Raw genomic sequence first — 57671 nt, forward strand, 5'->3', positions numbered from 1 at the left:
AGCATTCGCCAATCTTATGTAGGTTTCTTTAGAACGAAGGACATCGTCGCTAGCAGCGCCGCCGCCCTCGTCAGTGACCGGGTTATAGTCCCCACAACTTCCCCAAGTCAACACCAACTTCGCAAAAATGTCATGTTTTTGCCGAGGAAATATCAGAACCCTTATTGCGCAGGGGATCTGGCTGCCAATTTTCGCCTAAGGTTGCGTTTCTCCTCCTTCAACGGCATGTCTCAAGCCGTTGTGCCGTCCAGAAAGCCTTGAATAATGTCAGCCATTCCGATTTCCGCCCCTATTCTGCCGGCACTGCCGATCCGGGAAACCTTTCCGCAGATCACGGCAGCGCTTCGTGATGGCAATCGGGCCGTGCTTGCTGCTCCTCCTGGTGCAGGCAAGACGACATTGGTTCCCCTCCTCCTCCTCGACCAGCCTTGGTGCTCTGGCCGGATCATCCTGCTTGAACCGCGCAGACTGGCCGCCCGCGCGGCCGCCGGCCGCATGGCTTTTCTTCTTGATCAGCAGGTCGGCGAGACCGTGGGTTACCGCATGCGTCTCGACAACCGCATGTCAGCACGCACGCGTATTGAAGTCGTGACGGAAGGCGTTTTCGCCCGGATGGTTCTTGATGATCCGGAGCTGAGCGGTGTGTCGGCGGTTCTGTTCGACGAATTTCATGAACGATCGCTGGATGCGGATTTCGGCCTTGCATTGGCACTCGACGTGCAGAACGGTTTGCGGGAGGATCTGCGCATTGTTGTTATGTCGGCCACGCTCGACATCGAGCGCATCAGCGAATTGCTGCAGGGCGCGCCGATGATCCGGAGTGAGGGGCGCGCCTATCCTGTGGAGGTTCGCTACAGGGATCGCCCCGGCGACCAGCGTGTCGAAGACGCAATGGTAAAAGCGATCGCCGAAAGCCATCGTGAGGAAACCGGTTCCATCCTTGCCTTTCTTCCCGGGCAGGCGGAAATCCTCAGAACGGCGGGGCGCCTCGAAGGCATGCTCGGCGCCGATACATCGATCGTACCATTGTTCGGCAATCTTTCGCAAAAAGAGCAGGACCTCGCCATCCGGCCGTCACCGCCAGGCAAACGCAAAGTGGTTTTGGCCACCTCGATCGCGGAAACGTCCATTACCATAGACGGCGTGCGGGTGGTGATCGATAGCGGCCAGCAGCGGCTTCCCGTCTTCGAGCCATCCACAGGGATCACCCGGCTGGAAACCACACGTGTCTCGCAGGCGGCGGCAGACCAGCGGGCCGGCCGTGCCGGGCGAACGGAACCGGGTATTGCGATCCGGCTCTGGCATCAGGGCCAAACCGCTGCAATGCCTGCCTTCGCGCCGGCGCAGATTCTCTCCAGCGATCTTTCCGGCATGGTGCTCGACATGGCGCATTGGGGTGTGCGTGACGCTTCCTCACTGGCATTTCTGGATCAGCCGCCGACACCGGCTCTTTTGGAGGCGCGGCAGCTGCTTCGTATGCTGGGTGCTCTCGATGCGACAGATGCACTGACGGCAAAAGGTCGGCTGATGCGGGAACTGGCTTTGCCGCCGCGGCTGGCCGCCATGGTGATATCGGCTGCTGAAGAGGGTCACGCCAGACATGCTTGTCGCATTGCCGTTTTGATGACTGAGCAGGGGCTGGGCGGCAATGGCATTGATCTGGAAGACCGGCTACGTCAGTTCGACCGGGAAAAAGGAGAGCGTGCCACAGCCGCACGGGGTCTGGCTGATCGATTGGCCAAATCGCTTCCCAAAGGCAAAGCCGGAGAGGATTCGGTCAGCATCGGCGCGTTGCTCCTTCACGCCTATCCGGATCGTGTCGCCATGCAGCGCGGCGGTCATGGGCGTTTCGTCATGGTGAACGGACGCGGCGCCGCACTACACGAAACAGAACGCCTTGCCGGAGCGCGCATGCTGGTCATTGCCGACCTGACGGGCCGGGCAGCGCAGGCCCGCGTGCTGGCCGCAGCCGAAGTGGATCGCGCCCAGGTCGAAGCGGAACTCGCCTATATCATCGAACGCAAGGACGAGAATTTTTTCGATGCAGCCAGCCGGCAGACCCGCTCCCGACGCGTGGTCCGGATCGGAGCGGTGGTGCTGGAGGAATTGCCATTGCCGCGCCCGAGCGGGGCGGCGGCAGCACAAGCCCTGGCGGACGGCATCCGGCAGCTCGGATTGCAGGCTGTCGATTTCGGCAAGGACGCTGCGCAATTGCGCGACCGGATCGGCTTCCTCCATCGGACGGTCGGTGCGCCCTGGCCAGACGTCAGCGACGACGCATTGCTTGCCCGGCTGGATGAATGGTTCGTGCCTTTTCAACACGGCAGAAGCAGTTTTGGCTCCATCGATACCGGTGGTCTGAGCGAGGGCCTGCGCTCGCTGCTTGCCTATGAGATCCGCCAGGATCTTGGCCGTATGGCCCCAAGCCATTTCGAGGCGCCGACCGGCCAGCGGCACCCCATTCGTTACGATGGCGAGGAACCGGTGCTGACCATTCGGGTGCAGGAGCTTTTTGGACTGACGAAACACCCATCGGTGGCGGGTGGCCGCCTGCCGCTGCTGCTCGAACTGACATCGCCGGCACACAGACCCATTCAGACCACGCGTGACCTGCCCGGCTTCTGGTCAGGCTCCTGGAAAGATGTCAGAGCTGATATGCGTGGCCGCTACCCCAGACACCCCTGGCCGGACGATCCGGCAGCAGCCGCGCCGACCAATCGGGCGAAACCACGCGGGACGTGAATAATGAGCATTGCAGACAGATCTTCCCTCAGGCACGCGCAGTTCGGCGATACCAGCCGCCGTATTCGCCTGCAGACCCTTGTTCGGTTGCGGTGGCTTGCCGTTGCCGGCCAGACCGTTACCGTGCTGATCGTTTGGCAGTTTTTGCATTTTCCCTTGCCGATCATGGGAGCGCTCATCCTGATCGCTGCACTTGCGGCTGCAAATCTCTTTCTTTCCTACCGCTTTGGGCCGACGCATCGGCTTGACCCCGCCGCCGCATTCGCTTTGCTGGGCTTTGACCTTCTTCAGATGGCCGGCCTTCTGTTCATTACCGGAGGGCTTGCCAATCCGTTCGCGCCGCTGATCTGCGTGCCCGTCATCATCTCGTTCGCATCACAGCCGCTGGTTCCCTCGCTGGCCCTGCTGGTTTTTGCCGTCCTGTGCACGACGATACTGGTTTTCACGCCCTATCCGGTGCCGTGGTATGCGGATCACGCGCTGACTGTCGAACCGGTCATGCAGCTGGGCGTCTGGTGCGCCATTGCATCGATGATGTCGTTTGCTGCCTTCTACGCCTATCGCGTATCGCATGAAGCCACCCAGCTTGCCGATGCGCTGGCGGCGACCGAACTCGTTCTGGAGCGCGAAAAACATCTGTCGCAACTCGATGGACTGGCCGCCGCTGCCGCGCACGAACTGGGAACACCGCTGGCGACCATCACGGTGGTCGCCAAGGAAATGCAGCGGGAACTCGGCAATGATGAAAGATACGCAGAGGACGTGGCACTTTTGCGCAGCCAAAGTGAGCGCTGCCGCGATATTCTGAGGCGCCTCACATCGCTTTCCACCGATGACGAGGAACATATGCGGCGCCTGCCGCTATCCTCCCTCATAGAAGAAGTGACCGCGCCGCACCGGCAATTCGACATCAGCATCAAGCTGGTGGAAAAGACACCGCGCCACGGCGAGCCAGTCGGCAATCGCAATGCCGGCATTCTTTACGGCCTGGGCAATCTCATCGAAAATGCGGTCGATTATGCGCATAGCACGGTCACTCTCACGGTTGAGCATGACGCAGAGAAGGTGGCTGTGACCATAGAAGACGATGGCCAGGGCTTTGCACCTGATGTGCTGCTCAGGATCGGCGAGCCCTATATGAGCAGCAGGCCGACCTCGCAGGATCGTGCCGGCGGCCTGGGGCTGGGCCTGTTCATTGCGAAAACGCTATTGGAACGTTCCGGTGCCACACTGCGCTTCGGCAACTGGCAGGCAGATGGAAGCGGCGCCCGTGTTCAAATCGAATGGCCGCGCTGGCGTATGGAAGCAGATCAATGAGTGCTGATCGGGATGCGGGTAAAGTGACTTTACCGATCGGCTGCAAAAGACGATAACGGGCGCATTAAACAGTGGGCAAGACGGCCTGCGGAGACGAAAATTATGATTGCAGACAGGAATGAGCCTCACGGCACTTTGGATACGGCAGATTATATCGGGCCCGATGCATCGCTTCTGATCGTTGATGACGACGGTCCGTTTCTGAGGCGTCTGGCACGCGCCATGGAGACCCGCGGCTTCGAAGTGGAAGTAGCGGAATCCGTCACCGAAGGCATAGCAAAGTCAAAAATCCGGCCACCGAAATATGCGGTCGTCGACCTGAGGCTCGGCGATGGCAACGGCCTCGATGTCATCGAAGCGATCCGCGAAAGCCGCACGGACACGCGCGTGATCATGCTGACCGGTTATGGCAACATCGCCACCGCGGTGACCGCCGTGAAGCTCGGTGCTGTCGATTATCTTTCGAAGCCGGCGGATGCGGACGAGGTTTTCAACGCGCTGACCCAACGGCCGGGCGAAAAAGCCGACGTGCCGGAAAATCCGATGTCGGCTGATCGTGTACGCTGGGAGCATATCCAGCGCGTGTACGAAATGTGCGAACGCAACGTTTCCGAAACGGCACGGCGCCTCAACATGCACCGCCGCACCTTGCAGCGCATTCTGGCAAAGCGCGCACCAAAATAGGTCAGAGTTCGTCGAAGGACTTGCCGGTCGCCCATTCCGCCATCATCAGGCGCTGGGCGGCGGCGCGTGCAAAATTCAGCATGACCGATTTTCGGGTCGCCGGCGGCAGCCGGTGCTCCGGCGCTTCGCGCAGCATATGGCTGCCGTAGCCATCCGACAGAAACAGACCGCAATCCTCGGGAAAAATATCGAGCGGCACATCCTTGTGCGTGGCGAAAAAAAGCCGATCGCAGTGAAGCCGATAGTCCGGCCATTTGCGATCGATGCGAAAATCCTCGATCGACGTCTTGATTTCAACGATCCAGATTTCGCCCTTCTCCGATACGCTGATCAGGTCTGCGCGGCGACCGCTTGCAAGCGTCAGCTCAGGGACAATTGCGTGGCGCATATCGTTGAGGAGAATCTGGACCCCTCGACGAACCATCATGGCCCGCGCGGACTGCCGCCCGTCCAAAAGCGGATTGTCGTTTCCTATGCTGACAATGGTCATGGATATCGATCGCGGATCCCGTCGGCCCAACCCGGCAATGTTGCAAAAAAGACAATGGTTTTTTCAATTGTGCAATAGCGAAGCCGTAGCGCATCGCAGCTCTTGCAAAGCCTAATGTAATGGCAAATAACCGCTGATCAAAGGTGAGCGTTTCATCTTCAGTTCACAATCTTCATTTCCAAGAGAAATCCATGCGCATCCGCACCAGCATGATCGCGTCCGGCCTGGCCCTTTTGGCCCTGGCAGGCTGCTCCACGACGTCCGAAACCAAGGTTGCAACGAACGCTCCGGCGACCGTCGAGACTTCGGAAATTTTCACGGATTCCTATAACAGCGTGACCGATAACGGTTACACGCTGCCGGCAATCCCGATCAGCCGTCTGGACAAGAAATTCCATCGCCAGATCGTCAGCTTCGACACGGCCGAGCGTCCCGGCACGATCATCGTGAACACGCGCGAGCGCTTCCTCTATTACATCCTGCCACGCGGCAAGGCCGTTCGTTACGGCATTGGCGTCGGAAAGCAGGGCTTTGCCTGGGCTGGTGAAGCCTATGTCGCCTGGAAGCAGGAATGGCCGACCTGGCATCCGCCGAAGGAAATGGCGGTTCGCAAGCCGGACATCGCGAAATATGTGGAATCCGGCATGGGTCCAGGCCTCAACAACCCGCTCGGCGCACGCGCCATGTACCTTTTCAACGAAAAGGGTCAGGACACGCTGTTCCGCCTGCACGGCACGCCGGAATGGGCCTCGATCGGTACGGCCGCGTCCTCGGGATGCATTCGAATGATCAACCAGGACGTTATCGATCTCTATCGCCGGGTTCTGCCCGGCCGGCAGACCAAGGTCGTTGTCATTCAGTAATCTGAAATCCCAAACATAGGAAAAGGCGGCTAGAGACATCGGCCGCCTTTTTCGTTTTCAACATCAGTGCGATTACAGTCGCAGTCAGCCGAGCTTCGCCTTCAATTCCAGCCGCCTGCGATGAAGTACCGGCTCGGTATAACCATTCGGCTGCTCGCGCCCCTTGAGCACCAGATCCAGAGCCGCGCGGAAGGCGATGGAATTTTCGAAGTTGGCTGCCATCGGCGTGTAAAGCGGGTCGCCGGCATTTTGCTCATCGACGGTCTTGGCCATGCGTTTCATCGTCTCAACGATCTGGTCTTCGCTCACCACCTTGTGGTGCAGCCAGTTGGCCATGTGCTGGGCGGAAATGCGCAGCGTCGCGCGGTCTTCCATCAGGCCGACATTGTTGATGTCGGGAACCTTGGAGCAGCCGACGCCGTGGTCAATCCAGCGCACCACATAACCGAGAATGCCCTGCGCATTGTTGTCCAGCTCGCGCTGGATTTCTTCCGGTGTCCAGTTCGGACGCGGCGCCACCGGCACCGACAGGATATCCGCGATTTTTGCCCGGGTTCTGCCCTTCAGGCTGTTCTGCACAGCCGCGACATCGACCGTGTGGTAATGCGTGGCATGCAACGTTGCCGCCGTAGGAGACGGCACCCAGGCGGTATTGGCGCCCGCTTTCGGATGGCCGATCTTCTGCTCCAGCATTGCCGCCATCAGATCCGGCATCGCCCACATGCCCTTGCCGATCTGCGCATGGCCGGACAGGCCGCATTCGAGGCCGATATCGACATTCCAGTTTTCGTAAGCCGCGATCCAGGCAGCCTGTTTCATGTCGCCCTTGCGGATCATCGGGCCGGCTTCCATGGACGTATGGATTTCGTCGCCGGTACGATCGAGAAAGCCGGTATTGATGAAGACGACCCGATCCTTGGCGGCGCGAATGGACTCCTTGAGGTTGACGGTGGTGCGCCGCTCCTCATCCATAATGCCCATCTTGATGGTGTTGACCGCCATGCCGAGCAGCGTTTCGACACGACCAAAAATCTCGGCGGCGAAGGCAACTTCCTCCGGCCCATGCATCTTCGGCTTGACGACATACATGGAGCCGAGCCGGGAATTTTTTCGCCTGCCGTTCGGCCCGATATCGTGAAGGGCGATCAGCGCCGTCACCACCGCATCCATGATGCCTTCCGGCACTTCTGCGCCGTCCCGGTCCAGAATGGCCGGGTTGGTCATCAGGTGGCCGACATTGCGCACCAGCATCAGCGAGCGGCATTTGAGTTCGAAGGTCGAGCCATCCGGCGCGGTATAGTCCAGATCCGGGTTGAGCTTGCGGGTAAATGATTTACCGCCCTTCAAAACCTCTTCGGTCAGATCGCCTTTCATCAGACCGAGCCAGTTGCGGTAAACGACGACCTTGTCCTCGGCATCAACCGCGGCAATGGAATCCTCGCAGTCCATGATCGTGGTGATCGCCGATTCGGCCCATACATCCGAGATATGCGCCGCATCGTCCTTGCCGATGGCGGTTGTCGCATCGATCAGGATCTCGACATGCAGATTGTTCTTCTTCAGGAGGATCTGCGTCGGCGCAGCTGGTTCGCCGAGATAGCCGGTAAACTGCGACGGATCGCTCAAGCCCGTCACCTGTCCATCGGTCAGCGTGAAGAACAGTGCAGCCGATTCGACCCTGAATGATGCCGCATCCGTCCAACTGGCGCCCGACAGAGGTGCAGATTGATCGAGGAAATCCCGAACCCAGGCGATGACCTTGCTGCCGCGAACGGGATTGTAACCCTTGCCGTCCCCTTGGCCTTTTTCAGCGCCGTCAGCCTCCGGAATGGCGTCCGTGCCGTAGAGCGCGTCGTAAAGCGATCCCCAACGGGCATTCGCGGCGTTTAGAGCGTAACGCGCATTCATCACCGGCACGACAAGCTGCGGGCCGGCAATGCCGGCGATTTCCGGATCAACATTTTTGGTCGAAACCGAAAAATCCGGGCCCTCCGGCAGAAGATAACCGATCTCACGCAGGAAAGCCTCGTAGGCGGCCATGTCGGTGGGAGCACGGTTCTGGCGGTACCAGTCGTCAAGCTTCAGCTGGAACGCATCGCGCTTTGTCAGCAGATCGCGATTTTTCGGTGCGAGATCATGAACGATCTGCGAGAAACCTTCGAAAAACCGATCTGCATCGACGCCCGTTCCCGGCAGCGCGTCATCGACCAGAAACCTGTGCAGCCCAGAATCGATCTGAAGTCCGTATGCGTCGATTCTGGTCATCGCTGCCTCCCTTGATATCTGCAATGCTCACAACACTTTGCCTGTGGCGAGAGGATAGTCAACGGTCACGGGTTCAAACGATAGTCTCGTTCAATCACGCAAGGTCACCCGCATCGGCAAGCCGTCACGCGGCTGGGTCGTCAGTTTCTGCACCGGCCAGGGATCGGTCAGCGGCGTCACGTTGAATCGATAGCGCTTCATCAGAACTGCAAGGGCAATCACCGCTTCCTGCATGGCAAAGGTGGCGCCGATGCAGACGCGCGGGCCCGCACCAAACGGCAGATACTGAAAACGGCCGATCTTGCCGCGATTTTCCGGCAGGAACCGTTCCGGCATGAAGGCGCGCGGTTTTTCCCAATAAAGCTCATGGCGGTGCAGCGTCCATGGCATGACCAGCGCAGTCGTGCCGGCCTTGATTTCGACCGTCTTGCCATCTGGCGAGGTCCAGCTGTCATCCTTGATCGCTGCCCGGTTGATCGATGGCGCCGGCGGATAAAGACGCAATGCCTCCTCGAAGGCAGCCCGCACATTCGGCATCAGGTCCAGCCATTCGACTGGTTCGGCACCGGAGGCAACAACCCGGTCTATCTCCTCCTCCATTGCCCGCCGGATATGCGGTGACTGGCCTACGCAATAGAGCGTCCAGGCCAGTGCCCGCGCCGTCGTTTCATGGCCGGCGCCGATGAAGGTGAGGATATTGTCCTCGATCTCATCAAGGGTCAGTCCGTCCGGGCCGGCAAGCTGCAGCAGCAGGGTCAGGAAATCCTGTGGCGCATTGGCGGGATCGGCCATCAATTTCGCCTTGCGATGCTCCATGGTGTTGCGCACGATTTGTCGAAATTTCTCCAGCACCCTCTTGCCGCCGATTCGCGTGATCCGGGGCACCCATGGCGGTGCGCGCAACAGGTCCATGGGATCGACACGACCCATGCGGTGCAGAAGCTGATCAACATCCTCGGAAAAATTGCTGGTTTCGGAAATGATATCGCCGGAAAACAGAGTTTCCGAGAGGATGGCAAAAGCGAGTTCAGTCATATCGACCGAGACGTCATGTACGCGCCCCGAGGAGCCGACATCCGCATATTTTTCCGCATACTCCTCGGACTTGGTCAGCATCTGCCCGGCAAATCCCTTGGCATGACGTGGTGTGAAGACCGGTGCCATGGCTTTGCGCGAACGCTTCCAGACCTGGCCTTCCGCCGTCAGCAATCCATCGCGCAGGATCGGTCGCAGGATCAGTTGGCGGATTTCCGACATTTCGTAATTGGCGGCATGATCCACCAGCACATGCCGGATCAGGCCGGGATCATTGATGATGAGGGTCCGTTCCTGGAAGAATTTCGTATCGATCCAGGGCAGCGTGTAGGAAGGCTCACCCCACAGTTCGAGGGGATTGCGCAAGACCGTGCGGATAATTTCAAGCCTTGATGGCGGCACGCTGCGCGGCACCGGTGCCGGCGGAACGAAAGGCTCGGGGCGCATGTCCATCGACGATCCTCCTGTTTGAAGGATCTATATCAGTCTTCAGAGCAGCGATTTCAAATCGGCGAGCTTGTCGTTGACGAGCCAGCCGTAATAATTTTCTTCCGGCAGGCCGCCGCGTGCTCTCAGTGCTGCAGCGCGCTGCGCTGAGCCGCCGGTATTATAAAGCGTGGCGGTGATACCAGGATTGTTGCTGATATCGACATTCGCGATCGACGAATAATCGTCGATCGAACGACGGATCGTGGCAGCCATATAGGCGAGTGACTTGTCCGGATCCATGATGGCCCGATAGACTTCGCCGGCATCGTTTTCATCCAGTTTGGAATAACCGGAATTTTTCGCAACCATGTCGGACTGCATCAATGCCGTCAGCGGATTGATCTGGCCAAGGCCAAAAGTCTGCCCGGCATAAAAGGGCTGGAAAAAGACGGCGCTGAAACGGTTGTCGGGATAGGAATTGCCACCGACGCGGTTTCCGCGAAACGTCTTGTCCCAGATGTTTTCCCGGCAGGACCAGAGACGATAGGAATCGCTGATGGCGTTGCAGCTGGCGAATTCCGGGCGGCCAACGAAGTCAGCAATGCTCTCGTCCTTGTAGCCAAACCGGAAATTGTTGCCGGCATAGGCTGCGGCTTTTACATAATAGCTCTGCAGCCGGTCATAGGCATCGACGTTGTAAGTATGTTCGCCAACGATCGCACCGACCATGTGGATCGGATCGATGCCGTATGAGCGCGCCGTCGATTTGATTTTCGAGATCAGGGCCTTGTCGGTCGCCAGAAGCTCGCGGATCTTGTCGTATTTATCGTCGAAGGTGGTGCGGCCTGCGCGGGTACGGCGGACAGATGCACCGGGAATTTTCGGCTGCTCGACGTTGCGGTTACCTGGAGGCACGACAGTATCCGCCGACGCTGTTGTCGGCATGGCCCACGCCAGCAAAGACACTGTCAGAACGAAGCCCGCAAAGGCCGATTTACCCGAGTAATATCGCAACACTGTCTCCTGCCGATCGCTCGGCGATCCTGGGCAGATCTGCGGAAGGAGCCAGCGCTTTTCAGTAAAACGCGCCCCCTTTACGTGAAAGGTGGGCGCGCTGTCGAGCTTTGAATGCTTAAAAAGCGATCACGGTTTAAAGAGTGGCGCCGGACAGTGGCCCGGCTGCCACGATATTTTTACAGAATGTAGCGAGACAGGTCGGTATCGGCAGCGATGTCGCCGACATGCTTGCGCACATACTCGGCGTCGATCGTGACCGATGTGCCGCCTTGATCAGGCGCTGCGAACGAAATCTCATCCAGCACTCGCTCCATGACGGTCTGCAGGCGACGAGCACCGATATTTTCGACCGACGAGTTCAGATGAACCGCCACATCGGCCAGCGCATCGATGGCGTCATCAGTGAACTCGAGGCTGACGTCTTCTGTGCCCATCAGCGCCTTGTACTGACGGATCAGGCTGGCTTCGGTTTCCGTCAGGATGCGGCGGAAGTCTTCTTTCACCAGCGGCCGCAGCTCGACGCGGATCGGCAGACGACCCTGCAGTTCCGGCAGCAGATCCGACGGTTTGGAGACGTGAAAGGCACCGGAGGCGATGAACAGGATGTGATCCGTCTTCACCGGGCCGTATTTGGTGGAAACCGTCGTGCCTTCGACCAGCGGCAGCAGATCGCGCTGCACGCCTTCGCGTGATACGCCGGCACCCATGCCGCCATCTCGCGCCGCGATCTTGTCGATCTCGTCGAGGAAAACGATCCCGTCATTTTCGACCGAACGCACGGCTTCGCGTTGGATGACTTCGTTGTCGATCAGCTTGTCGGACTCGTCGCGGATCAACTCGCCATAGGATTTCTGGACGGTGGTGCGCACCTTCTTGGTGCGACCGCCCATGGCCTTGCCGAACATTTCCGACAAATTGAGAACGCCGATATTGGCGCCCGGCATTCCGGGGATTTCGAAGCCGCCGGGCGCGCCAGAGCCGGCATCGGTCACCTCGATCTCGATTTCCTTGTCGTCCAGTTCACCGGAACGCAGCTTCTTGCGGAAATTGTCGCGGGTGGCAGGCGAAGCGGTGGAGCCGACCAGTGCGTCGAGCACACGTTCCTCGGCACTCATATGTGCCTTCGCCTGCACCTCGGCCCGCTTCTTTTCGCGCACGAGACCGATGCCGATCTCGACGAGATCGCGGATGATCTGCTCGACATCGCGGCCGACATAACCGACTTCGGTGAATTTTGTCGCTTCGACCTTGATGAAAGGCGCACCGGCAAGCTTTGCCAGACGACGGGAAATCTCCGTCTTGCCGACGCCAGTGGGGCCGATCATCAGGATATTCTTGGGCATGACTTCGTCGCGCAGGCCTTCTTCGAGCTGCTGGCGGCGCCAGCGGTTGCGAAGCGCGATCGCCACCGCGCGCTTGGCCTCATGTTGGCCGATAATGTAGCGATCGAGTTCGGAGACGGTTTCTCTGGGAGAAAAATTGGTCATTGTCTTCCTTTCGGCCCCCTTGTGGCACCGGCCGTTGCGGCCCGGCGCCAAGGGTCCATGACAGTTGAGATGCGCTTATTCCGCGTCGAGGCTTTCGACGATGATATTGTGGTTGGTGTAGACGCAGATATCGGCAGCGATATCGAGCGCCGTTTTTGCGATCTCCTCCGCCGACTTGTCCGAATCCATCAGCGCGCGAGCCGCGGCAAAGGCATAATTGCCGCCTGAGCCAATCGCGACGGTGCCGTGTTCAGGCTCCAGAACGTCGCCATTGCCGGTGATCGCCAGCGTGATCGACTTGTCGGCCACCAGCATCATCGCCTCGAGATGGCGCAGATACCGGTCGGTGCGCCAGTCCTTGGCGAGTTCGACGGCCGCGCGCATCAACTGGCCGGGATATTGCTCGAGTTTCTTTTCAAGGCGATCGAGAAGCGTGAAGGCATCCGCGGTGGCGCCTGCAAAACCGGCAATCACTTCACCGTCCTTGCCGATGCGGCGTACCTTGCGCGCATTCCCCTTCATGACGGTCTGGCCGAGGCTCACCTGACCGTCTCCGGCCATGATTACCTTTCCGCCTTTCCGTACCGTGATGATTGTTGTCATAGAAACACCTGTCTGCCCGCTTGGACGGGCTCTTTGAATTCGGCCTCCGATGGCCGGTTGGGTTCTATGTAAGTGGGCAAATCGCGAATGCAAATGCGACGCTTTTATCGCTCGGCCGTTCTGGATATTTCGCCGTCCCCCTGATAAGGAACCGCAACATTTCCAGTATGGAGCGTTCTATGGCCGCCGCCACAGACAGCCGAACCGCTACGGTTTCCCGCAAGACGAACGAGACGGCGATTTCCGTGTCCGTCAATCTCGACGGCACTGGCACGTCGAAGATCAGCTCGGGCATCGGCTTCTTCGACCATATGCTGGAGCAGCTCAGCCGCCATTCGCTGATCGACATGGAGATCGACGTGAAGGGCGACCTGCATATCGACGATCACCATTCGGTCGAGGATACCGGCATTGCCATCGGTCAGGCTATTTCCAAGGCACTGGGCGATCGTCGCGGTATCACCCGTTATGCTTCGCTCGATCTTGCCATGGACGAAACGATGACCAAGGCTGCCGTCGATCTCTCCGGCCGACCTTTCCTCGTCTGGAATGTCGCCTTCAGCGCGCCAAAAATCGGCACGTTCGATACCGAACTGGTACGCGAATTCTTTCAGGCACTTGCCCAGAATGCCGGTATCACCCTGCATGTGCTGAACCATTACGGTGCCAACAACCATCATATCGCCGAGACCTGCTTCAAGGCAGTGGCTCGCGTGCTGCGCACAGCGACCGAAATCGACGCGCGTCAGGCCGACCGCGTACCATCCACCAAGGGAACGCTCGTCTGATCGGGCCGAGGAGGTTTCGTGATCAGCTATACCGTTTTGACGCCGCCGGACGGACCTGACCGGGATCATGCATCGACGCTGTTCGTCGCCGATCGTTTTGTCTGGTCGGCGCTGCTTCTGCCGTGGATCTGGCTTCTCACGCAGCGCATGTGGTTTGCGGCTTTCGTGGTTTTCGTCAGCGAATGCATGGCAATTTTCATTTTGCGGCAATCGGGGCTTGGCACTGTAGGGCTTCTGGCAATCATCGCAATCCATGCACTGGTTGCGCTTGAGGGCGGCAATCTCCATATCCGCCATCTGATTGCTCGGGGCTGGAACGTGGCGGGCCAGATCACGGCACCGGATCTTGCAACGGCCGAAGAGATGTTCTTTGCCGGTCTGCCCGAACCGGTTGCCACGCCCCTGCCCTCAGCAGCCGACTGGGCCAAACCGAATTCTTCATCGACATCCGGCTGGAACGCACCTGCGCTTGGCCTTTTCGACAATACTGGAGCACGCTGATGCGCGTTGCCATCATAGACTACGGATCGGGAAACCTTCGATCCGCCACCAAGGCATTCGAGCGCGCCGCCCGCGAGGCCGGCATCGATGCCATGATCGACCTGACCGACAAGCCGGAAGCGGTGGCCTCCGCCGACCGCATCGTTTTGCCGGGCGTTGGTGCTTATGCCGATTGCCGCGCCGGCCTTGCGGCTGTCGACGGAATGCACGAGGCACTGCTCGACGTTGTGGAAAAGAAGGCACATCCCTTCCTCGGTATCTGCGTCGGCATGCAGTTGATGTCTTCACGCGGCCTCGAAAAGACTGTGACAGACGGTTTTGGCTGGATCGACGGCGATGTCGTGGAGATGACGCCCTCCGACCCAAGCTTGAAAATCCCGCAGATCGGCTGGAACACGCTCGATCTGAAAACCAGTCATCCGGTCTTCGACGGTATCCCGACAGGGCCTGACGGTCTGCATGCCTATTTCGTGCATTCCTACCATCTTGCCGCCCGCAAGGAAGATGAAGTCATCGCCACTACCAATTACGGTGGCCCGATGACCGCGTTTGTCGGTCGCGACAATATGGTCGGCTCGCAATTCCACCCGGAGAAGAGCCAGGCGCTTGGCCTTGCCCTTATTGCAAACTTCATGAAATGGGCTCCGTGATGATCCTTTTCCCGGCTATCGATCTCAAGGACGGCCAGTGCGTTCGCCTGAAACTCGGCGACATGGAACAGGCAACTGTCTACAACACCGACCCCGGCGCACAGGCCAAGGCCTTTGAAGACCAGGGGTTCGAATGGCTGCATGTGGTCGATCTCAATGGCGCCTTTGCCGGCGAGACGGTAAACGGTGATGCCGTCGATGCGATCCTGAAGGCGACCAAGAACCCGGTTCAGCTCGGCGGCGGCATCCGTACGCTCGATCATATCGAGGCATGGTTGTCGCGCGGGCTTGCCCGCGTCATCCTCGGCACCGTTGCCGTGCGTGATCCGAACCTCGTGCTTGAAGCATGCACACGTTTTCCCGGTCAGGTCGCCGTCGGTATCGATGCCAAGGGCGGCAAAGTGGCCGTCGAAGGCTGGGCGGAAGCATCCGAACTCGGCGTCATCGAGCTGGCGAAAAAATTCGAAGGCGCCGGCGTTTCGGCGATCATCTATACTGACATCGATCGCGACGGCATTCTGGCCGGTATCAACTGGGATTCCACGCTGGAGCTAGCCGATGCCGTTTCCATTCCGGTGATCGCCTCGGGTGGCCTTGCCTCCATGGACGATATCCGCCGGATGCTGGAACCGGATGCGCAAAAACTCGAAGGCGCGATTTCCGGCCGTGCGCTCTATGATGGTCGCATCAACCCGGACGAGGCCCTGGCGCTGATCCGGGCAGCCAAGGGAGAGACGGCATGACGCTCAAGGCTCGCGTTATCCCCTGTCTCGACGTCAAGGACGGCCGTGTGGTTAAGGGCGTCAATTTTGTCGACCTGATCGATGCCGGTGACCCGGTCGAAGCCGCCAAGGCCTATGACGCGGCCGGTGCCGACGAACTCTGCTTCCTCGACATCACCGCATCCTCGGACAATCGCGATACGATTTTCGATGTCGTTGCCCGCACTGCCGATCACTGTTTCATGCCGCTGACGGTCGGTGGCGGTGTTCGCGCCGTTGGCGACATCCGAAAACTGCTGCTCGCCGGTGCCGACAAGGTGTCGATCAATTCGGCAGCTGTGAACAATCCCGACTTCGTGGCCGAGGCCGCCGACAAGTTCGGTAACCAGTGCATCGTCGTTTCGATCGATGCCAAGCGCCGCCTAACGCAATCGGTCGGTGGTGATAACCGCAGCGAATGGGAAATCTATACCCATGGCGGCCGCAACGCGACCGGCATCGATGCCGTGGAGTTTGCCGCCCGCATGGTCGAACGCGGTGCCGGCGAATTGCTGGTCACATCAATGGACCGCGACGGAACCAAAGTCGGCTATGATCTGGAGCTCACCCGCGCGATCGCCGATGCGGTACGCGTGCCGGTGATTGCCTCCGGTGGTGTCGGCACATTGGACGATCTCGTTGCTGGCGTGAAGGAAGGCCATGCGACCGCCGTTCTGGCCGCTTCGATTTTCCACTTCGGCACCTATACGATCGGTGAGGCGAAGCGCTATATGGCCGATCATGGCATTGCCATGAGACTGGACTGACGGGAGGCAGACTTGGGCGAATTTTCATTGAGCGATCTGGAAAAGATCGTGGCGGAGCGCGCCTTGGCGTCTCCGGATCAATCCTGGACAGCCAAGCTCGTCGCTGTCGGCCAGACCAAGGCTGCAAAGAAGCTCGGCGAAGAGGCAATCGAAACGGTCATCGCCGCCGTGGCGCAGGACCGCAAGGAACTTGTCGGCGAAAGTGCCGACCTTCTTTATCATCTTTTGGTCGTATTGAAGATTGCCGATATCCCGTTGCAGGATGTGCTGGATGAACTCCAGCGCCGGACCAGCCAGTCCGGTCTTCAGGAAAAGGCTAGCCGTCAACCATCATGACCAGTGCGCCGCAGCCCGCCGAAGCATTTGAGGTCGGCATGACCTCGGAACGTTATTCGCCCTACCACCACTTCACAGCGGACGAGTGGGCAAAATTCCGGGCAGACACGCCCCTCACCCTCAAAGCGGAAGAGATCGCCCGGCTCCGTTCACTCGACGATCCGATCAATATCGATGAAGTCCGGCGTATCTATCTGTCGCTATCGCGCCTTCTGTCATCGCATGTCGAGGCATCGCACCTGCTTTTCCAGCAGCGGAACCGTTTTCTGAGCCTCTCGGATATCAACAAGACGCCCTTCATCATCGGTATCGCCGGATCTGTCGCTGTCGGCAAATCGACCACGGCACGTATCCTGAAGGAACTACTCGCACGCTGGCCTTCCAGCCCGAAGGTCGACCTGATCACCACAGACGGTTTTCTTTACCCCAATGCCGTGCTTCAGCGTGAAAACCTGATGGAGCGCAAAGGTTTTCCCGAAAGTTACGATGTCGGTGCCATCCTGCGTTTTCTCTCGGCAATCAAGGCCGGTGAGCCCAACGTGCCGGCACCACGCTATTCACACCTGACCTATGACGTTCTGGCCGACGAACATACGCTGGTGGATCGGCCGGACATTCTGATCTTCGAGGGTATCAATGTGCTGCAGTCGCGCACCCTACCTGCGGATGGAAAGATCATCCCGATCGTTTCCGACTTCTTCGATTTCTCGATTTATATCGACGCGGACGAGGATCAGATTCATAGCTGGTATGTCCAGCGCTTCATGAAACTGCGTGAAACCGCCTTCCGCGACCCCACATCGTTTTTCAAGAAATATGCGGCAATCGATACCAATGATGCCTTGGCCATGGCGGAAAACCTCTGGCAGAACATAAACCTGAAAAACCTGCGCCAGAATATTTTGCCGACACGCCCGCGCGCGGATCTCATCCTGCGCAAGGGGCGGGATCATTTCATCGAGACGGTTTCGCTCAGAAAGCTGTAGCCGGTACATAACCGGCTACACTTTTCACGGATTGATCCGACGCAGTGTCAGGTTGATGCGTCCGCCATTTTTTAGAAGCGTCGAGGTGCCAGGGTAAATGCGATCGACGCCGTGAAACGCCAGCCTCCCCTCTCCGCCCAGCAGAACGATATCGCCGCTCGACAGCTTGAATGACCCGGTCGGCGCTTTGCGCTCCAGTCCGCCAACCCGAAACAGGCAGGTGTTTCCGAGTGAAACGGACAGCACCGGCGCTTCGAATGCATTCTCGTCCTTGTCCTGATGCAGACCCATTTTCGCATCGTCGCTATAAAAATTGACGAGACAAGCCTCGGGCGGCTTTGAATAAGCGGCCAGCCTTTCCCACAGATCGAGAAGTTTCGGCGGCATGGCCGGCCACGGTTTTCCGGTAAACGGATGCGTTGGCTGATAGCGATAGCCGTTGTCCTTGTCCGTCACCCAACCAAGCGTTCCGCAATTGGTCATCCGCACCGACATAGGTTTTCCGGTGCCGGGCATGGTGGGCACGAACAGAGGTGCCTCAATGACGATCTGGCGGATTGCCTCGACCAGATGCTCCTGTTCGGCCCGATCCAGATAGCCTGGCAGATGCCTTATGCCCTTCATCAAGCTCGCCACGTCTGGCTCCTCACCATTGCCTCAATCGCCGTCAGGTCGACCGCGCATCTTCTTGACTTCCGATCGACCGGACTTGGCTTTCAGGCGACGTTCCACAGAACCCTTAGTGGGTTTGGTGGCCTTGCGCGGCGGCGGCGGTGGCTTGGCGGCTTCAAGGAGCAGTTCCTTCAGACGTTCCCTCGCCTCTTCGCGGTTGCGATCCTGGCTGCGCGACCGGCTGGCCTCGATCATCAACGTGCCGTCCTTGGAGACACGTCGTCCACCCAGCCGCAGCGCGTTTTCCTTCACGCGATCCGGCAGCGAGGGTGAATTGGTAATGTTGAAGAACAGTTGAACCGCCGTCGACACCTTGTTGACGTGCTGGCCGCCAGCGCCGCCCGCCAGAACGAACTGCTCTGTCAGTTCCCATCCGGCAATGGTGATGCGGTGATTGATGATAAGGGGTTCGCTAGCCATGTCTGTCTCCGCCCTTCTCTTCCCACAAACATGCCCATAAGAAAACCGCCGGTATCGAAATCGATACCGGCGGTTTCAATGTTCCACGTGAATCAGGAATTTATTCCGCGGCGATCAACATGCCTGGAGCGGCGTCGCGCACCTTGCTGTCGACATGGTCTTCGAATTTGGCAAAGTTGCTGATGAACATCGCCACCAGCTTGGCTGCCTGCTGATCGTAAGCGATGCCATCGGCCCAGGTCGAACGCGGATCGAGAATGCTGGTATCGACACCCGGGACGGCAACCGGTACCGCGAAGCCAAAGTTGGCGTCGGTGCGGAATTCGGCGCTCTTCAGGCTGCCGTTCAGGGCAGAGGTGAGCAGCGCGCGAGTCTCCTTGATCGGCATGCGACGGCCAGTGCCATAAGCGCCGCCGGTCCAACCGGTGTTGACCAGCCAGCAATCGACACCATGGCGATCGATCAGATCGCGCAGCAGATTGCCGTATTCAGTCGGATGACGCGGCATGAACGGTGCGCCGAAGCAGGTGGAGAAAGTTGCTTCCGGCTCACTGACGCCCTTTTCCGTACCGGCAACCTTGGCGGTGTAACCCGACAGGAAGTGGTACATGGCCTGTTCCGGCGTCAGCTTGGCGATCGGCGGCATGACGCCGAAAGCATCCGCGGTCAGCATGATGATCGTCTTCGGATGCGGCGCGAGGCCAGTCTTCGATGCATTCGGGATAAAATGCAGCGGATAGGCACTGCGCGTGTTTTCCGTCAGCGAATTGTCGTCGAAATTCGGCACGCGATTTTCGTCGAGCACGACGTTTTCCAGTACCGTACCGAAACGACGGGTCGCAGCGTAGATTTCCGGCTCTGCTTCGGCCGACAGCTTGATCGCCTTTGCGTAGCAGCCGCCTTCGAAGTTGAAGATGCCGTTCTCACCCCAGCCATGCTCGTCGTCGCCGATCAGTGTGCGGTTCGGATCAGCCGAAAGCGTCGTTTTGCCGGTACCGGACAGGCCGAAGAACACGGCAGAATCGCCGTCCGGGCCGACATTGGCCGAGCAATGCATCGGCATGACGCCCTTTTCAGGCAGAAGGTAGTTGAGGACGGTGAAGACCGATTTCTTGTTTTCGCCAGCATAGGACGTGCCGCCGATCAAAACCAGACCGTTGGTCAGATCGCAGGCAATCACCGTTTCCGAACGGCAGCCGTGACGTGCCGGATCGGCCTTGAAGCTCGGCAGATTGACGATCGTCAGCTTTGGCAGGAAGCTCGACAGCGTACCGCGATCCGGGCGGATCAGCAGGTTACGGATGAACAGGGCGTGCCAGGCGAATTCTGTAACGACACGTGTCGGCAATGCGTTTTCAGCATCAGCGCCACCAATCAGGTCCTGCACATAGAGATTTTTGCCGGCGGCATGGGCGAACATGTCCTTGCGCAGCAGCTCGAAATGTTCCGGCGAAAGCGGCTTGTTGTTGTCCCACCAGATCTGACTGTCGGTCTTGCTATCACGGACGACGAACTTGTCCTTCGGCGAACGACCAGTGTGCTGGCCGGTGACGGCGCGCAAGGCACCATCAATGGTCAGTTCGGCTTCCTTATTTTCAAGCGCTGCCTCGTAAAGCTGCGTCTCGATGAGGTTATAGCGGACGCTCGAAGCGCCGGAGAGGCCGATAACCTCTACTCCATTCGCCGGATTATGAAGTCCGATCTGCTCCATGTCGCGCTTTCCCTTCTTTAAAAATCGGGTTGCCAATGAAGCCGGAAACTAGTGTCAGTTTTTTAAATAGGCAATATGAAAACTGAAAAAACCAAACAAGATCAAATAATTAATCGATTTAAATAATTTTCTTCAGTTTTAAATCGGTTTGATTGCCACATAGCAAGCGTCAATTAGGTTCGCTAATGTAGGACGGATCTCACACTCTCCCTTTGACGTTGCCACAATTTGTTCCACCTTTATACTCAGAACGCGTCAACAGGGCAGCCGAACGGCGGGGGCGATTTCCAGGGAGACGCCTTCAAAATGACGACGACGGAGACCGAAAGAATGCAGACAATCGCGCTCGTGGACGACGACCGCAACATCCTCACTTCAGTGTCGATTGCACTGGAAGCAGAGGGATATCGGGTCGAAACCTACACCGACGGTGCGTCGGCGCTTGACGGTCTTCTTGCCCGTCCGCCGCAACTGGCGATCTTCGACATCAAGATGCCGCGTATGGACGGCATGGAATTGCTGCGCCGCCTGCGCCAGCGTTCCGATCTGCCGGTCATCTTCCTTACCTCCAAGGATGAGGAAATCGACGAATTGTTCGGTCTGAAGATGGGTGCGGATGATTTTATCACCAAGCCGTTTTCTCAGCGTCTTTTGGTGGAGCGCGTGAAGGCCATTCTTCGCCGCGCCGCCAACAGGGAAGCGGCGGCGGCCGGCACCGGCGGCGTCAAGACTGCTGATCAGCAGGCAGCACGCACGCTGGAACGCGGCCAGCTGGCCATGGACCAGGAACGCCACACCTGCACCTGGAAGGGTGAACCGGTTACATTGACGGTCACGGAATTCCTGATCCTGCATTCGCTGGCACAGCGCCCGGGCGTTGTGAAAAGCCGCGATGCACTGATGGATGCGGCTTATGACGAGCAGGTCTATGTCGATGACCGCACGATCGACAGCCACATCAAGCGGCTTCGCAAGAAGTTCAAGATGGTCGATAACGACTTCGACATGATCGAGACGCTTTATGGCGTCGGATACCGCTTCCGCGAAGCTGCATGATTGCGATAGGGCGCTGACCCTGTCACAACCGGCGGCGATTCGGCGGTGGAAAGGAAAAGGCCTTGGCCGACCAGGCTATGAACAAAGACATCACTGACGCGACGGAGCCGCGACAGGGAAACAGGCGACTGTGGTCGCGGCCTTTTACACTGGCCCGGCGGGTCTTTGGTCATGCCGTCTTTTCGAGCCTGACACGACGCATCCTGTTCTTCAACATCGCGGCGACGGTGGTTCTGGTCGCGGGTATTCTGTACCTCAACCAATTCCGCGAAGGGCTGATCGACGCACGTGTCGAAAGCCTGCTGACGCAGGGCGAAATCATCTCGGCTGCCGTATCGGCATCGGCATCCGTCGATACCAATTCGATCACCATCGACCCGGAAAAGCTGCTGGAACTGCAGGCCGGCCAGAGCATAACCCCTGTTCCCAATGACGAGGATCTGGATTTTCCGATCGACCCCGAGCGCGTGGCGCCGGTATTGCGCCGGCTGATCTCGCCGACTCGCACGCGCGCGCGCCTCTTCGATGCTGATGCAAACCTGCTTCTCGATTCGCGTCATCTCTATTCACGCGGCCAGGTCTTGCGGTTCGACCTGCCGCCGATCGAAAACGAAGCCCAGACCTGGAACGAATGGCTTGCCAGCCTGTTCAACCGCATGCTGCAGCCCGGCAACCTGCCGAGCTACAAGGAAGCACCGGGTGGTGACGGATCGATCTATCCCGAGGTCATGAATGCGCTGACCGGCGTGCGCGGTGCAGTCGTTCGTGTGACCGATCGTGGCGAACTCATCGTATCGGTCGCAGTCCCTGTTCAGCGCTCGCGCGCCGTGCTTGGCGTCCTGCTCCTATCCACGCAGGCCGGCGACATCGACAATATCGTTCACGCCGAGCGGCTGGCGATCATGCGCGTCTTTGGCGTCGCCACCCTCGTCAACATCCTGCTGTCGCTGCTTCTGTCGTCCACCATCGCCAATCCGCTGCGCCGGCTTTCGGCCGCAGCCATCCGTGTGCGCCGGGGTGCCAAGCAACGTGAGGAAATCCCCGATTTCTCTGCCCGCCAGGACGAAATCGGCAACCTCTCGATTGCACTTCGCGACATGACGAATGCGCTCTACGACCGTATTGCCGCTATCGAAAGTTTTGCAGCCGATGTCAGTCACGAGTTGAAGAACCCGCTGACGTCGCTGCGCAGTGCTGTCGAAACCTTACCGCTTGCCAAAAGCGAAGAATCCAAACAGCGACTCACGAACATCATCTTCCACGATGTGCGCCGCCTCGACAGGCTGATCAGCGATATTTCCGACGCTTCGCGACTGGATGCAGAACTGGCGCGTTCGGATTCGGCACCGGTCGATATGGAGGCCCTGGTCGGCAACCTTGTCGATATCTCGCTGCAGATCCGCAATGGTCGAAAAGTTGTCGAAATCGCGCTCAGCGTCGATCGCAAGACCGATGTGAAATCCGAGTTCGTTGTTCAGGGCCACGATCTGCGGCTCGGACAGATCGTCACCAATCTCATCGAGAACGCGCGCTCCTTCGTTCCGGAGAAGAGCGGAAAGATCAAGGTTCATCTGTTCAACAGCAAGGGTCGCTGCATCGTCCATATCGATGACAATGGTCCCGGTATCCAGGCCGAAGATATCGACCGCATCTTCGAACGTTTTTACACGGATCGCCCGGAAGGGGAGAGTTTCGGGCAAAATTCGGGTCTCGGCCTTTCCATCAGCCGGCAGATTGCCGAAGCGCATGGCGGCACCTTGCGCGCGGAAAACCTGATAGACAACAAAACCGGCACGGCAACAGGCGCCCGCTTCATTCTATCATTGCCGCCTGGCCAGCAGCAGTAAGGTATCCGGGGCCCATGACCTTGCTGTCCAATCTCCATGCAACGGCAATCGTGATTGGAACTCGAGGCATTCTCTTTCTCGGGCCATCCGGTGCCGGTAAATCAATGCTGGCCTTGGCCTGCATTGACGCCGCTCGACAGGCGGGACAGTTTTCTGCGCTTATCGCAGACGATCAGGTTTTTCTCGAAAATGCCAATGGGTGCACCATCGTCAAACGGCCGCCGGCGACAGCGGGCCTGCTCGAGATCCGCCACAGTGGCATCGTATCGCTTGCCAGCGTCGATGCTGCTGTCTTGCATATGGCGGTCAGGATTGTAGAGCGAAACGATGCTGAACGCATGCCACCGGCTTTCGAAACCTATAGCCTTCCGTCCGGTCTCGAATTGCCATTGATCCGTGTTGCAGCCGACGCGCTGGCGCCACTGGCCGTGCTCGCTGCGCTCGCGCCTGATTTTGCTCGTTGATTGGTCTTCCTGACCAATTTTCATTTTTAGCTTGCACTTCCGTCTCACATATAGAAGATGGCTCACCACCGCGATGGCACTTGTTGCAGCGCGAATATAGCCTGCGTTCATGTCTTCCAAGGGGTCATTTCATGATCGGACTTGTGCTTGTCACCCATGGCAAGCTGGCTGAAGAGTTTCGTCATGCAGTGGAGCATGTCGTTGGTCCTCAGAAATATATCGAAACGATATGCATCGGCCCGGAAGACGATATGGACCAACGCCGGCAAGACATTGTCGATGCCGTTGAGCGTGCAGATGATGGTCATGGCGTCATCATCCTGACCGATATGTTCGGCGGCACGCCGTCCAATCTTTCCATCTCGGTCATGAGCAGCGGCAAGACCGAGGTCATTGCCGGCGTCAATCTGCCGATGCTGATCAAATTGGCCGGTATTCGCGCCGAGAACGACATGCAGAAGGCTCTGGTGGAAGCTTCAGAGGCGGGCCGAAAATACATCAACGTGGCCAGCCGCGTTTTGAGCGGCAAGTGAGGCCATACTTATGTTTTCCCGCGAACTCCTGATTATCAACAAGCGCGGGCTCCATGCTCGTGCCTCGGCCAAGTTCGTGCAGACCGTTGAAGGCTTTAATGCGCAGGTCAGCGTCAGCAAGGACGGCATGACGGTTGGCGGCACATCGATCATGGGCCTGATGATGCTGGCCGCCAGCCCCGGCTGCAGCATTTCCGTCACCACGTCCGGCGAACAGGCCGAAGCGGTGCTCGAAGCACTTGACCAACTGGTCTCGAACAAGTTCGGCGAAGAGGCCTGACACAACAGATAAAGATATAAAGACTTCTTTATGTCTTGTTGCCAGCAAGCCATAAGCCTGCTACATCCCAGCGCTAATATCCGTCCGCTATGGGCGGAGTTTACGGCTCTTCCAATGGAAGAGTGCCATCTTTGAGCTGGAGATCCTTCATGACCACTGAGAAAGACTATATCGTCGCCGACATTTCGCTGGCGGATTACGGCCGCAAGGAACTCGATATCGCCGAAACCGAAATGCCGGGCCTGATGTCCTGCCGCAGCGAATTCGGCGAATCCAAGCCGCTGAAGGGCGCCCGTATCTCGGGATCGTTGCACATGACGATCCAGACCGCAGTTCTGATCGAAACCCTGCAGGTTCTCGGCGCCGAAATTCGCTGGGCATCCTGCAACATTTTCTCGACCCAGGACCACGCTGCCGCAGCGATCGCTGCCGCCGGCATCCCGGTCTTCGCCGTCAAGGGCGAATCCCTGACCGAGTACTGGGAATACACCGACAAGATCTTCCAGTGGGCCGATGGCGGCCTTTCCAACATGATCCTCGATGATGGCGGCGATGCCACCATGTACATCCTGCTCGGCGCCCGCGCCGAAGCCGGCGAGGACGTTCTTTCGAACCCGACCTCGGAAGAAGAAGAAATCCTCATCGCGCAGATCAAGAAGCGCCTTGCTGCAACGCCAGGCTGGTTCACAAAGCAGCGCGATGCCATCAAGGGCGTCACCGAAGAGACCACTACGGGCGTTCATCGCCTGTACGAACTGGCCAAGAAGGGCCTGCTGCCCTTCCCGGCAATCAACGTCAACGATAGCGTCACCAAGTCGAAGTTCGACAACAAGTACGGCTGCAAGGAATCGCTGGTCGACGGTATCCGTCGCGGCACCGACGTGATGATGGCCGGCAAGGTTGCCGTCGTCTGCGGTTACGGCGACGTCGGCAAGGGTTCGGCTGCATCGCTTCAGGGCGCTGGCGCTCGCGTCAAGGTCACGGAAGTCGACCCGATCTGCGCACTTCAGGCTGCCATGGACGGTTTTGAAGTCGTCATTCTCGAAGACGTCGTGTCTTCGGCTGACATCTTCATCACCACGACCGGCAACAAGGACGTCATCCGCATCGATCACATGCGTGCGATGAAGGACATGGCGATCGTTGGCAATATCGGCCACTTCGACAACGAGATCCAGGTAGCGGCTCTCAAGAACCTCAAGTGGACGAACGTCAAGCCGCAGGTCGACCTGGTCGAGTTCCCCGGTGGCAACCGCATCCTTCTCCTGTCGGAAGGCCGCCTGCTCAACCTCGGCAACGCCACCGGCCATCCGTCCTTCGTGATGTCGGCTTCGTTCACCAACCAGACGCTGGCCCAGATCGAGCTCTTCACCAAGCCCGGCACCTACAAGAACGAGGTCTACATCCTGCCGAAGCACCTCGACGAGAAGGTCGCGCGCCTTCATCTCGAAAAGCTCGGCGTCAAGCTGACCGAGCTTCTTCCTGAACAGGCTGCCTATATCGGTGTATCGCAGCAGGGTCCGTTCAAGGCTGAACACTACCGCTACTAATATTTAGCCGGTTCATCCACAACATATAGGGCCGCAGGCGTTGACAAATGCCTGCGGCCTATTTTTTCGCACTAAGCTTCCCGCTGAATCCGGAAACAAGTATTGTTGTAAGACTTGATTCGCGCCCTTTTTTGCGTGGCGTGGGCTGGAATGTCTTGTCATCGATGCGGCACATGGACGGAGACAAGCCGGAATGGCGGTTGAAAATATGGTCTTGCCTCGGCAGGCCGAAGTGAATGTCGAAGGCGACGAGGCCCCGACAAAAACAGCTCTATGCCAGCAGATGGCGACAGAACGTGACACCGCTCCGCGGGGTCTGCGTCGTCTTGTGCGTTGGGCAGCAGCTGCCCTTTCGGGTACGGCTCTTTCGGGCTTTGCCAGTGCAGCCTTTGCACAGGAAGCCGGCCTTGAGGCAGGCAGATTCCTTTCGTCGTCCGAGATCATCGTCCCGTCGCTGACCATCGGCGCCCTGGCGGCCGCTCTTCTGTCGACCATCTGGCTCGTTCGCCAGAAAGGCAATATCGAAGCCGAAAGCCGGGATGTACGCAGCGCGCTTTCCGACGCGCAGCAGAAAATCTCCAAATACGAAGCCCTGATTGCCGAAAAGAACCGGCGGATCGTCATCTGGGAAGCAGGCCCCGGCCGGCCGGAATTTCTCGGTCAGCTTCCCGTCGAGACCGGCGCACCGGCAGAAAATCGCGACTTTCTGGCTTTCGGACGATGGTTGAGCACGACCTCCGCCCCTGAACTGGAACGCGCCATCGAAGCACTTCGCAGCGACGCGCGCAGCTTCGACATGGTGGTCGAAACGTTCCGCAACGAGATTCTGGAAGTGCAAGGCCGCGTTTCCGGAGGCAAGGCCTTCGTACGCTTCATCGCGCTGAACAACCTGCGCGCCGAACTGGCGGAACTGAAAATAGAGCGCGAACGACTGTCGAGTTCGATGCTTCTGTTCCAATCGCTTCTGGATAGCCTTGAGCAACCGGTGTGGAGACGCGACAGCGAAGGTAACCTGACCTGGGTCAATCATGCCTACAGCGAAGCAGTGGAAACCGCTTCTCCTACGGCAGCTGTTCAGGAAAGCCATGAGTTCCTCGGCACAATTGCGCGTGAAAAAATCCGCGCCACCGCGACGGCAGCAACACCCTTCCATGACCGTCTGTCGACTGTCGTGCGCGGCAATCGTACGATCTTCGATATTTCCAATGTCGTCGGCCCTGGCGGTTCAGCGGGCATGGCGATCGACGTCTCTGAAGCGGAAACCATTCGAGACGAGTTGAAGCGCACGCTCAAGAGCCATGCCGAAACGCTTGACCATCTGGCAACGCCAGTGGCAATCTTCGACGGCGAACAGAGGCTGCAATTCTATAATCAGGCATTCGTCCGCTTGTGGGATTTCGAACTCGGCTTCCTTGAAAGCCGGCCCGGCAATGCCGAGATGCTGGATCGTTTGCGCAGCCAGAACAAGCTTCCCGAGCAGCTGAACTGGCGCAACTGGAAGGAATCCGTTCTTTCCGTCTATCGTTCTCTCGATACACAATCCGATCGCTGGCACCTGCCGAACGGCCAGACCTTGCAGGTCATCGCCACCGCGCATCCGCAGGGCGGGGCAACTTGGGTGTTTGAAAACCTGACCGAACAGATGGACCTCGAAACCCGCTACAACACGCTGGTGAAGGTTCAGGGCGAAACCATCGATCATCTTTCCGAAGGCGTTGCGGTTTTCGGCCCGGACGGCCGCATTCGTCTGTCCAATCCGGCATTCCGGGTACTTTGGAACGTGACCGAGGAGCAGGCCAAGCCGGGCACGCATATACGTGCCATCGAGGCTGCCTGCGCCTACGAGTATGAAAAGCCGGATGGCTGGCGCCATTTTGGTCAGATGCTGACCAATTTCGACGACGAGAGACCTTCCCTGCAGGGCACATTCGAACTGCATTCGGGGCTTGTTCTCGATTATGCCGTTATTCCGCTGCCGAACGCGCAGACCATGCTGACCTTCGTCAACCGCACCGACAGCGCATTGGCAGAACGGGCACTGAAGGAAAAGAACGAGGCGCTTCGCAAGGCAGATGAGCTGAAGAACGATTTTGTTCAGCACGTCTCCTACGAACTTCGTTCTCCACTGACCAACATCATCGGCTTCACGGACCTGCTCAAGACGCCGGGTCTCGGTGATCTGAATGATCGTCAGGCAGAATATGTCGATCACATTTCGACCTCCTCTTCGATCCTGCTGACGATCGTCAACGACATTCTCGACTTGGCAACCGTCGATGCCGGCATCATGCAGTTGAACTACAACGAGACCGATATCGACGAACTGCTCGATGACGTTTCGCTGCAGATCGCCAATCGTCTCCAAGAAAACAACGTCACGCTTGAAATCAACGCCCCGACAGGTCTGGGTGCGATCGTTGCGGACCAGCAGCGCCTGAAGCAGATCTTGATCAAGCTGATCACCAACGCGACGAATTTTGCACCGGATGGATCGATCATCACGCTGAATTGCTGGCGTCAGAGCGAAGATTTCTACTTCTCCGTCGCCGATCAAGGCCCGGGGATTCCCGAGGACATGCTGAAGACGGTGTTCGACCGTTTCTCCTCCAGCAACAAGGGTGGCAAGCGCAGCGGCGCGGGTCTTGGCCTTTCGATCGTTGAAAGCTTCGTGACCCTGCACCACGGCGATGTCCGCATCGAAAGTGGCCCGAGCCAGGGAACAACTGTGACCTGCCGCATCCCGAGCGCGCTGAACGCCCGCTCTGTCGCCGCCGAATGAACGGGAAAACCGTCTTCACAATCGAGCTGGAGGACGATGCCGCCACGGCCCGTCTCGGCGAAGATTTGGCGATGGCCTTGAAAGCAGGAGATTGCCTGGCATTGTCGGGCGATCTCGGTGCCGGAAAATCAACACTCGCCAGAGCTTTTCTGCGCGCCTTAGCAGATGACGAAGCGCTTGAGGTTCCGAGCCCGACTTTTACGCTGGTTCAGACCTATCCGCTTCGCATCCCTGTCGCGCATTTCGATCTCTATCGTCTGGCCGACAGTTCGGAACTCGATGAGCTTGGTTTCGACGAAGCGCTTGCGGACGGGATCTGTATCGTCGAATGGCCAGAAGTGGCCGAAGGCGCTTTGCCACGCGACCGCATCCTTTTAGCACTCCAGCACCAGGCCTCAGGGCGATTGGCGACGATAACCGCAGCGGGGTCTCAGGCGGATCGCATTTCCCGGACGCTTTCCATTCGCGCCTTCCTTGATCACAATCACTACATCGGCAGCCAACGACGCTTTTTGACAGGCGATGCTTCCGTCATGCGTGGTTATGAGCGCATTCATCCGGTCGATGGGAAATCCATCATCCTCATGGATTGGCCCGTGCGCCCGGAGGGACCGCCCGTCCTCGACGGCAAGCCATATCCGAAGGTCGCCCATATTGCAGAAAACGTCGAACCTTTCGTCGCAATTGCCGGCTATCTGCGGGACAACGGGCTGACGGCACCGGAAATCTATATTGCCGACTATGAAGCCGGTTTTCTCCTGATCGAAAATCTCGGCCCGGACGGCGTACTTGACGCTGAAGGACGGCCGATCGCAGATCGATATCGGGAAAGCGTCGCCGCTCTCGCTTACCTGCACGGACAAGCGCCACAGCAGGATATCGCCTTCGATGGCAATCGCATCCATCATGTCCCGGATTTCGACCCGGTGGCAATGAAGATGGAAACGCGCCTTCTGCTCGATTGGCACCTGCCATGGAAAAACGGCAGCACGGCCAGCGAGGAACAGCGCGAAACCTATCTGGCAATCTGGGATGATTTGATCGCCGACCTCTCCGGCTGCGAGATCCATCTTCTGCTGCGCGATTTCCACTCGCCCAATATCATCTGGCAGGAGCAGGCTGAAAACATCCGTAAAGTCGGTATCATCGACTTTCAGGACGCTATGATGGGGCCAACAGCGTATGATGTTGCATCATTGGTGCAGGATGCCCGCGTGACCATCGGGCCTGCTCTGGCAAACATGCTGATGGCCGATTATCTTCGCCTTCGACATACGCAGGGCGGCTTTGACGAACAGAGCTTTCTCAAAGCCTGGGCAATCATGTCCGCACAGCGCAATTGCAAGCTGGCCGGTCTTTGGGTGCGGTTGATGCAACGGGACGGCAAGCCCGGCTACATGCAGCATATGCCACGTACACTCAGCTATCTCTCCACCGCCCTTCAGCACGAAGCGCTTGCCCCCTTGCGCGAATGGTGCAGGCAGGCTGGAATGGGTTTGAGCGAAACCTGAACCCTCGAATCATTGATACGGAGATCATGACGATAAAAAATGCGATGGTGCTGGCCGCGGGCCTCGGCACCCGTTTGCGACCGATTACCGACCGTATGCCCAAACCGCTGGTGGCCGTCGGCGGCAAACCGATGATCGACTATGCGCTGGACAGTCTGGCCGACGCCGGCGTTTCCCATGCGGTTGTCAATGTCCACCATTTTGCTGATCAGATGGAGGCGCATCTTGCCTCCTATCCGCGGTTGAATGTGGCCATTTCCGATGAACGCGACCAATTGATGAATTCCGGCGGCGGGCTGGTGAAAGGCCTTGAGCTGCTTGAGCCCGGCCGCATTTTTGTGATGAACGCCGACCTCTTCTGGATTGGCGAGACAGCCGGAACGCCGACGAACCTGCAGCGTCTTGCCCAGTTTTTCGATCCCGAGCGGATGGATATGGCACTTCTCTGTGTGCCGATCGAAAACACCACCGGACATAATGGCAAGAAGGATTTTGGCCTTTCTGCAAATGGGAAGCTTGTCCGATACACCGAAGGTTCAGGCCAGGCCGTGGTCTATGCCGGAGCAATCGTGCTTGAGACCTCGCTTTTCGATGATGCGCCACAGGACGCCTTCAATCTCAACATCTATTTCGACCGGGCAATCGCCGCCGGTCGGCTGTATGGCATCAGTCTGGAGGGTCATTGGCTGACCGTAGGCACACCCGATGCGCTTGTTGAGGCAGAAACCGTGCTTCAGGAAGCCGGGGTGGGCACATGATCCCCACCCGTCATAAACGGGTTTTTACGGTGCCGGCAGCGGTGCCGTTTCTCAACACGATCGCCGCCCGGCTTCTGGATGGGAGCCTTGTCGATGGCTTTCAGCATGATCCCGCCGATCCGTTGTCGCTGTCGAAAGTGACCATCTTTGTGCCGACACGCCGCGCCGCCCGCGTGCTGCGTTCGGAATTCGTTGATCTCCTCGGTGGGCGCTCAGCCATCCTGCCAATCATTCGCCCACTCGGCGAAACCGATGACGACAGCGGCTATTTTGACCTTGCCGCACCGGAGGAAATGGATCTGGCGCTGCCGATCGGCGGGGTGTCGCGTCTTCTGGAACTGGCACGACTGATCCTTGCATGGCGCAACCAGTTGCCGCTGGCAATCACTGCCGTTCATTCCACGTCTCCTCTTGTCGCGCCGGCCAGCCCGGCAGATGCGATATGGCTCGCGCGCGCGCTGGCCGAGCTGACCGACTCGATCGAAACCGAAGAGCGGGACTGGAACGACCTCAACAAGCTGGATACGGCCGAGCATCCTCTCTGGTGGCAGCTGACCGCAGAATTCCTGAAAATCGCCAGCGCCTTCTGGCCGGCGCGACTGGAAGAATTGCGACGCTCCTCGCCTGCCCGGCATCAATCTGCAATTCTTCGCGGCGAGGCCCGCCGGATTGCCACCAGCGCCCATCAGGGACCTGTAATCGTTGCTGGCTCAACCGGTTCTGTCCCCGCGGCGGCTGATCTCATTGCTGCAATTGCCTTGCTGCCAAATGGCGTTGTTGTGTTACCCGGCCTCGACCAGTCCATGTCGGACGAGCATTGGAACCTGCTGGACGATGATCGTTTTCTCGACAAGCGATCCGAGCCTTCAGCACGCAGCCATCCGCAATTCGGCCTGTCAAAACTGCTGAAACGGCTGCAGATCGACCGCAGCGAAGTCGAAGTGCTTGCCGCGGCTTCAGACGATCTGGCTTTTCGGGCCAAAACATTGTCGAAAGCACTGGCTCCTGCCAAGGCCACCGACGACTGGAGCGAATGGCGATCCGCTGCCGACAAACAAGCTCTTGCAGAAGCATTTGCCGACATCACGCTGATCGAAGCCGCCAATGAGCGCGAAGAGGCAACAACGATTGCAATTGCCCTGCGCATGGCGTTGGAGAAACCCGGCCGGCATGGTGAATCACAGGCAGCGCTGATCACTCCCGATCGCGCACTGGCACGCCGCGTCATGGCAGAACTTGCTCGTTTCGGCATTATCGCTGATGACACTGCCGGCACGCCGCTATCCTCGACGCCACAAGGCACGTTGCTGCAACTGACGCTGGAAGCGATCCTACGCCCAGGCGATCCGGTACCGATCGTGGCGTTGTTGAAACATCCCCTCGCCCGGTTCGGCCTGCCCGACACGGAAGCGCGCGCTGCGGCACAGGCTCTGGAACTTCTCGCCCTGCGGGGCGGTATCGGCGAAATGGATATCAGCACGCTTGGCCAATTGCTTGCGCGCCGCCTCGAAGAGCAGAAGAGCGATCGCCACACGCCACAATGGCGACTGTCACTACCGGACAGATCAGCCGATAAGGCAAGACAGCTGGCAGAGCGGATAACGGCAGCAGTCGAGCCTCTGGCATCGGCGATCCTTGGTCGGCTTCCAAGCGGGCGAGGCAGAACGGCAAAACTGTCGCTCTCCGAATGGGCAGCCCGTTCCGGCCGCGTGCTCGAAGAGATTGCCAAGGATGAGCGTGGAGATCTTTCCGCGCTGTGGTCCGGTGAAGCCGGTGAGCGTCTGGCCGACATGCTGTCCGAAGTGATCGAGGCCAACGGCCAGATGGAGGCCGATGGTCCGCAATGGATCGATGTCGTTACCGCCCTGACGACGGCCGAAGCGGTGAAACCGAAGGCGCTCAGTCACCCCCGCCTTTTCATATTCGGTACACTGGAAGCCCGCTTGCAGAGCGTCGATACGCTGGTTCTCGGTGGTCTCAATGAAGGGTCGTGGCCGGGACAGTCGGTCAACAATCCCTTCCTGTCGCGAACCATGAAGGTGGATCTCGGGCTGGAACCACCGGAAAGGCGCATTGGCCAGCTCGCGCACGATTTCGAAATGGCGAGCGGCACTCGGCGTCTGATCTATTCCCGTTCGCTGCGGCAAGGCACGGCGCCGACTGTCGCCTCGCGCTGGCTGCAACGTCTGCTGGCTTTGGGCGGACCGGACTTTGCCAGGGAATTGCGGGCGCGTGGTGATGTATATCGAAGTTGGGCCGGTCTGATCGACGCTGCGCCATCGCAGCCTGTCGCCAAACGCCCCTCACCGACACCACCGCCGGAATTGCAGCCGACAAAATATTCCTTCAGCGAGGTCGGTCGACTGCGACGCGATCCGTATTCCATCTACGCCGCCCGCATCCTCAAGCTTGATCCGCTGAAACCGTTCAACGAGGATCCGGGTGCCGCGCAGCGTGGCACACTTTATCACCGCATTATCGATAGCTATACGCGTGAGGGCCACATCCCCGGTACGCCGGTGGCGCGGGAGGCTATGCTGCGGGTGACGACGGAGCTTTTCGACGCCGAGAAACTGCCGCCGCATATCGATCAGGTGTGGCGCCCGCGGTTCCTGAAAGTGGCCGAAGCCTTTCTGCACTGGGAAACAGCCCGTGCCACGGACATTCGCGAAACCTTTACGGAACTCTCAGCCGGATTCGAAATCCCTGAAGCCGGCATACGGCTGACGGGCGTTGCCGACCGTATCGATATCAAGGGTTCGGGCCACGCCGATATCATCGATTACAAAACGGGCCTCAGCCCTTCCGTCAATCAGGCGCGATCGCTGCTCGATCCGCAATTGGCACTGGAAGCGGCGGCACTTCTGGCCGGTGGCTTCAAGGACATGCCGGCCATGACACCGGCGGAACTGACCTATGTTCGCCTCAGACCCGGAGACCGTTTTGCGACTGACACCGTGAACAACGAATTCGCCAAGGAAACCGCAAAAATTCAACCGAAATCGGCGATCGATCTCGCCAATGAGAGCAGAGAGCAGCTGGCTGGTTTCGTCAATCTTCTGCGCAGCGGCAAGGCCGGTTTCTCTTCCCGCCTGATACCCATGATGCAAAGCGCCTATGATGGCGATTACGATCATCTGGCGCGCGTCGCCGAATGGTCGACGGCTGAAGTCGAGGAAGGTGACGGCGATGAATGACAGCTTGCCGCAACCAGTCGACGACGATCCGAAACAATGGGTGAACTGGACAGGCGTTCAGCAATCCCTGGCGTCAGACCCCGCGAGTTCGGCGTGGGTGTCCGCCAATGCAGGTTCAGGCAAGACGCATGTTTTGACCCAGCGGGTTATCCGGCTTCTTTTGTCCGGGTGCCGACCATCCTCGATCCTCTGCCTGACCTATACAAAGGCTGCTGCCTCTGAAATGTCGAACCGTGTTTTTCAGCGATTGGCAGGTTGGACGGTCTTGTCGGATGAGGCGCTGGGCGATCAGATTGCTGCCATGGAAGGCAAGCGGCCGGATCGGGTCATGTTGGCGGAGGCTCGTCGACTTTTCGCTCGTGCTTTGGAAACACCGGGTGGCTTGAAAATCCAGACGATCCACGCATTCTGCGAATCTCTGCTTCACCAGTTCCCTCTGGAAGCCAATGTTGCCGGGCATTTTTCGGTTCTCGACGATCGCGCCGCCGCCGCGCTCCTTGAGGAAGCCCGCCGCTCTCTGTTGACGGCGACCGCCAAGGAAGACGGCAGCGGACTGGCCGAAGCTTTCGCGCTGGTTCTTGACCTCGGCGACGAAAGCGGTCTCGAGACCCTGCTTTCCGATATCGTGGCCAACCGCACGGCTCTACGCGACTTCCTCACCAGAGCGGTGGCGGAAGGCGGTTCCGCCAGATTGCTGCGGCGGGCCTTCGGATTATCTGCCGAGGACAGCGAAGTAACTGGTGCAGAACGATATTGGCCTTTGCCCGGCCTTTCCGGCCAGACGCTTGACCTCTACCTGGATCTTGCCGACCGCAGTGGTGGGGCCAAGGTGACAGATGTCGCTTATGGGTTAAGGCTGGCCCAGCGTGAGACAGATGTCTTCAAACGCGCGGAATATCTGGAGCGGATCCTTCTGACCAAGGACGGCAAGCCGAAAGCGGATTCCTCCCTCGTGGCCAAGGCGATGCTGACGGCGGCCCCGGAACTGGGTCCGGCGGTAGCGGCAGCCCGCGAACATGTTGCCGCCTGCCGAGACAGGTTGCGGATTCTGCGCATGGTGGCGGCGACCGAAGCCGCCCTCGTTCTGGCTGACCGGCTCAATCACGACTACGAAGATCTGAAAAAACAGCGAAGCCTGCTCGATTTCGAGGACCTGATCAATCGGACCGCCAATCTTCTGACGCGTGACGGTGTCGGAGCCTGGGTTCACTACAAACTCGATCAGGGCATCGACCACATTCTCGTCGATGAGGCGCAAGACACCAGCCCTGTCCAATGGACAGTGATCAAATCGCTGGCCGAAGATTTCTACAGTGGCCGTAGCGCCCGCGATTCCATCCGGACATTGTTTGCCGTCGGCGATGAAAAGCAGTCTATCTATTCCTTCCAGGGTGCGCGCCCGGAGCGGTTTGCACAGGAGCGCGACGACACGCAGCGACAGGTGACTGATAGCGGGCAGTCGTTTCATTCGGTGCGCCTGCCGCTTTCGTTCCGTTCCACTGCCGAAGTGCTGAGCGCCGTCGACCAGGTCTTTTCTCTGGAAGACAATGCACGCGGTCTGAGTGCGCGCGGCGATGCCGTCATCCATCGCTCCAATCGCCTCGGACACCCGGGTGTGGTCGATCTATGGGAAACGGTCGTGCCCGACGTCATAGAAGCGGAGGATGACTGGACTGCGCCTTTCGATGCAACGCCGGACAAGGCACCGTCGGCAATTCTGGCGACACGCATGGCCCATGTCATCGGATCGATGGTCGGCAAGGGCACTGTTATCGAACATGGAGTCATGCGGCCGATCCGCGCCGGCGACATTCTCGTTCTGGTGCGCAAGCGCGATGCCTTCGTCAACGGCCTCACACGCGCGCTGAAGCGTCGGGGCGATATTCCCGTTGCCGGTGCAGACCGTCTGCGCCTGACCAGCCATATCGCTATCCAGGACCTTCTGGCGCTCGGCCGCTTTCTGCTTCTGCCCGGCGATGATCTCTCGCTTGCCGCGATCCTCAAGAGCCCGCTTTTCGATCTTTCGGAAGATGACGTTTTCGAGATTGCCGGCCGCCGACCGGAAAAAATCGGTGTGTGGGCGCATCTGCAGATGCAGGCAGTCGATAACCCGAATCTGCAAACGAGCGTTAGCAGACTGCAACGCTACATCGCCTTGTCGCGGACGATGAGCGTGCATGATCTGTTTGCCCATCTGCTTGGCGCCGATGGCGGCCGCCGACAGTTTTTAGCACGGCTGGGGAGCGAAGCGGGCGATATTCTCGATGAATTCCTGACATTCGCACTAGACCACGAGACAAGCGGGCTGCCGGGTCTGCAATCCTTCATCTCCACGCTTGAACTGGAATCGCCAGAGATCAAACGCGAACAGGATAGCGGCCGCAACGAAGTGCGGATCATGACGGTGCATGCCTCCAAGGGGCTGGAAGCGCCGGTCGTATTTCTCGTTGATAGTGGTTCAAAAGCTTTTGTGCATAGCCATGTTTCAAAACTGCGGATGCTGCGCGTCGGCGAGACGAATGTTCCCGCCTGGCTGCCGTCCAAAGTACTGTCAAATGCCTTTAGCGAGGCAGATGAAGAGCGCCTGAGGATTTCGACGGAAGAGGAATATCGTCGACTTCTCTATGTCGGCATGACGCGCGCAGCCGATCGGCTGATAGTTTGCGGTTATCGCGGCAAGCGCGAGAATCTCGATAGCTGGCAGGCGATGGTTGCTCGAGGTCTCAGCGCCGACGACACGCATTGCCAAACCGCGGAATTTACCGGTCCGGACGGCAATTGGACGGGTTTGACGTGGCGGCTTTCCGGCGAGCCGAACCGGCAAATTCCCAAGGAAGATCCGAAGGAGCACGCGGAAACCACGTCGCTGCTTCCCGAAGCATTGGGTCGGCCGCTGCCACCGCAAAAATTGCTGCCGCGCCCTTTGAGCCCCTCCGGCGCTGGAACCATGATCGATGACGAGGCGATTGACGCGGTGATCACCTCGCCGCTGTTTGGTGACGCCGCCAGCCCTGACCGCGCATTGCAACGCGGACGCATGACGCACCGGATGCTGCAAATGTTGCCGGATTTTCCCGAAACCGAACGTCTCGCGGCCGCGCAACGTTATGCGTCTCGCGCGGTGCCATTCTGGCCGGAGTCGGAGCGCCGGCAGTTGATCGAAACGGTCATAGGGGTCCTCTCCGCAACCGATCTTCGTGATGCATTTTCCGATCACGCCCAGGCGGAAGTGTCGATCATGGGCACGCTGAAGATCGATGACCGAGATTATGCGGTTTCGGGCCGCATCGACCGGCTGGTCGTCAATGACAGCCGCGTCATGATCATGGATTACAAGACAAATCGCAATCCACCGGGTTCACAGGAGCAAACACCATTCTCCCATCGGGCACAGCTTGCAATCTACCGGGAGATTCTTGCGCCACTCTATCCGGGTCGTGCAATCGATTGCGTGCTGGTCTATACCGAATCAGGCCACGTCATTCGGCTGTCGGACGATTTGCTGTCCCGTTCGCTTTCTGAACTCAGAACAAAGTGATGTCGGAACCATTGAAATTCGCCATGCTCGCGCGCACATTTGGTCCAACACGAATTCTAAAGGAGAGCCCTATGGCTACCGTCAAAGTAGACATGTCCAACTTCCAGGCCGAAGTTCTCGATTCCACGCAGCCTGTCGTCGTGGATTTCTGGGCTGAATGGTGCGGCCCGTGCAAAATGATCGGCCCGAGCCTCGAAGAAATTTCGACTGAGCTTGCCGGCAAGGTCAAGATCACCAAGCTGAACATCGACGAAAACCCGGAACTCGCTGCCCAGTTCGGCGTTCGCTCGATCCCGACCCTTGCTATCTTCAAGGGCGGCGAAGTGGCCGACATCAAGGTTGGCGCTGCTCCGAAGACCGCTCTTTCCAGCTGGATTACCGGCGCCGCCTGATTTTTCAACCATAAACTGAATTGGAAAAGCCCGGTTGCGAGACCGGGCTTTTTTCATTTGGGTGCTGTGCCGTTCTCAGCGAGAACGGTGCCCGCCAGATAAAGCGAACCGCCGATCAGAATACGCGGCGGGACTTCCTCCGGCATCTGGCGCTGGCTGATTTCTTTTAGAGCATCCACAACGCTCAACGACGGTTCCGCCACCAGTCCGGCGTCGAAGGCCGAATGCGCGAGGATGACCGGATCAATCATCGAATCCGAACCGCGGATCGGCACGGTGAAGACATATTCGGCGATATCGGAAAAAGCGCGAAAATAGCCAACCGGTTCCTTGGTGTTGATCATGCCGGTGATCAGATAAAGCGGACGGGCCTGACGCTCTTCGAAACCAGCCATCGCTTCCGCAATCACTTCTCCTGCGCCGGGATTGTGGCCGCCGTCCACCCAGATTTCCGAACCGCGTGGTGCATATTGAAGAAGTTCACCTTCAATCAACCGCTGCAGGCGACCGGCCCACTCCACCGTGCTCATCGCCTTTTCCATCATGGCTTCGGTGACGGTGAAACCAGCCTGCTTGACCGCACGGATCGCCGCCGCGGCATTGGCATATTGATGACGCCCAAGAAGGCGTGGCACCGGCAAATCGGCCAGTCCGAACTCATCCTGATAGATCAGACGGCCAAATTCTTCGTGGGCGGAATAATCCTGACCATAGACCGTGACCGGGCAGGAAAGACGTTCGGCCGTCGAAACCAGAACATCAAGCGCGGCCTCGTGTTCCTGCTGGCCGATAACGACCGGGCATCCCTTCTTCATGATGCCGGCCTTTTCGGCCGCGATCAGTTCAACGCGGTCACCCAGATATGCCTGATGATCAAGCGATATAGGCATGATGATCGAGACAGCCGGATTGGGCACGACATTGGTGGAATCAAAACGCCCACCCATGCCGACTTCCAGAATGACGGCATCGGCAGGGATTTCCGAAAAGATCAGAAAGCTTACGGCGGTCAGGATCTCGAAAACGGTGATGTGCTGGCCGCCATTGGCTTCACCGACACGGCGCAGCGCATCCGCGAAAACCGCGTCATCGACCAATTCACCCCGGCCACCTTTTACACCGATGCGATATCGCTCGTGCCAGTTGACGAGATGCGGCGACGTATGAACATGCACGGCATGGCCACCGGCCTCCAGCAACGCCCGACAAAAGGCCGTCACCGACCCTTTGCCGTTGGTTCCTGCAACGTGAATGACTTTTGGCAGCTTCAGATGCGGATTGCCGAGAACCTCAAGTACGCGAAGAACCCGGTCCAGGGACATATCGAAGCCCTTGGGATGAAGCGTCATCAGCCGCTCTATTTCCTTGGCTGCCTCGCTCGGTGCCGGTTCCGTCATCGCCGTCATTCCAACCGTCCCATTTCCAGCTTGATTGCCTCAAGCCGTTTGAGCAAGAGGCGCCACTTCCGTCATCGGCTGCTTCAGCAGAATGCGAAGGACCTGTGCGAGCGTCGTGGGTATATCATGGCGCTTGACGACCATGTCGACCATGCCGTGTTCCAGAAGGTATTCAGCCGTTTGAAAGCCCTCCGGCAGCTTTTCGCGCAAAGTCTGTTCGATGACGCGCTTGCCGGCAAAGCCGATTTCCGCGCCCGGCTCAGCAATATGGACGTCGCCCAACATGGCGTAGGACGCCGTGACACCACCGGTCGTCGGATTGGTGAGGACGACGATATATGGAAGGCCGGCTTCCTTGAGCATATCGACTGCGACGGTCGTGCGCGGCAACTGCATCAGCGACAGGATGCCTTCCTGCATGCGTGCACCACCGGACGCTGGGAAAATCACCAGCGGGCAATGTTCGGCAAGAGCACGCTCGCAAGCCTTGACGATTGCTTCACCGGCAGCCATGCCGAGCGAGCCGCCGATGAAATTGAATTCATGCACGACAGCAACGAGCTTCAGACCTTGAACAAGGCCGAGGCCCGCAAGGATCGTATCCTCCTGCTCCGTCTTCAGACGGCTGTCCTTCAGACGATCCGCATATTTCTTGGAATCGCGAAACTTCAGCGGATCCTGAGCGACCTTCGGCTGCGGCAGGGATTCGAAGACACCGCCGTCGAAAAGGTCTGCCAGGCGTGCCCTAGCGGGCATCTTCATATGGAAGCCGGACGCGGGAATGACCCACTTGTTATCCTCAAGATCCTTATGAAAGACCATTTCGCCGGTCTCAGGGCACTTGATCCAGAGGTTTTCCGGAACTTCGCGTCGGCCGAGCATGGAGTTGATCCGCGGCCGGACATAGTTGGTGATCCAGTTCACTGGGCATTCTCCCGATTGGAAACCACGTACAATGTGGGATTATTATTCGGCGGCAACAAGGCGCGCGGCGTGAACGCCAGTGGCAAGGCCACGCACGAAAGTTGCGACCGCTGAAACGGTATCGCCAGTGGCTGCGCCATCCTTGGTAAGGCTGCCAGCCACCTGAGCGACGATTGCCGTGCCGACGACAACGCCGTCAGCTGCGGCACCGATCGCCTTGGCATGATCCGCCGTCTTGACGCCGAAACCGACGCAGACCGGAAGATCGGTATGGCTCTTGATGCGGTTTACGGCACCGGAAACCAGCGACGGATCCGGCAGGGCCGAGCCGGTAATACCGTTCATCGATACGTAATACACGAAACCAGAGGAATTTTTGAGAACCTTCGGCAGGCGCTTATCGTCGGTCGTCGGCGTCGCGAGGCGAATAAAGTTGATGCCCTTTTCCAGCGCCGGGATGCAGAGTTCATCATCCATCTCAGCCGGCAGATCGACAACGATCAGGCCATCGATGCCGCAGGCAAGTGCATCATCCAGAAACTTCTCGACGCCGTAGATATAGATGGGATTATAGTATCCCATCAGCACGATCGGCGTTTCATTGTCCGTCTGGCGGAACAGTTTTGCAAGTTCCAGCGTCTTGGCAAGAGTCTGGCCGGCTTTCAGCGCGCGCTGGCCGGCGAGCTGGATTGCCGGGCCATCGGCCATCGGATCGGAAAACGGCATGCCGAGTTCGATGACATCGGCACCGGCACCCGGCAGCGCCTTCATGATGGCAAGCGACGTGTCGAAATCCGGGTCACCGCCCATGAAATAGGTGATCAGTGCCGGGCGGCCTTCTGCCTTCAAAGCCGCAAAACGATTGTCCATACGAGTGGTCATCTTACATCTCCATCCCGAGGATTTTCGCGACAGTGAAGATATCCTTGTCGCCACGTCCGGACAGGTTCATCAGGATGATCTCGTCCTTGCCCATTTTCGGTGCTCGCTTGATGACTTCGGCCAGTGCATGGCTGGGCTCAAGCGCGGGGATGATACCCTCGAGGCGGGTCAGCGTCTGGAAAGCTTCGAGCGCTTCATGGTCCATGATCGGGACATATTCGGCGCGACCGGTATCGGCCAGCCAGCTGTGCTCGGGGCCGATGCCAGGGTAATCGAGGCCGGCTGAAATCGAGTGGCCTTCCTTGATCTGACCATCACCATCCTGCAGCAGATAGGTGCGGTTGCCGTGCAGAACGCCCGGCGAACCGGCGGTGATGGAGGCACAGTGCTCCTCGCCCTGCAGGCCCTTGCCGCCTGCTTCGACGCCAACGATCTTGACGCTCGGATCATCGAGGAAAGGGTGGAAAATGCCGATTGCGTTCGACCCGCCGCCAACCGCTGCGATAACGACGTCAGGCAGACGGCCTTCCGCTTCCAAGATCTGCTGGCGAGCTTCCGTGCCGATGACGGCCTGAAAATCGCGAACCATTTCTGGATATGGATGCGGACCCGCGGCTGTGCCGATCAGGTAATAGGTATCATCGACATTGGTGACCCAGTCGCGCAATGCCTCGTTCATCGCATCCTTGAGCGTACCGCTACCGGCAGTGACCGGCACGACTTCGGCACCGAGTAGGCGCATGCGGAAAACGTTCGGCGCCTGACGCTCGACATCGGTTGCGCCCATATAGACGATACAAGGCAGACCAAAGCGCGCGGCGACGGTGGCAGACGCCACGCCGTGCTGGCCAGCACCGGTTTCGGCGATGATGCGGGTCTTGCCCATGCGCTTGGCAAGCAGGATCTGGCCGATGCAGTTATTGATCTTGTGCGAGCCGGTATGGTTCAGCTCTTCACGCTTGAAATAGATTTTTGCGCCGCCCAGTTCTTCGGTCAGGCGTTCAGCAAAATAAAGCGGGCTCGGTCGGCCGATATAATGCGTACCCAGCGATGCAAGCTCGGCCTGAAACTCGGGATCGGTTTTGGCCTTCTCCCACTCGTCCTGCAGATCGAGGATAAGAGGCATCAACGTTTCGGCGACAAAGCGCCCGCCGTATATGCCAAAACGTCCGTCTTCGTCCGGTCCGGACCGGAATGAATTTGGTGTCGCCGCCTGGTTCACAATCTACTCCTTGCGATCCGCCGTATCGACCGATCGCGCTTCAGCGATCGCGTCGAAAAACGTATCCATCATTTGCAGGTCCTTAACCCCCGGTGCGCTTTCCACGCCGGAGGAAATGTCTACTCCGCTCGCTGTCGTGCTCGACAGGGCAAGGCCGACATTATCCTTGTTCAGTCCACCGGAAAGCATGTAATCGACGCCAGCGTCAAGCACGGCCAGAAGATTCCAGTCGAAGGAAACGCCATTGCCCCCCGGCAGTTCGGATCCGGGCGGCGCTTTTGCATCGAGCAAAAAGCGATCTGCAAGACCATCATAGGCCTCCAGCGTTCTCAGATCCTCCGCTGTGCGGATGGACAGTGCCTTCATGACCGGCAGCCCGAACACTGCCTTGATATTCAGGACGCGTTCCGGACTCTCATGACCATGCAGCTGGAGAATATCCGGCTGCACGAAGGCGATAATGTCTTCGAGTGTCTCGTTGTCGGCATCGACTGTCACGGCGACGATCTTGACCTTGCCACGGGCGCGATCGGCCAGAGCACCGGCTTCTACCGGCTCGATGTGGCGAGGGCTTTTTTCGAAGAAGATGAAGCCGATATGGGTGGCCCCGCGCTCAATGGCGCGATCAACCGCTTCCAGCGTCTTCAGTCCGCAAATTTTGATATCGGGAACCATTGCGGCGGATTGCCATGAAAAGGCGTTTGAGTCGAGCCAAATCGACTTTTTCGCTGATGCCGAGATTTCAGGTGAAGTCGATGGCGTGAAGTTGCGAGCCATGCTGTTTAAGCCATTTCTGGGCAGCTTCCGTGCCTGGGCAAAGCTTTTGGCAAAGCGCCCAGAATTTTGGACCGTGGTTCATCTCCTTCAGATGCGCCACTTCATGGGCGGCCAAGTAATCGATGACACTCGGCGGAGCCATGACGATGCGCCAGGAAAAACTCAAATTCCCCTCCCAGGAACATGATCCCCAACGACTGCGCGTATCTTTCATCGTGATCGAGCGAACCGGTTTACCGATCTGCGCCGCATGGCGTGCGACCAGAGGTTCCAGATCGCGCCGAGCTTCCTTCTTGAGGAAAGCGGCAATGCGACGACCGACATGATCTTCCAATCCTCCGACCCTGAGAAGTGGTTCGCCATCAACCACCGTGGCTTCGGTAACGCCGCGGAGTGTGCCGGTATGAACGATCCTGTGCGGAATGCCACGCAAGGAAATCATTCCACCAGATCGCAGATCACCAGAGACGGGAAACTTTGCCAGTTTGGTGAAAAGCCAGCCCTGATGACGATCAAGAAAGTCATCAACCTCCGATCGCTTCAAACCCGTTGGCACTGTCAGTTTCAGTGAACGCCCGCCGGGCTCGATCCGCAGCGTAATGCGAGTTGCCCGACTGTTTTCCCGGATCGTTATCGGCAGCGTGCGATCGCCGACAAGAACGGTTTGTTCCGTCGAACGCAACGCTTCCGGAGGTTTGGACATCAGCTTTTTGAGGGCGGGAAACATTCGGCTCTTTTAGCAGATTCGAGGCGGTATCGCCTCAAGAAAAAACCGGCGCTGGAAAAGCGCCGGCCCATTGTCTTTGGATTTCAGCCGGTGGTCGAAAAACCGCCAGCGGAACTTCCGGGACCGCGTTCGCGCATGAAGCGATCGAACTCTTCCTGGTCCTTGGCGCGGCGAAGTTCTCGCATATATGCGTCGAACTCGCTGCGCGTCTCGTCCAGCTTGCGGCGCTGTTCCTCGATCCGTTCAAGTTCGGCGCGGCGCCAGTCGTCGAAAGCGACATTACCGGTCGAAAAATGTTGCTCATAACGACCTTGCGCGCGGCGGAAACCGGCGCACATGCCATCTACCTTTTCGCTGGCAGAGCGTTTGTAGATGCCGAGTTTGTCGCCAAACAGAATATAGGCGAGCATGGCGAGGCCCAAAGGCCAGAATACGATGAAACCGAGAACCATCAACGCGATGGTTGCCGGCGTCCAGTCCGGGCGGATCAGTGCTGACTGCGTCATGTTTCGGTATTCCTCCTAATCCCGCCGGCACGATGCCGGCTTGGATTCGATTTGGGAAATGCCGTAAGTCCGTTCAAGACGAATGTCTGGCCAATCGTTGAAGCGTTTGAAAAGACCCGCGCAATTCACACCGGCTTGCGGCGGGCTGCACGCTTTCCGCTGGTTTTGGCTTCTCCAGCCAGGGAATGCTCGCGCGCGAAGGCGATGATCCGTGGTGCGATTTCCTTGCGAAAACGCGATCCGTTGAAGACACCATAGTGACCAACATCAGGCTGCACGTAGTGCATGCGCTTTGCGTCCGGAATACCTGGGCAAATCGTGTGGCTGGCTTCCGTCTGACCCAGTCCCGAAATATCATCATTCTCGCCTTCAACGGTGAGCAACGCGACATTGCGGATCGCTTTGGTGTCGACAGGCGTGTCACGATGCATCATCTCACCCTTCGGGAGAGCGTGGCGGATGAAGACGGTATCGACTGTCTGCAGATAGAACTCTGCGGTCAGATCCATCACCGCCAGATATTCGTCATAAAACTCTCGGTGCTTTTCTGCAGACTCACCGTCATTCTTTACCAGATGCTCGAAGAATTCCTTGTGCGCCGTGAGATGGCGGTCGAGGTTCATGGACATGAACCCGGACAGTTGCAGGAAGCCGGGATAGACCGGGCGCATGCAACCGGGTTGCGGCCACGGCACATTCATCACCACATTGTCCTTGAACCAGCTGAGCGGCCGATCCTGAGCCATGGCATTGACCGCCGTCGGATTGATGCGGGTATCAATCGGCCCGCCCATGAGTGTCATCGAGGCCGGCGCAAAAGGATCATTTGCGGCTTCCATCACGGCGACGGCGGCGAGGACTGGAACGGAAGGCTGGCACACAGCCACCACATTGGTCTTCGGACCAAGGGTATGCAGCATCTCGATCACGTAATCGATATAATCATCCAGATCAAAGGTGCCTTCCGTCACAGGCACCATACGGGCATCGATCCAATCGGTGATGTAGACGTCGGCATGCGGCAGCAATGCCTCGACCGTTCCACGCAGCAAAGTGGCATAGTGGCCAGACATCGGTGCGACGAGCAGGATCTTGGGATCATCTGGCCTGCCGGGTTTCACATCGCGACGGAAATGCACAAGATTGCAGAACGGCCTGGACCATACGTTTTCTTCGATGACGTCGACTGCGGCGCCGTCCACGATCGTCTGTGGCAAATCAAATATCGGCCTTGAGTATCGGCGCGTTATACGCTCGAACACTTCCAAGCCGGCCGCCATGGTCCGCCCCATCGCGGTCTGCGACATCGGATTGAGCGGATCGCTATAAAGCAGCCGCATCGCCTCGGTCGTTGCTCGCAGTGGCGCAAGCGCCGCGTGGTTCATTTCGTAAAGTTGGTAAAACATTCTGACGCCGCCTCTGGCAAGTCGCAGAGAAGCTGTCTGTCTCGCGAACATGGACGATGCATTTGTGCCTGCTTTAGCAGGTTTTCACGAATGTGCCTATCGTCATGGCGGTGGACAGATATCCCGTCCGACTGGGACTGAGACGAGAAATTTTGTCGGTTAACAAAGTGTTTCACGTGAATCACCCACAGGAAAGATTCACGTGAAACACACTTTTTTAACTTTTAGATATCGAGGTTTGCGACGCTGAGCGCGTTTTCCTGGATAAACTCGCGGCGCGGCTCGACTTCATCACCCATCAGGCGCGAGAACAAACCGTCGGCGTCGGTTGCATCAGGCACCTTTACCTGAAGCAGCGAGCGGACGTTGGGGTCGAGTGTTGTTTCCCAAAGCTGCTCGGCGTTCATTTCGCCAAGGCCCTTGTAGCGCTGCATGGAAAGACCCTTGCGGCCGGATGCGAAAATCGCATCAAGCAGAGCGCGTGGGCCGGACACATCAAGGGTCCCGTCTTTTCGGGCGAGAACCGGTGGCGCTGCGTAGATGTCGTGAAGTCGCTGTGTCATCTGGTCAATGTGACGGGCATCGGCCGACCCGATCAGAGCATTATCGAGGAAAGCGACTTCCTTGACGCCGCGAACCATGCGCTCGAAACGAAGACCGCCCTCGCTGGTCACATGACCGGTCCAGCCGCGTTCCGTTTCCTCGGCAATAACATCGAGACGCCTTGCGACTTCGTCAGCCGTTTTCTGAGCACGTTCGCGATTATCGGTGAGTTCCGGGTTGAGAGCGCCGGCAATAGCCGCCTGCTCGATGATCGAGCGGCTGTAACGCGAATGAAGGCCATCAACGAGCGACCGCAGCCGCAGAGCATCCTGAATGACCTCGCGCAAATCGGCACCGGCGCGTACTTCGCCGGATTCCAGCGTCAACCGTGCCTCTTCAAGGCCCATGCTGATCAGATATTCTTCCAGCGCCTTCTCGTCCTTCAGATACTGAACGGACTTGCCACGGCTGACCTTATAAAGTGGCGGCTGAGCGATATAGATATGGCCGCGCTCGATCAGTTCCGGCATCTGCCGGAAGAAGAAGGTCAGCAGCAGAGTACGAATATGGGCGCCGTCGACGTCAGCGTCCGTCATGATGATGATTTTGTGGTAACGCAGCTTATCGGCGTTGAACTCGTCTTTGCCGATGGACGTGCCGAGCGCCGTGATCAGCGTACCGATTTCCTGGCTGGACAACATCTTGTCGAAGCGCGCGCGCTCGACATTGAGGATCTTGCCGCGCAGCGGAAGGATCGCCTGATTTTCACGCGAACGCCCCTGCTTGGCCGAACCACCAGCAGAGTCGCCCTCGACGAGAAAAACTTCGGACTTGGCCGGATCACGTTCCGAACAATCTGCCAGCTTACCCGGCAATGATGCGATATCGAGAGCGCCTTTACGACGGGTCAATTCGCGTGCCTTGCGGGCAGCTTCGCGTGCAACAGCCGCTTCAACGACCTTACCGACCAGGATCCTCGCATCTGCCGGATGCTCTTCGAACCAGGTGCTGAGCGCTTCATTGACGAGGCTCTCGACCACCGGACGCACTTCGGACGAGACAAGCTTGTCCTTTGTCTGCGACGAGAATTTCGGGTCCGGCACTTTTACCGAAAGAACAGCAGTCAGACCTTCGCGGCAATCTTCACCCTGAAGGGTAACCTTTTCCTTCTTGGTGATACCGGATGTATCCGCATAGGAGGTGACCTGACGCGTCAGCGCGCCACGGAAACCAGCCATATGAGTGCCGCCATCGCGCTGCGGGATGTTGTTGGTGAAGCAGAGCACGTTTTCATGGTAGCTGTCGTTCCACCACATGGCGACTTCGACGGTAATGCCGTCCTTCTCGCCACGGATTGCGACCGGCTTGTCAACGAGAGGCTTTTTGGAGCGGTCGAGATAACGGACAAAGGCCTCAAGACCACCGTCATAGACCATCTCTTCTTCGCGGATGTCAGACTTCCGCTTGTCGGTTAGCCGGATTCGTACGCCCGAATTCAGAAACGCCAATTCGCGAAGGCGATGTTCGAGCGTGCCGTAATCGAATTCCGTCATCGTGAAGGTTTCGGTACTGGCAAGGAACGTCACCTCAGTACCCGACCTGCCCTCGTACTCGCCGATGACCTTCAGCGGTGCGTCGGCCACCCCGTGGGTAAAGCCGATTTCGTGCAGCTTGCCATTACGGCGGATGCGCAGTTTCAGCCAAACCGAAAGCGCATTGACAACCGAGACGCCAACGCCGTGCAGACCGCCAGAAACCTTGTAGGAATTCTGGTCGAACTTTCCACCTGCGTGAAGCTGGGTCATGATGACTTCAGCCGCCGAAACGCCCTCACCAGTATGGATGTCGGTGGGAATACCGCGTCCGTTGTCGGTGACGGTAACCGAGCCATCAGCATTCAGCGTGACGGTTACGATATCGGCATGACCGGCAAGTGCTTCATCGATGGCGTTGTCAACGACCTCATAGACCATGTGATGCAGGCCGGACCCGTCATCCGTATCGCCGATATACATGCCTGGGCGCTTGCGAACCGCATCCAGTCCCTTCAGGACCTTGATCGAATCCGCGCCGTATTCAGAACTCGCGCCGCTGTCGTTGACGGGTGTTTCGCTCATCAATGATCTTTCCAATTAACGTGGTTCGGCGATCTGGCGAATCACCGTATTTCGTGCCACTGAATATAAGAAATCCGGGCAGATTTCCAAAGCGCTGAGGCATTTTTCGCGCATTTAACCCGGGATTATGTGGCGCTCAGCCAGAAGGGCTACCACTTTCAAGAACCTTCGTCAGTTGCTCTAGCATGTCTGGTGACAAAGAGCGAATCTCCTTGGCCAGACGATTGGCAAACGCGGTATATTCCGGCGGCAGATCACGGGTATCGACAACGACCCGCGGATCAGATGCTTGCGCCAGCATGAACAGCTCTTCGGCTTCATCCCAGATGATGTTGAAATAGCCGGCGACGCGCTGGAGAAAATCGAAACTCGGCTTTCCTCTGTGGCCGTGCTCCAATGCGGACAAATAGGCAGCCGACACGCCGATCGCTGCCGCCATATCGGACTGTCGGACGCCTTTGCGTAAGCGCAATTCCCGCAATGCATGACCGAATGGTGTCATGTTCAACTACCTGCTCGACGGCTCAACCGAACATAAAGGGCGCCCTCGCCGCCATGCTGCCGGGCTGCCGGTTCGTAAGACGAGATGAGAAATCGAAACTCTGGCTTCGAAAACCAAAAGGGTACGGCCCGCTTCAACGCGCCTTCACTGCCGAAGGAGCTGCCCTTGCCTGTGATTACCAGCACATGCCTCAAACCGCGGTCATGCGCCCGCAACAGGAAATCCAGAAGGATGCCATGTGCATCACTCTGGATAAGACCATGCAGATCGATGCGTGCCTCCAGCGCCAGATGACCTCTTGCAAGCTTGCGCTTGACCGGTTTTTCGAGCGGATGGTGAATCTTTCGATCTGGCTGCAGGGTCTTTGGCACTGGGTCAATCTGTACGGCATTCCTGCCATTCGGTTCGGCAGTCGATTTTTTTCCGGACATCGCCTCATCGGGTTGTTCGAAAAGAGCTTCAAATTTCAGCAGATCTTCAAGACGGCCGGCCATGGGTTTTGCAGAGCGTGCAACCTTGCCCCACAGGATCCTGTCTTCGGTCGTCAGCTTGCGATCGCCCTTCATGGCGCAAACCTTGCGGCTGCAGCTTTGGGGAGAAGAATGTAGAAATCTGCCGGATGCTTGATGATGCCGGCCTGCTCACCGGCATCATAACCGGAACCCGTGAAAATATCGCCGCGGGCAGGCCCCACAATCGCCGAGCCGGTATCGAGTGCCAGCATTGTGCGCGCAAAAGGCTTTCCACCATCGAGATGCGTCAAGCTCGTCGAGCGGATGAAGAAGGGAAAGCCGAACGTGTGAATAAGGCGATCAACCGCCAACGAGCGACCTGCCACCAGAGGAACCTTGGCGGCAGCGATTGGCCCCTGATCAAGACCCGCCACAGCCGCCTCACGAAAGAATATGTAGGACCGGTTATGCCAGAGCACCTCATCGACCTTAGCCGGATTCTCGCTCAACCAATCACGGATGGTCTGCATGGATACGGTTGTCGGATCGATCTCTCCACGATCAATCAGCAGGCGTCCGATTGCGGAAAATGGGTGGCCCGCCTTGGCGGCATAAGTAATGCGCCCGATACAGCCATCGGGATAACGCAGTCGTGCGGCACCCTGTACATGCGTGAAGAAGACATCGATCTTCGACTTCGCCCAGGCGATCTCCAAACCCTGCCCTTGAAGATATCCACGGTCTATCTCTCCCCGATCCGGATAGGGGTCGATTACGCCATCGCGCAACCTGGCGAAAGCATAGGAAGGATCGAGTGAAAGCGTGCGGTTGCCATCGTCGATATCGATCAGATCTGCGGGACGACGATAAAATGGATAGCGGTATGTTTCGTCAGGCTGATCCGAGACATCGATTTCCGGCTCGAAAAATCCGGTCACGAAACCGGACTTTTCATCTGAGCGCCGGATCATGAACGGTAGACAATGTTCTTCAAAAAAAAGCCGGGTAGCATCCGGCCCAGAAATTTGAAAACCTGCCGCCGCTTTCAAAAGCGGTAGCAGGTCGTCGGTTGAGAGCCCTAAAGACCCGGTTCGATAAGGTTTGGCTTTCTCGAGATAGTCGAGACAGTCCCGCATTACGGAAAACAGTGCGGACGGATCGTCCTCGTTCCAACCGACGATATCTTTATAGGTCGTGGGCGTGAGGGCGTATTCTATCGTGTTCATTGTTCGGATTCGGTAGCGATCAACTTCCAGTTCGGATCCCGTGAGCGAATATCGCGTGCAAAGGTCCAGATATCGGTAACCTCGGCAACGGTATCGGCTTCACCATCGACAACACTTCCAGCCGTGTCATAGGTCGCGGAAATCAGATGGCTGACAATGCGGATGGTGATCTGCGCTTCAGAATCCTTTACCACCGCGTTGACGATGTCAGCCTTGTCTATGCCAACAAAACTCGACTTCACCACCTCGCCGCGGGCTTCACGCTGGGAAATCGCCCCATCAAAGCCTTCAAAGACCTCCTTCGACAGCAAGCCCTTCAAGGTTTTGCGATCGCCATCGGCAAATGCCATCACGATCATTTCATAGGCCATGCCCGCGCCCTTGACGAATTCCTTGGGATTGAAGCTCGGATCGGCCTGGATAAGATCACGAATCGCCGAATTGAGTTCCGTGCCTGGCTTTGCCAAAGCATCCACATCTGCCCATCGTTGCTCTTCATCAACCTGATCACGGCGCGGCAGTGTTACGACCTTGCCATCATCGGCAGAGACCGGCTTGGCGGCATCGCGCGCCGAAAACGGATCGACCGGTGGCTTTTCATGGCCTGTACGACGGCCGAGTACGCTGCGCAGCTGCAAAAAAATCAGCACGGCGGCCACCAGAAAAAACAGTGTAATGAAATCGTTCGCGCCCATCTTCACCCGCAGTGATCATTTAAATTGTTGTCTAGCTTTCACATATAGTCTGCAACTGCCGATCATTCAAATGCGGCGCCTGAGATAAGGGCCGCCTACAAGACAGGATTCCAGGCGCAATGCCCCTTATTCTTCTGCCGATCATCTTTCTCGGCCTGCCGCTTATCGAAATTGCCGGTTTTGTGTTGGTCGGCAATGCAATCGGTCTTTGGCCGACCCTCGCTCTTGTCATCCTGACCTCGCTCATCGGCGCCGTTCTTTTGCGGCGCCAGGGTATCAGCGTGCTTCAGGAAGCCAATCGTGAAAGCCAGGAAGGCAAACTGCCCGGCAGATCGCTGGTCAGTGGCGCCATGGTTGTTGTTGCCGGTGTGCTGCTGATATTGCCCGGCTTCTTTACCGACATCATCGGGTTGTTGCTTTTCATTCCACCCGTTCGCCATTTCATCTGGTCCCTGATCGGCAAGCGCGTGGTGGTGATGCGCACTTCGCGAAATGGTACTTCGGCTTCATACACCTCGGGAAATGCCGAGAATGCCAAGCGTCCAGCCCAACCGAACGTTCTTGACCTTGACGAAAATGATTTCAGTCGAGGTCCGAACCCCTCTTCACCCTGGTCCGATCCGGATAACCGCAAGGACTGATAGCGCTGTCGCTCTGTTCCGCAGGGTTGTAAGCGCGAAACTGAAATGTTAGACGGCCTCACAGTCCAAAGCCGCGAGGAATTCCAATGGCAAACGAACCAGAGACCCAGGCTTCCAACCCGTCGCTCAGCATCCTTGCGCAGTACACGAAGGATTTGTCCTTTGAAAACCCGGGCGCACCGCGGTCGCTGCAGGCTCGTGATACGGCGCCGGCGATCAATATCAACGTGAATGTCAACGCCAACCCGCTGTCGGATTCTGACTTCGACGTCGTTTTGACGCTGAATGCTCAGGCAATGGAAGGCGACAAGGTCGTGTTCGCAGCCGAGTTGGTTTATGGCGGCGTCTTCCGCATCACCGGCTTCCCGCAGGAGCACATGCTACCGGTTCTCTTTATCGAGTGCCCGCGCCTGCTCTTCCCGTTTGCCCGCCAGATCATCGCTGATGTGACCCGCAATGGCGGTTTCCCGCCGCTGATGATCGACCCTATCGATTTCGCGCAGATGTTCTCGCAGCGTATTGCCGAAGAGCAGACCCGCTCGAAGGTTCAGGCCCTCGACAGCTAAGCCAACCACATCTGAATATGAAAAAAGCCCGGTTTTTCCGGGCTTTTTTCTTACTGGTATTGTTTCCAAATCGCCTTATCGCCCATCGTCGCAATAAGTTTCTGGTGGCCTTCCATGTCCGCCGGCGAAAGCCGAACTGGCAGAGTGCCCGGTCGCGGCGGGATTTCGAGAACGGCATCGTCGTCCTCTTCCTGAACCACTTCCACCTTCTGTTTGACATCGACCAGACCAAGCGCCGTCTGCCGGCCACCAATCATCTCGATATAAACTTCGGCCAGAAGCTCGGAGTCGAGCAGAGCGCCGTGCTTGGTACGGTGCGAGTTGTCGATGCCATAACGACGGCAGAGCGCATCGAGTGAATTTGGACCCATCGGATGTTTCCGGCGAGCCATGGACAAGGTGTCGATAACCTGTTCACTTACTACTGGTGCCAGACCAAGCCGATCGAACTCGGCATTGATGAAGCCGATATCGAAGTTCGCGTTATGGGCAATCCACTTCGCATCGTGGAAAAATTCCTGAAGCTCTTCGACGATTTCGGCGAAGCTCGGTTTGTCTTTCAGGAATTCATCGGTCAGTCCATGAACGGCAAGCGCATCCGGATGGACTTTGCGATCTCCGGGCGAAATGTACTTGTGAAAGGTACGGCCTGTCGGAAAATGATCGACAAGTTCGATGCCGCCGATTTCGATAACGCGATCGGTCTTCGATTCCAGACCCGTTGTTTCCGTATCAAAGATGATCTCACGCATCGCTTTTCTCGCTCATCTTTCCTGCCCGCAGGCTTTTTATAATACCGCTTACCCGCTTGCGGGCAGCATCCAGCCCATCACCGGTATCAATTACAAAATCAGCTTTTTGGCGTTTTTCCAGATCCGGTATCTGGCGTGACAAAATCAACTCGAATTTTTCTTCTGTCATGTTCGGTCGCGCAAGTACGCGCTGGCGCTGTATTTTTGGATCACAGCTCACCACGACGATGACGTCAACCGCGTTTTCCCGACCGCTTTCGAACAATAGAGGAATGTCGAGAAGCACGATACCGGCACCGGCATGTCTCTGACGATCCAGAAAGTGGCCTTCTCGCTGCCGAACCAGTGGATGCACGATAGCTTCAAGCGTCTTGAAACCATCGGAATTTTCCGCCAATTGCCGCGAGAGTTCCTGTCTATCGATGATGCCATTCTTGATCGTACCCGGAAAGGCCTGACCGACCGGCTTCACAGCTTCGGACTGATAAAGATCATGGACCACTGCATCCGCATCATTAACCGGTATTCCCTCTTCCGCGAAGAATTTCGCGGTTGTCGATTTCCCCATTCCAATGGAGCCGGTGAGGCCAACAATGATCATCAATGGCCTTCCATGTCTTTTATGACCAACTGACGAAGCTGCTGATCGACGACGGGGCGAACACCGAACCATTTTTCAAAACCGGGGACGGCTTGGTGAAGGAGCATTCCCAATCCATCCACCGTCGAAAAACCCTGCTCTTCTGCCTGGGCCAGAAAGCTGGTTTTTAATGGCACATAGACAATGTCTGTCACCAGGGCGCCTTCGGCCAGCGAGCTGAAATCGATAGCCATCGCTTCAGACCCTTCCATGCCCAATGATGTCGTATTGATGAAAAGGCCCGCGCCTTTGAGAACCTCGGCTAGCGCATCGATCGGCTGAGCATGGATGCTTGGCCCAAAATGGTCGGCAAGTTGCCGGGCGCGATCGATGGTCCGATTAACGACGTGGATTTCCTTGATGCCCCGGTTGCGAAGCGATTGGATAACCGAGCGGCTTGCACCGCCGGCACCAAGTATCACCGCAGTCGCAACCTTGTCCCAGCCCCGTCGATGATGGTCGAGATTGGCTGTGAACCCATGACCATCGGTGTTGGTGGCGTGGATTAGTCCATCCTCCAGCCAGAGCGTATTGGCCGCACCCAGCTCTTCGGCAAGCTCATCAGGCCTGTCAGCCAGCTGGTAGGCTGCCTCCTTGTGAGGAATGGTGACGTTGCCACCACGGTAGATCTTTCCGTCTCTCAAATGGCCGATGAATGCAGCAAAATCACCTGGGCTGATTTCCAGCGCCTCATAATGTCCGTTGATGCCAAACCGACCGAGCCAGTGATTGTGGATCATGGGCGAACGGGAATGACTGATAGGAAAACCCGTAACGAAGGCGCGCAATTGCGTTTCACGTGAATCAACCATCGATAGCCACCAGTTCACGCAGCTTTTCGAGCAGGGCCAACATGGGCAATCCGACGATGGTAAAATAGTCGCCGTCTATTTTCGAGAACAACTGAATTCCAACTCCCTCCAGCTGATAGGAGCCAACGCTCTTGAGAACATCAGGCCCTACACGGCCGAGATAATGATCGACAAACTCTGAAGACAGCGGCCGCATTGTCAGATCGGCATGACCCACATATTCCCATAGAATACGGTCATCTCTGACGATGACGACGGCGCTATTCAGACGATGGGTCTTTCCCGACAAGGACTGCAGATTGTCTTTGGCCTCTTCAAGAGAGGCCGCCTTATGATAAATGCGGGAACCAAGCGACATCGTCTGATCCGATCCGATGACCAGACTACCCGGACGGGACTGTGCGACATTTCTTGCTTTGGCTTCGGCGAGAACTGTTGCCACCTTCGCCGGTTCGGCATCCATTAGCTCTGCTTCTATTGCTCGCTCGTCGATATCCGCGGCCTGGTGGTCAAACGTTAGTCCGGCATTGCTCATAAGCATGCGTCGAAACGGACTGGAAGATGCAAGAACAAGGGGCGTGATCACGGGCTATCCTGAAAACAATGTCCGAAGCCCTACATCGAAGCATGGAGGAACAATCGGCATTCTGGAACTGTGCATATCGCCACTGAAAGCTGACTTCAGTTTTCGGGCACATGCGCCGGATTCGCCTTAGCGCAGCCTCGGTCGCAGCGCAACGATCGCCGCAGCAGTCTCCTCTATCGAGCGCCTGGTCACATCGATTATCGGCCAATTGTGGCGGGTGCAAAGCGCGCGAGCATATTTCAGCTCTTCGTTGATTGCGGCGCGATCAACATAATGACCGTGATCATATGACATCGAATTTCCGAGTTCGCGATTTTCGCGAACCTGCGAAATCCTATCCGTTGTCGCAACCAGCCCGACGATGACAGGACGGCTGGCACTCAAAAGGGCTGGAGGCAGTTCAACGCCCGGGACAATAGGAATATTGGCGGCCTTTATACCACGATTTGCCAGATAGATGCTCGTGGGTGTCTTCGATGTTCTGCTGATGCCGATGATCACCACATCCGCTTCATTATAATCTTCGGGCAACTGCCCGTCGTCGTGATCCATGGCAAAATTCAGAGCCTCGATCCGCGCAAAATATTCAGCATTGAGAACATGCTGAGCACCCACACGGCGATGGGAGGGCGCGCCGAGAAAATTCTGAAACACGGCCATAACGGGCTCGAGAAGATTGACTGTCGGCACCGACATTTCGCGGCAACGGGTCTCTATCAGCGTTGCCAGTTCCGCATCCATGACGGTGTAAATCACGATCCCGGGTGTCTCATCGATCTCTTCCAGCACGGGTAGAAGCTGTCGCCGGTTTCGGATCAATGGATAGACATGTTCAACCGGCACCGCGTTGGTGAACTGGACTGCTGCTGCACGGCCGGCGGAAACGAGAGTGTCGCCCGTCGAGTCAGAAATGAGGTGCAGATGGAAGAAGTTTTTCCTGTTCTCCACGTTAAACTTGGTCCCCTGTTGATAGTCTGGGAGAGATCTGTGCCTCAGTCTGAGCTGGCGTCGACCGGCCGGATAAGTTCGGATTTATCCACAAATCACCGTCGAGCGGAAAGCTTTTCGAACCTGTTTGGGATTCAGTGGACAATTCGTCGCTGTTCATCGGCAATTCACAGCTTATACACAGGGTTGTGAAAAAATCCATAAACTTAAATATCTGAATTAAAAAGGATATTTTTGATATTCGACATTCGGTAGGAAAAGCGATCAGAATTATGAAAACGTGCAGACGCTGAACCTCATGTCGTGGAAAACCAAGGTACAGGCTTTAGTCCTTGCTACTCACAGACTCTAAGAAATAGAAGAATCTTTTATATAAGATATTTAGTTTTAGGAGACTTGTGTGACGGACGTACGCCGAACGATTTTGGAAGTCCTAAACGGGGAAACCGTCTCACCTCCGCCAATCTGGCTGATGAGGCAGGCAGGTCGCTATCTGCCGGAGTACAGAGCGACACGCGCGCAAGCCGGTAGCTTTCTCGACCTCTGTTATAATCCGGAATTGGCAGCAGAGGTGACCCTGCAGCCAATCCGGCGTTATGGCTTCGATGCTTCCATTCTGTTTTCCGATATCCTCGTCATTCCAGATGCCTTGAAAAGGAATGTGCGTTTCCTTGAGGGTGTTGGACCACAGATGGATCCGATCGATGCCGACGGGATCGACCAGCTGGATGCATCCAATGTGATGACGCATCTTGCACCGGTGTTCGAAACGGTCCGTCGCCTGCGTCGCGATCTTCCAGCCGAGACAACGCTTCTCGGCTTCTGCGGTGCGCCCTGGACCGTTGCCACCTACATGATCGCTGGAAAAGGTACGCCCGATCAGGCGCCTGCCCGTCTGTTCGCCTACAGATATCCAAAGGC

At 57.8% G+C, this 57671-nt stretch carries 54 protein-coding genes (1 of these 54 running past the window's edge); 27 read left to right on the forward strand and 27 right to left on the reverse strand.

Features of this window, described 5'->3' with window-relative positions:
• The 4 genes from EDF70_RS30225 to EDF70_RS23370 all read left to right on the forward strand — a co-directional run.
• Window positions 1–261 (forward strand): hypothetical protein (locus tag EDF70_RS30225; RefSeq protein WP_207908307.1); only part of this gene is annotated, 261 nt, incomplete at its 5' end.
• Window positions 262–264: 3 nt separating this feature from the next.
• Entirely contained in the window at window positions 265–2742 is a 2478-nt protein-coding gene (hrpB, locus tag EDF70_RS23360; protein WP_132278493.1) for an ATP-dependent helicase HrpB, read from the forward strand.
• A gap of 3 nt (window positions 2743–2745) precedes the next feature.
• On the forward strand, window positions 2746–4059 hold the full coding sequence (locus EDF70_RS23365) for an ActS/PrrB/RegB family redox-sensitive histidine kinase (protein ID WP_132278495.1): 1314 nt from the start codon (window positions 2746–2748) through the stop codon (window positions 4057–4059).
• Between the two features lie 102 nt (window positions 4060–4161).
• Window positions 4162–4743 (forward strand): ActR/PrrA/RegA family redox response regulator transcription factor, encoded by a 582-nt coding sequence (locus EDF70_RS23370; protein ID WP_132278497.1) that lies wholly within the window; start codon window positions 4162–4164, stop codon window positions 4741–4743.
• Between the two features lies 1 nt (window position 4744).
• On the opposite strand, the gene EDF70_RS23375 is transcribed toward EDF70_RS23370, so the two are convergent.
• A complete protein-coding gene (locus EDF70_RS23375) occupies window positions 4745–5233 on the reverse strand; it encodes an MmcB family DNA repair protein (RefSeq protein ID WP_132278499.1) in 489 nt (162 codons plus the stop codon).
• Window positions 5234–5424: 191 nt separating this feature from the next.
• Between EDF70_RS23375 and EDF70_RS23380 the strand changes: the two genes are divergently transcribed.
• Window positions 5425–6096, forward strand: a complete 672-nt coding sequence (locus EDF70_RS23380) for a L,D-transpeptidase (protein ID WP_132278501.1) — start codon at window positions 5425–5427, stop codon at window positions 6094–6096.
• An 84-nt stretch (window positions 6097–6180) separates the two neighbouring features.
• Here EDF70_RS23380 and EDF70_RS23385 read toward each other — a convergent pair whose 3' ends face one another.
• The 5 genes from EDF70_RS23385 to hslV form a co-directional block, all read right to left on the reverse strand.
• A complete protein-coding gene (locus EDF70_RS23385) occupies window positions 6181–8361 on the reverse strand; it encodes a malate synthase G (protein ID WP_132278503.1) in 2181 nt (726 codons plus the stop codon).
• A 90-nt stretch (window positions 8362–8451) separates the two neighbouring features.
• Window positions 8452–9849 (reverse strand): cytochrome P450, encoded by a 1398-nt coding sequence (locus tag EDF70_RS23390; protein ID WP_132278505.1) that lies wholly within the window; start codon window positions 9847–9849, stop codon window positions 8452–8454.
• A gap of 36 nt (window positions 9850–9885) precedes the next feature.
• The gene (locus EDF70_RS23395) at window positions 9886–10770 is read right to left on the reverse strand and encodes a DUF1402 family protein (protein ID WP_132278507.1); all 885 of its coding nucleotides are present in this window, start codon (window positions 10768–10770) and stop codon (window positions 9886–9888) included.
• 248 nt (window positions 10771–11018) lie between these two features.
• Window positions 11019–12329: an ATP-dependent protease ATPase subunit HslU gene (hslU, locus tag EDF70_RS23400; protein ID WP_132278509.1), complete on the reverse strand. Its 1311-nt coding sequence runs from the start codon at window positions 12327–12329 to the stop codon at window positions 11019–11021.
• 75 nt (window positions 12330–12404) lie between these two features.
• Window positions 12405–12932: an ATP-dependent protease subunit HslV gene (gene hslV / locus EDF70_RS23405; RefSeq protein ID WP_132278511.1), complete on the reverse strand. Its 528-nt coding sequence runs from the start codon at window positions 12930–12932 to the stop codon at window positions 12405–12407.
• A 179-nt stretch (window positions 12933–13111) separates the two neighbouring features.
• Between hslV and hisB the strand changes: the two genes are divergently transcribed.
• Genes hisB through coaA form a run of 7 tightly spaced genes read left to right on the forward strand, consistent with a single transcriptional unit; the run spans window position 13112 to window position 17721 of the window.
• Window positions 13112–13720 (forward strand): imidazoleglycerol-phosphate dehydratase HisB, encoded by a 609-nt coding sequence (gene hisB / locus EDF70_RS23410; RefSeq protein WP_132278513.1) that lies wholly within the window; start codon window positions 13112–13114, stop codon window positions 13718–13720.
• A gap of 18 nt (window positions 13721–13738) precedes the next feature.
• Window positions 13739–14221 (forward strand): DUF2628 domain-containing protein, encoded by a 483-nt coding sequence (locus tag EDF70_RS23415; protein ID WP_132278515.1) that lies wholly within the window; start codon window positions 13739–13741, stop codon window positions 14219–14221.
• Entirely contained in the window at window positions 14221–14871 is a 651-nt protein-coding gene (gene hisH / locus EDF70_RS23420; RefSeq protein WP_132278517.1) for an imidazole glycerol phosphate synthase subunit HisH, read from the forward strand. The genes EDF70_RS23415 and hisH overlap by 1 nt, the downstream gene beginning before the upstream one ends.
• Window positions 14871–15614, forward strand: coding sequence for a 1-(5-phosphoribosyl)-5-[(5-phosphoribosylamino)methylideneamino]imidazole-4-carboxamide isomerase (gene hisA, locus EDF70_RS23425; protein WP_132278866.1), 744 nt, complete (start codon window positions 14871–14873; stop codon window positions 15612–15614). Before hisH ends, hisA begins: the two co-directional genes overlap by 1 nt.
• Window positions 15611–16399, forward strand: coding sequence for an imidazole glycerol phosphate synthase subunit HisF (gene hisF, locus EDF70_RS23430; protein ID WP_112730486.1), 789 nt, complete (start codon window positions 15611–15613; stop codon window positions 16397–16399). Before hisA ends, hisF begins: the two co-directional genes overlap by 4 nt.
• A 12-nt stretch (window positions 16400–16411) precedes the next feature.
• Window positions 16412–16735, forward strand: coding sequence for a phosphoribosyl-ATP diphosphatase (locus EDF70_RS23435; RefSeq protein WP_132278519.1), 324 nt, complete (start codon window positions 16412–16414; stop codon window positions 16733–16735).
• Window positions 16732–17721 carry a type I pantothenate kinase gene (gene coaA, locus EDF70_RS23440; RefSeq protein WP_132278521.1) on the forward strand — a complete coding sequence of 330 codons (990 nt, stop codon included), beginning with the start codon at window positions 16732–16734 and terminating at the stop codon, window positions 17719–17721. The genes EDF70_RS23435 and coaA overlap by 4 nt, the downstream gene beginning before the upstream one ends.
• Window positions 17722–17745: 24 nt before the next feature.
• Here the strand turns inward: coaA and EDF70_RS23445 are convergent, their stop codons facing one another.
• From EDF70_RS23445 to EDF70_RS23455, 3 genes are all read right to left on the reverse strand, one after another.
• Window positions 17746–18345, reverse strand: coding sequence for an alpha-ketoglutarate-dependent dioxygenase AlkB (locus EDF70_RS23445; RefSeq protein WP_132278870.1), 600 nt, complete (start codon window positions 18343–18345; stop codon window positions 17746–17748).
• Between the two features lie 33 nt (window positions 18346–18378).
• Window positions 18379–18813 carry an alternative ribosome rescue aminoacyl-tRNA hydrolase ArfB gene (gene arfB, locus EDF70_RS23450; RefSeq protein ID WP_132278523.1) on the reverse strand — a complete coding sequence of 145 codons (435 nt, stop codon included), beginning with the start codon at window positions 18811–18813 and terminating at the stop codon, window positions 18379–18381.
• 100 nt (window positions 18814–18913) lie between these two features.
• Entirely contained in the window at window positions 18914–20524 is a 1611-nt protein-coding gene (locus EDF70_RS23455) for a phosphoenolpyruvate carboxykinase (protein ID WP_132278525.1), read from the reverse strand.
• Window positions 20525–20854: 330 nt separating this feature from the next.
• Between EDF70_RS23455 and EDF70_RS23460 the strand changes: the two genes are divergently transcribed.
• From EDF70_RS23460 to trxA, 12 genes are all read left to right on the forward strand, one after another.
• Window positions 20855–21580, forward strand: a complete 726-nt coding sequence (locus EDF70_RS23460) for a response regulator transcription factor (protein ID WP_132278527.1) — start codon at window positions 20855–20857, stop codon at window positions 21578–21580.
• Window positions 21581–21657: 77 nt separating this feature from the next.
• Window positions 21658–23427: a sensor histidine kinase gene (locus EDF70_RS23465; protein ID WP_132278873.1), complete on the forward strand. Its 1770-nt coding sequence runs from the start codon at window positions 21658–21660 to the stop codon at window positions 23425–23427.
• A 14-nt stretch (window positions 23428–23441) separates the two neighbouring features.
• Window positions 23442–23891 carry an HPr kinase/phosphorylase gene (locus EDF70_RS23470; RefSeq protein WP_132278529.1) on the forward strand — a complete coding sequence of 150 codons (450 nt, stop codon included), beginning with the start codon at window positions 23442–23444 and terminating at the stop codon, window positions 23889–23891.
• Between the two features lie 131 nt (window positions 23892–24022).
• The gene (locus EDF70_RS23475) at window positions 24023–24424 is read left to right on the forward strand and encodes a PTS sugar transporter subunit IIA (protein ID WP_132278531.1); all 402 of its coding nucleotides are present in this window, start codon (window positions 24023–24025) and stop codon (window positions 24422–24424) included.
• 4 nt (window positions 24425–24428) lie between these two features.
• Entirely contained in the window at window positions 24429–24704 is a 276-nt protein-coding gene (locus tag EDF70_RS23480; protein WP_132278533.1) for an HPr family phosphocarrier protein, read from the forward strand.
• A gap of 149 nt (window positions 24705–24853) precedes the next feature.
• Window positions 24854–26254: an adenosylhomocysteinase gene (gene ahcY, locus EDF70_RS23485; RefSeq protein WP_132278535.1), complete on the forward strand. Its 1401-nt coding sequence runs from the start codon at window positions 24854–24856 to the stop codon at window positions 26252–26254.
• A 193-nt stretch (window positions 26255–26447) separates the two neighbouring features.
• Window positions 26448–29033 carry a PAS domain-containing sensor histidine kinase gene (locus tag EDF70_RS23490; protein WP_132278537.1) on the forward strand — a complete coding sequence of 862 codons (2586 nt, stop codon included), beginning with the start codon at window positions 26448–26450 and terminating at the stop codon, window positions 29031–29033.
• Window positions 29030–30544: a tRNA (adenosine(37)-N6)-threonylcarbamoyltransferase complex ATPase subunit type 1 TsaE gene (gene tsaE, locus EDF70_RS23495; protein WP_132278539.1), complete on the forward strand. Its 1515-nt coding sequence runs from the start codon at window positions 29030–29032 to the stop codon at window positions 30542–30544. The genes EDF70_RS23490 and tsaE overlap by 4 nt, the downstream gene beginning before the upstream one ends.
• Window positions 30545–30570: 26 nt before the next feature.
• A complete protein-coding gene (locus EDF70_RS23500) occupies window positions 30571–31302 on the forward strand; it encodes a nucleotidyltransferase family protein (protein WP_132278541.1) in 732 nt (243 codons plus the stop codon).
• Window positions 31302–34499 carry a double-strand break repair protein AddB gene (addB, locus tag EDF70_RS23505; protein WP_132278876.1) on the forward strand — a complete coding sequence of 1066 codons (3198 nt, stop codon included), beginning with the start codon at window positions 31302–31304 and terminating at the stop codon, window positions 34497–34499. Before EDF70_RS23500 ends, addB begins: the two co-directional genes overlap by 1 nt.
• Window positions 34492–38037: a double-strand break repair helicase AddA gene (gene addA, locus EDF70_RS23510; protein WP_132278543.1), complete on the forward strand. Its 3546-nt coding sequence runs from the start codon at window positions 34492–34494 to the stop codon at window positions 38035–38037. Before addB ends, addA begins: the two co-directional genes overlap by 8 nt.
• Window positions 38038–38108: 71 nt before the next feature.
• Complete coding sequence (gene trxA, locus EDF70_RS23515) at window positions 38109–38429, forward strand: thioredoxin (protein WP_132278545.1); 321 nt, start codon at window positions 38109–38111, stop codon at window positions 38427–38429.
• Between the two features lie 53 nt (window positions 38430–38482).
• Here trxA and EDF70_RS23520 read toward each other — a convergent pair whose 3' ends face one another.
• The 13 genes from EDF70_RS23520 to EDF70_RS23580 all read right to left on the reverse strand — a co-directional run bounded on the left by EDF70_RS23520 (window position 38483) and on the right by EDF70_RS23580 (window position 51805).
• Window positions 38483–39835 (reverse strand): folylpolyglutamate synthase/dihydrofolate synthase family protein, encoded by a 1353-nt coding sequence (locus EDF70_RS23520; RefSeq protein ID WP_245519307.1) that lies wholly within the window; start codon window positions 39833–39835, stop codon window positions 38483–38485.
• Between the two features lie 30 nt (window positions 39836–39865).
• Window positions 39866–40750: an acetyl-CoA carboxylase, carboxyltransferase subunit beta gene (accD, locus tag EDF70_RS23525; RefSeq protein WP_132278547.1), complete on the reverse strand. Its 885-nt coding sequence runs from the start codon at window positions 40748–40750 to the stop codon at window positions 39866–39868.
• Between the two features lie 42 nt (window positions 40751–40792).
• A complete protein-coding gene (gene trpA / locus EDF70_RS23530) occupies window positions 40793–41632 on the reverse strand; it encodes a tryptophan synthase subunit alpha (RefSeq protein WP_132278549.1) in 840 nt (279 codons plus the stop codon).
• A gap of 1 nt (window position 41633) precedes the next feature.
• A complete protein-coding gene (gene trpB / locus EDF70_RS23535; RefSeq protein WP_132278551.1) occupies window positions 41634–42854 on the reverse strand; it encodes a tryptophan synthase subunit beta in 1221 nt (406 codons plus the stop codon).
• 3 nt (window positions 42855–42857) lie between these two features.
• Window positions 42858–43529 carry a phosphoribosylanthranilate isomerase gene (locus EDF70_RS23540; RefSeq protein ID WP_132278553.1) on the reverse strand — a complete coding sequence of 224 codons (672 nt, stop codon included), beginning with the start codon at window positions 43527–43529 and terminating at the stop codon, window positions 42858–42860.
• Between the two features lie 67 nt (window positions 43530–43596).
• Window positions 43597–44358, reverse strand: a complete 762-nt coding sequence (locus tag EDF70_RS23545; protein WP_132278555.1) for a M48 family metallopeptidase — start codon at window positions 44356–44358, stop codon at window positions 43597–43599.
• Between the two features lie 83 nt (window positions 44359–44441).
• The gene (locus EDF70_RS23550; RefSeq protein WP_132278557.1) at window positions 44442–44864 is read right to left on the reverse strand and encodes a DUF2852 domain-containing protein; all 423 of its coding nucleotides are present in this window, start codon (window positions 44862–44864) and stop codon (window positions 44442–44444) included.
• A 125-nt stretch (window positions 44865–44989) separates the two neighbouring features.
• Entirely contained in the window at window positions 44990–46270 is a 1281-nt protein-coding gene (gene phaZ / locus EDF70_RS23555) for a polyhydroxyalkanoate depolymerase (RefSeq protein WP_132278559.1), read from the reverse strand.
• Window positions 46271–46494: 224 nt separating this feature from the next.
• Window positions 46495–48930, reverse strand: coding sequence for a DNA topoisomerase (ATP-hydrolyzing) subunit B (gene gyrB, locus EDF70_RS23560; protein WP_132278561.1), 2436 nt, complete (start codon window positions 48928–48930; stop codon window positions 46495–46497).
• 136 nt (window positions 48931–49066) lie between these two features.
• Window positions 49067–49432 carry a helix-turn-helix domain-containing protein gene (locus EDF70_RS23565; protein ID WP_132278563.1) on the reverse strand — a complete coding sequence of 122 codons (366 nt, stop codon included), beginning with the start codon at window positions 49430–49432 and terminating at the stop codon, window positions 49067–49069.
• 2 nt (window positions 49433–49434) lie between these two features.
• Window positions 49435–49998, reverse strand: a complete 564-nt coding sequence (locus EDF70_RS23570; RefSeq protein WP_132278565.1) for a Smr/MutS family protein — start codon at window positions 49996–49998, stop codon at window positions 49435–49437.
• Window positions 49995–51110 carry a murein transglycosylase A gene (locus EDF70_RS23575; protein ID WP_132278567.1) on the reverse strand — a complete coding sequence of 372 codons (1116 nt, stop codon included), beginning with the start codon at window positions 51108–51110 and terminating at the stop codon, window positions 49995–49997. Before EDF70_RS23575 ends, EDF70_RS23570 begins: the two co-directional genes overlap by 4 nt.
• On the reverse strand, window positions 51107–51805 hold the full coding sequence (locus EDF70_RS23580; RefSeq protein ID WP_132278569.1) for a Tim44/TimA family putative adaptor protein: 699 nt from the start codon (window positions 51803–51805) through the stop codon (window positions 51107–51109). Before EDF70_RS23580 ends, EDF70_RS23575 begins: the two co-directional genes overlap by 4 nt.
• A gap of 119 nt (window positions 51806–51924) precedes the next feature.
• On the opposite strand from EDF70_RS23580, the gene EDF70_RS23585 reads away from it, so the two are divergent.
• Both EDF70_RS23585 and secB read left to right on the forward strand, forming a co-directional pair.
• Complete coding sequence (locus tag EDF70_RS23585) at window positions 51925–52446, forward strand: FxsA family protein (RefSeq protein ID WP_132278571.1); 522 nt, start codon at window positions 51925–51927, stop codon at window positions 52444–52446.
• An 86-nt stretch (window positions 52447–52532) separates the two neighbouring features.
• The gene (gene secB / locus EDF70_RS23590) at window positions 52533–53012 is read left to right on the forward strand and encodes a protein-export chaperone SecB (protein ID WP_132278573.1); all 480 of its coding nucleotides are present in this window, start codon (window positions 52533–52535) and stop codon (window positions 53010–53012) included.
• Window positions 53013–53062: 50 nt separating this feature from the next.
• On the opposite strand, the gene dnaQ is transcribed toward secB, so the two are convergent.
• The 5 genes from dnaQ to EDF70_RS23615 all read right to left on the reverse strand — a co-directional run bounded on the left by dnaQ (window position 53063) and on the right by EDF70_RS23615 (window position 56750).
• Window positions 53063–53764 carry a DNA polymerase III subunit epsilon gene (dnaQ, locus tag EDF70_RS23595; RefSeq protein WP_132278575.1) on the reverse strand — a complete coding sequence of 234 codons (702 nt, stop codon included), beginning with the start codon at window positions 53762–53764 and terminating at the stop codon, window positions 53063–53065.
• Complete coding sequence (coaE, locus tag EDF70_RS23600) at window positions 53757–54365, reverse strand: dephospho-CoA kinase (protein ID WP_132278577.1); 609 nt, start codon at window positions 54363–54365, stop codon at window positions 53757–53759. The genes dnaQ and coaE overlap by 8 nt, the downstream gene beginning before the upstream one ends.
• Window positions 54365–55216, reverse strand: coding sequence for a shikimate dehydrogenase (locus EDF70_RS23605; protein WP_132278579.1), 852 nt, complete (start codon window positions 55214–55216; stop codon window positions 54365–54367). Before EDF70_RS23605 ends, coaE begins: the two co-directional genes overlap by 1 nt.
• Window positions 55209–55799, reverse strand: coding sequence for a Maf-like protein (locus EDF70_RS23610; RefSeq protein WP_281033633.1), 591 nt, complete (start codon window positions 55797–55799; stop codon window positions 55209–55211). Before EDF70_RS23610 ends, EDF70_RS23605 begins: the two co-directional genes overlap by 8 nt.
• A 129-nt stretch (window positions 55800–55928) precedes the next feature.
• Window positions 55929–56750: a pyruvate, water dikinase regulatory protein gene (locus EDF70_RS23615; protein ID WP_132278583.1), complete on the reverse strand. Its 822-nt coding sequence runs from the start codon at window positions 56748–56750 to the stop codon at window positions 55929–55931.
• Window positions 56751–57150: 400 nt separating this feature from the next.
• Between EDF70_RS23615 and hemE the strand changes: the two genes are divergently transcribed.
• Window positions 57151–57671, forward strand: the 5' portion of a protein-coding gene (hemE, locus tag EDF70_RS23620; RefSeq protein WP_132278585.1) for a uroporphyrinogen decarboxylase. Its footprint extends 511 nt past the window's final position; the window shows 521 of its 1032 coding nt (coding positions 1–521); its start codon is at window positions 57151–57153; its stop codon lies off the right edge, out of view.

This window comes from Neorhizobium sp. JUb45 (genome assembly GCF_004343585.1).
Lineage (GTDB): Bacteria > Pseudomonadota > Alphaproteobacteria > Rhizobiales > Rhizobiaceae > Neorhizobium.

Bases quoted from the DNA above. Each gene is read 5' to 3' on its own strand.
- EDF70_RS23385 (WP_132278503.1), bottom strand. From the start codon at position 8,361: ATGACCAGAATCGACGCATACGGACTTCAGATCGATTCTGGGCTGCAC.
- EDF70_RS23605 (WP_132278579.1), bottom strand. From the start codon at position 55,216: ATGGTTGATTCACGTGAAACGCAATTGCGCGCCTTCGTTACGGGTTTT.
- EDF70_RS23395 (WP_132278507.1), bottom strand. From the start codon at position 10,770: ATGCCGACAACAGCGTCGGCGGATACTGTCGTGCCTCCAGGTAACCGC.
- EDF70_RS23580 (WP_132278569.1), bottom strand. From the start codon at position 51,805: ATGGGCGCGAACGATTTCATTACACTGTTTTTTCTGGTGGCCGCCGTG.
- trpA (WP_132278549.1), bottom strand. From the start codon at position 41,632: ATGACCACTCGTATGGACAATCGTTTTGCGGCTTTGAAGGCAGAAGGC.
- EDF70_RS23370 (WP_132278497.1), top strand. From the start codon at position 4,162: ATGATTGCAGACAGGAATGAGCCTCACGGCACTTTGGATACGGCAGAT.
- EDF70_RS23565 (WP_132278563.1), bottom strand. From the start codon at position 49,432: ATGACACCATTCGGTCATGCATTGCGGGAATTGCGCTTACGCAAAGGC.
- EDF70_RS23470 (WP_132278529.1), top strand. From the start codon at position 23,442: ATGACCTTGCTGTCCAATCTCCATGCAACGGCAATCGTGATTGGAACT.
- EDF70_RS23500 (WP_132278541.1), top strand. From the start codon at position 30,571: ATGACGATAAAAAATGCGATGGTGCTGGCCGCGGGCCTCGGCACCCGT.
- EDF70_RS23475 (WP_132278531.1), top strand. From the start codon at position 24,023: ATGATCGGACTTGTGCTTGTCACCCATGGCAAGCTGGCTGAAGAGTTT.
- arfB (WP_132278523.1), bottom strand. From the start codon at position 18,813: ATGGCTAGCGAACCCCTTATCATCAATCACCGCATCACCATTGCCGGA.
- hisA (WP_132278866.1), top strand. From the start codon at position 14,871: ATGATCCTTTTCCCGGCTATCGATCTCAAGGACGGCCAGTGCGTTCGC.
- tsaE (WP_132278539.1), top strand. From the start codon at position 29,030: ATGAACGGGAAAACCGTCTTCACAATCGAGCTGGAGGACGATGCCGCC.
- EDF70_RS23365 (WP_132278495.1), top strand. From the start codon at position 2,746: ATGAGCATTGCAGACAGATCTTCCCTCAGGCACGCGCAGTTCGGCGAT.
- EDF70_RS23550 (WP_132278557.1), bottom strand. From the start codon at position 44,864: ATGACGCAGTCAGCACTGATCCGCCCGGACTGGACGCCGGCAACCATC.
- EDF70_RS23465 (WP_132278873.1), top strand. From the start codon at position 21,658: ATGAACAAAGACATCACTGACGCGACGGAGCCGCGACAGGGAAACAGG.
- trxA (WP_132278545.1), top strand. From the start codon at position 38,109: ATGGCTACCGTCAAAGTAGACATGTCCAACTTCCAGGCCGAAGTTCTC.
- gyrB (WP_132278561.1), bottom strand. From the start codon at position 48,930: ATGAGCGAAACACCCGTCAACGACAGCGGCGCGAGTTCTGAATACGGC.
- EDF70_RS23390 (WP_132278505.1), bottom strand. From the start codon at position 9,849: ATGGACATGCGCCCCGAGCCTTTCGTTCCGCCGGCACCGGTGCCGCGC.
- addA (WP_132278543.1), top strand. From the start codon at position 34,492: ATGAATGACAGCTTGCCGCAACCAGTCGACGACGATCCGAAACAATGG.
- EDF70_RS23575 (WP_132278567.1), bottom strand. From the start codon at position 51,110: ATGAACACGATAGAATACGCCCTCACGCCCACGACCTATAAAGATATC.
- EDF70_RS23380 (WP_132278501.1), top strand. From the start codon at position 5,425: ATGCGCATCCGCACCAGCATGATCGCGTCCGGCCTGGCCCTTTTGGCC.
- coaA (WP_132278521.1), top strand. From the start codon at position 16,732: ATGACCAGTGCGCCGCAGCCCGCCGAAGCATTTGAGGTCGGCATGACC.
- hisB (WP_132278513.1), top strand. From the start codon at position 13,112: ATGGCCGCCGCCACAGACAGCCGAACCGCTACGGTTTCCCGCAAGACG.
- EDF70_RS23585 (WP_132278571.1), top strand. From the start codon at position 51,925: ATGCCCCTTATTCTTCTGCCGATCATCTTTCTCGGCCTGCCGCTTATC.
- EDF70_RS23540 (WP_132278553.1), bottom strand. From the start codon at position 43,529: ATGGTTCCCGATATCAAAATTTGCGGACTGAAGACGCTGGAAGCGGTT.
- EDF70_RS23455 (WP_132278525.1), bottom strand. From the start codon at position 20,524: ATGGAGCAGATCGGACTTCATAATCCGGCGAATGGAGTAGAGGTTATC.
- EDF70_RS23445 (WP_132278870.1), bottom strand. From the start codon at position 18,345: ATGAAGGGCATAAGGCATCTGCCAGGCTATCTGGATCGGGCCGAACAG.
- ahcY (WP_132278535.1), top strand. From the start codon at position 24,854: ATGACCACTGAGAAAGACTATATCGTCGCCGACATTTCGCTGGCGGAT.
- hslV (WP_132278511.1), bottom strand. From the start codon at position 12,932: ATGACAACAATCATCACGGTACGGAAAGGCGGAAAGGTAATCATGGCC.
- phaZ (WP_132278559.1), bottom strand. From the start codon at position 46,270: ATGTTTTACCAACTTTACGAAATGAACCACGCGGCGCTTGCGCCACTG.
- EDF70_RS23545 (WP_132278555.1), bottom strand. From the start codon at position 44,358: ATGTTTCCCGCCCTCAAAAAGCTGATGTCCAAACCTCCGGAAGCGTTG.
- EDF70_RS23375 (WP_132278499.1), bottom strand. From the start codon at position 5,233: ATGACCATTGTCAGCATAGGAAACGACAATCCGCTTTTGGACGGGCGG.
- hrpB (WP_132278493.1), top strand. From the start codon at position 265: ATGTCAGCCATTCCGATTTCCGCCCCTATTCTGCCGGCACTGCCGATC.
- hisF (WP_112730486.1), top strand. From the start codon at position 15,611: ATGACGCTCAAGGCTCGCGTTATCCCCTGTCTCGACGTCAAGGACGGC.
- hslU (WP_132278509.1), bottom strand. From the start codon at position 12,329: ATGACCAATTTTTCTCCCAGAGAAACCGTCTCCGAACTCGATCGCTAC.
- EDF70_RS23570 (WP_132278565.1), bottom strand. From the start codon at position 49,998: ATGAAGGGCGATCGCAAGCTGACGACCGAAGACAGGATCCTGTGGGGC.
- coaE (WP_132278577.1), bottom strand. From the start codon at position 54,365: ATGATCATTGTTGGCCTCACCGGCTCCATTGGAATGGGGAAATCGACA.
- EDF70_RS23520 (WP_245519307.1), bottom strand. From the start codon at position 39,835: ATGACGGCGATGACGGAACCGGCACCGAGCGAGGCAGCCAAGGAAATA.
- secB (WP_132278573.1), top strand. From the start codon at position 52,533: ATGGCAAACGAACCAGAGACCCAGGCTTCCAACCCGTCGCTCAGCATC.
- hisH (WP_132278517.1), top strand. From the start codon at position 14,221: ATGCGCGTTGCCATCATAGACTACGGATCGGGAAACCTTCGATCCGCC.
- dnaQ (WP_132278575.1), bottom strand. From the start codon at position 53,764: ATGCGTGAGATCATCTTTGATACGGAAACAACGGGTCTGGAATCGAAG.
- EDF70_RS23490 (WP_132278537.1), top strand. From the start codon at position 26,448: ATGGCGGTTGAAAATATGGTCTTGCCTCGGCAGGCCGAAGTGAATGTC.
- EDF70_RS23460 (WP_132278527.1), top strand. From the start codon at position 20,855: ATGCAGACAATCGCGCTCGTGGACGACGACCGCAACATCCTCACTTCA.